The sequence below is a fragment of the Paenibacillus sp. SJS-P3 genome, assembly GCF_056711585.1.
The window spans coordinates 2,527,258-2,582,563 of record NZ_CM160043.1; the positions used below are offsets into that span (position 1 = coordinate 2,527,258).

Genomic DNA, 55,306 nt, shown 5'->3' on the forward strand with positions numbered 1-55,306 from the left:
GAGCTGTACCGCCTTGCCCAGGAGCTGTCGAGGGTCAAGCTGTTCGCGGACTCCCTGCGCGCTCAGACGCATGAATTCTCCAACCGGCTGTATGTCATCTCCGGACTTATCCAGTTGGGCTCGTACCAGGAAGCGGTGGAGATGATCCACAGCGAAGCCGGCATGCAGCAGAATCTGGTGCAGTTCATCATGCGCGAGATTCCGGATCCGATCATCGGCGGATTCCTGATCGGCAAGTTCAATCATGCGAGAGAGCTCAAGGTCAGCTTCACTCTCGATGCCGAGAGCAGCTTCAGGGATGTGCCCGAGCCGCTGGACCGCAGCCTGCTCGTGACGATCATCGGCAACCTTGTGGACAACGCGATGGAAGCCGTGCTGGCACGCAGCGGCCTTTCGCCGCAAGAGCGGCGAATCAGCCTGCTGCTGACGGATCTCGGCAAGGATCTCATCATCGAATGCGAGGATAATGGCGCAGGCGTGGCGGAAGGGCTTGGCGAGACGATCTTTCATAAAGGCATCTCGACCAAAGAAGGCGAGGATCGGGGGATCGGCCTCTATCTTGTGCATCAGGCCGTTGCGAGGCTCGGGGGCATGGTGACTTACAGCCGCAAGCCTACCGGAGGAACGATCTTTATCGCGGCGGTGCCGAAGCATCCGGACTAACGGGAGGATGAAGTCATGGAACAGCAAAATAAGCTCCACATGCCTATCGAAGTGCTGATCATCGAAGACGATCTTCGCATCGCCGAGATCAACAGGCGGTTTCTGGAGCAGATTCCCGGCTTCCGGGTATGCGGAATCGCCACCGACGAAGCCCAGGCCAAGATCCAGCTTGAAATTCTGGAGCCGCAGCTTGTTCTTCTCGATATTTACCTGCCGCCGGCAAGCGGCCTGGACCTACTGCGGCATATTCGGCAGCTGCACCGAAGCACCGATGTCGTCATGATAACGGCCGCCCGCGAGATCGGACCGGTCCAGGAGGCGATCCGCTGCGGAGCCTTCGACTATTTGATGAAGCCGGTCGTGTTCGACAGGCTCAAGGAAACGATGGAAAGATACGCCCATTACCATCGCGAGCTCTCGCGCCTGCACGAAGCCGACAGCATCGGACAGCATGACGTGGACCGCCTGCTTACCCGGGCGGGAGAGCTGCCTGGACCGGCCGACTTGTCGTCGCTGCCCAAGGGGATCGACAAGCTGACGCTGGACAAGGTGTCCCAAGCGATCGCCGGCGACAAGAACGGCATGTCGGCCGAAAAAGTCGCCAAGCTGATCGGGTTCAGCCGCTCTACCAGCCGCAGGTATTTGGAGTATCTGGTCGGCCTCGGTACGATCGACGCGGACCTCGCCTACGGAGTCGGGCGGCCGGAACGGGTATACCGCTGCCGCAAGGGACGCTCGTAGATCGGACGGCAGCTGCTCATCCGTCCGATGACGTCCTTCGGTACGCCATGTTCATGAAAAATGTTCCCGCCTCATGCATGCGGGTTACTCATCATATCGGAGTCCTTATAAAGAAAAAGAAGCCGCCTGTGCAGACGGCTTCTTTTTCTTCACATTCGATCCGCTATCCGATCAGCGGCGCGTCCTCTCCGAGCCTGCCTTCGATCTCGAAGCCTTCGCGGCGCCAGTACTCGATGCCGCCGATCATTTCCTTCACTTGGAATCCAAGCGCGGCGAGCTTGGCGGCCGCCTTCGTTCCGGCGTTGCAGGCCGGGCTCCAGCAGTAGGCGACGATCGGCGTCTGGAGGTCCAGGGAATGGACCGATTCGGCGTTGATCAGCCTGTGGTGGAGACTGACCGCACCGGGAATATGGCCGTCTCCATAAGCTTCCGGCGAGCGGGCATCCAGCAGCACGAACGACCCGACGCCACGCATCAGATCGTGGCGGACGTCGGATGGATCCGTCTCTACCGCCAGCTTGGCGGCAAAATGGCGGCTGGCCTCAAGCGGCGCCGCGAAGGGGGTTTCTTCAACGAGAGATGATGCGATAGAACGGGTCATGATCCTTTCAGCCTCCTGTCGGTCCTCGAGGAACCTTTACTGAGGCCAGCTTATCATGATCCTGGCCAGTGCCGTTATCGGCCATTTTCGATTCCAAGCATCATTTGTTTCGATGGATAGCCGTCTCTTCCCCGAAAGAACCGCTCATGACATCAACAAAGGCCTCGAACGCCTGCGAGACCGTTCTCCGCTTGGCGTACAGCAGCTGGATGCAGAAGCGGAACCCAGGATGATCCAGCATCGCGGCATGGAGCTTGCCGCTTGCGATCTCCTCCTCGACGGCGATTCTCGGCAGAAGCGCGATGCCAAGCCCGTAGCCGACGCCCTGCTTGATCGCCTGCAGGCTGCCGAATTCATACGAGAGCCTGCATGGCACCGCTTCCTTGCGGAGCGATTGCAGCAGCAAGGCTCGGTACGTGCAGCCTTCCTCGGTGAGGATGACGGATTCGCCTTCCAGATCCCGCAGGGACAGCGTGTTCCGAGTGCCGAAGCGATGCACCGGAGAGGTCACGATGAGTAGATCCTGCTCCTGGACCAAGCGCACATGAAGCTCGGGATCGGCATAAGGCGGGTCGAGAATGAAGCCGGCGTCCAGACTGCCCTCCTTGACCATTTTGATGATCTGCGGTTCATTGCCGGGAACGAGAGCCACGTTCATATCCGGATGGCCTTGGCCGTAGATTTGCAGCCGCTTGGGCAAGTAATACGAGGCGACCGTCTCGATCGTCCCGATCGTAAGAGTGCCTTTGCCGCCGGAAGCGACGGCATCCCTCGATTCCGCATGCAGGCTGAGAATCTGCCGGGCGTAGCCCAGCAGCGTTTCCCCGGACTCGGTCATAGCCATCTTCCTCCCCCGACGCTCCAGCAGGACGGCTCCGTAAGCCTCCTCGAGCTTCTGGATCTGGGCCGTTACGCTCGACTGGGCATAACCGAGACGTTCGGCGGCTTCCGTGTAGCTGCCTCTGCCCGCGACCTCGACAAATGTGCGAAGATACGTAAGCTCCATATTCGTCTCCTCCTTCCCTGCCTCCTTGATGCAGCCTTCAAGATACGCTCTGGAAATGCCGTGCGTGCAAATCCTGATACAGTCCTTGGACGGAAGAGAGCTGGTCATGATTGCCCTGCTGTACGATCCGGCCTCCGTCAACGACCAGAATAGCGTCCGCAGCCCGGATCGTGCTGAGCCGATGGGCGATCACGAAGCTCGTCCTTCCTTCCATCAGAACCCCCATCGCCTGCTGGATGCGCAGCTCGGCCAGCGTATCGACGCTGCTCGTCGCTTCGTCCAGGATCAGGATATCGGGATCGGCCAGCAGCGTGCGGGCGATGGAGAGCAGCTGGCGCTGCCCTTGGCTGAGGCTGCCGCCGTCAGCCGACAGCTCCGTGTCGTAGCCGTCCGGCATTCGGATGATGAACTCGTGGGCGGATGCGGCCTTGGCCGCGCGTTCAATCTCTACATCCGAAGCGTCGAGACGGCCGTAGCGGATATTGTCGCGGATGGTCCCCTTGAACAGGACGCTATCCTGCAGGACGATGCCGATGCGGGAACGGAGCGTTCTCTTGTCCATCTTCCCGATTTCTTCGCCGCCGATCGATATGACGCCCGAGGTCGGCTCGTAGAAGCGTGTCAGCAGCGACATGATCGTCGTCTTGCCGGCTCCGGTCGGTCCTACGAGAGCGGTCATGCTGCCCGGCTCCGAGCGGAAGCTGATCTCCTCGAGGATGGAAGCCTCCGGCGAATAGGCGAATCCGACCCGGTCGAAGGCTACCGTGGAATTCCGCAGCGAACGACCGGAGCCCGCCAGCGGCTCGGACGGCTCCGGCCCGTCATGCTCCGACGGGACATCCATCGTCTCGAACACCCTCTCCGCTCCGGCGATTCCGGCCTGGATGAGGTTGTACTGGTTGGCCAGCTCGTTGATCGGGGAGCTGAACTGCTTGGAATAGGCCAGGAAGCTGACGATGACGCCGGCCGATGCATGGCCGCCAGCGGCCAGCCAGCCTCCGGCAGCGGCGATGAGCAGGTAGTTCAGATGGCCGAGCACATTCATGGAAGGTCCCATGAGGCCGGAGATGATTTGAGCTTTGACGCCCGCCGTTCTCAGCCTGCCGTTCATTTCGCCGAACTCCTGCTCCGCACGCTCTTCCTGATTGAACAGCGTGACGATCCGCCTTCCGGAGACGGTCTCCTCCGTGTAGCCGTTGATGGCGCCCAGTTCCAGCTGCTGCAGCCGGAACTGCTTCTTCGTCGCGGCGCCAATGCGTCTGGATGCGAGGAATATCAGAGGAACCGTCGATATGGCGACCACAGTCAGCAGCGGCTGCAGCCAGATCATGACCGCGAAGCTGCCGACAATCGAGAGCACGCTCGACAGCAGCTGCACCAGGCTTTGGTTCAGCGTATTGGATACGTTCTCGATGTCGTTGGTCGCCCGGCTCATGAGATCGCCTTGTTTTTTGCCGGTAAAATAGCGCAAGGGAAGATTCTGGATATGGCCGAACAGATCGCCTCTCATCTTCCAGACCGTTCTCTGGGACACCGAGGCGAGCAGGCGCGCCTGAATCCAAGCGACAAAAGCGGATGCCGCATAGACGGAGGCCAGCAGCAGACAGGCTCGTGCAAGGCCCGCCCTCTCCTTCGGAATAATGAAGCCGTCGATGGCTCGCCCGAGCAGATAAGGCCCGGCAAGCGTCAACGCGGAAGCGGCGATCGTGAAGACGGCAATGAAGAACAGGGAACGATGTTGTCCCTTCAGATAGGAACCGACCCTCTTGAGAGGGGATTGGGGCTTGGACATGACGTCACGCTCCTTGCTGGGAGTCGGCCAGCTGCCGGTACAGGACGCTGCTGGCGAGAAGCTCCTCATGGCTGCCGACTGCGGTCAATTTTCCATTTTCGAGAACCGCGATGCGGTCCATTCCCGCCAGCGCCGAGATGCGCTGCGAGATGACGATCAGGGTCGTATCGTCCCTTCGTTCCAGCTTCTCTCTCAGCCTGGCGTCCGTCGAGGCGTCCAGCGCGCTCGAGCTGTCATCGAGAATGAGAATATCCGGCTTCAGGAGCAGCGTCCGGGCGATAGCCACCCGCTGCTTCTGTCCGCCGCTCAGGTTCACGCCGCGCTGGCCGAGCATCGCATCGTAGCGTTCAGGAATCGAATCGATGAAAGCTTTGGCCTGCGCATCGCCGGCAGCAGCTTCGATGGCATCCGCCGCCGCGCCTGGACGGCCGTAGGCGATATTGTCGCGGATGGAGCCGCTGAACAGATGCGCTTGCTGCAGGACGATTCCAACCCGCTTCCGAAGCTCTCCGCGATCCCATTGCTTCAATGAGACTCCATCCAGCAGCACTTCGCCCTCGGTGGGCTCCAGCAAGCCGGCCATCAGCCCTGCAAGCGTGGACTTGCCCGCTCCGTTGATGCCGGCAATGCCGATCCGTTCTCCTTCGCGAATGGACAGATCGATTCCTGCCAGCGCAGCCGGCTGCGGACGTCCATCCATATCCGGATACCGATACCCGGCGCCTCGAAGCTCCAGACATGACGCTCCTCTTCCGAGCCTCGCCGGAATCGCGGTCTCTTGTGCGGATGCCGACTTCTTCGTTTCCGCCTCCAGCACCTCCCGGATTCTCCGCGCGGATGCCTGAGCCCGGCCGATCGTCATGAGATGATTGCCGAGGTTCATCGTGGCGAACAGAAGCTGGCTGATATAGGTCAGAAATGCGGCCAGCTCCCCGGGCTGCAGGCCGCCGCTGCGGGTCAGCGCCCCGCCGTACCAGAGCGCCGCGACCGTGCTGAAATTCAGCACGATGGCGAGCAGCGGACCGTTGAGCGCGGCAAGCCGTGCGGCGCGCAGGCTGGCATTCAGGAAGCGGTTGTTGGCGGCGCCGAAACGCTCCCGCTCGTGAGCGGCGCGCACGAACGCCTTGACGACCCGGATGCCGGATAGATTCTCTTGCAGAATCGTGTTGACCCGATCCATCGCTCTCTGCACCGATCCGAACAACGGAACCGAGCGGCGGGTCGTGACTGCCAGGAGCAGCGCGAGCAGCGGAATCATGACGATCAGCACGAGGGACAGCCTCGGGCTGATGACGATGCACATGACGATGCTGCCGGCAACGATGAACACGCTGCGGGCAAGCATGCGGAGGGCGACGAGGATGACCTGCTGCAGCTTTGCGATGTCTCCAGTGAGCCGGGTCATCAGGCTGCCCGTTCCGAAGCGGTCGACGGTGTCCAATTCAAGCCGCTGCACCTTGCCGTACAAGCTGGCGCGCAGATCATGCCCGGCATTCTGCGAAGCGAGCGCTGAATAGACCGTGCACAGCACCCCGCCCGCCAGGCCGACAAGGGCTGCGCCGAGCATGTAAGGAGCTGTCCGCAGCACCTGCGACGGATCCGATTTCATGATGCCCTGGTCGACGATCGCGGCCATGAATCTCGGCTGCAGCAAATCCATCGCGACCTCGAGCAGCATGAACAGCGGCGCTGCGGCGACCGCCCATCGATAAGGCGCGAGCTTCGCTGACAGGAGCTTGATCATTTGCCGGGAGCCTCGGCCTCGCCCGGCTGAACGTCATCTTCTTCGCGTTGCTCCAGTCCATCCAGCCAGGCTTTCAGAGCGGCGTATGCGTCCGCCAAAGGCGAAGCCTCTCCTGTTTCCTCAGGCGCGGCAGATGCCGCAGCCATCAATTCAACCCCGTATTGGATCATACTGTTCCAATCCAGGAGGCTGAGATCCGGCCCTTTTTCGCCGCCGTACTCCTCCGCAGCTGCAAGAGACCGCAGGTAAATCTCCTTCATCCGCTGCGCGTGTGACTTTCTCCAGTCCTGCCAGGAAGGCTTGCCTGCATCCGCATCGTCTCCCAGCCTGCGGCGGTGCTCGGCCAGATCCTCCAGCCCTTCCTCCGTGATCCGGTAGGAACGGCGGCTGTCCGTCGCGGCTTCGGAAGAAATCAGCCCTTTATGCTCGAGCTTCTGAAGCACGGGATATACGGAGCCGGCGCTTGGGATATAGCTGCCGCCGCTCTCCTCCTCCATCGTCTTCATGAGCTGATAGCCATGCATCGGCTCCCGGCTCAGCAGTTGAAGCACGGCATACTTCAAGTGCCCCCGATGGAACATCCGGCCTCCGCCGTCGCCTCCCCGTCCGCCTCGGCCGCGTCCGCCGCCATCCTGGCGGCCGGGACCGTATCCGCGGCCTGGATGGCGGCCATGTCCATGACCGGCTTGATCCCGGCCCTCCCCTCGACCATGCCCATGCCCATGCTTATGCCGGATATCCGCATCTCCACCTTCCATCCCATGCCGCTGAACGCTCCGGAACCTATGTCCGTCCCGGCTTCGGTCCATATCTCTCATTGTTGTTCGACCTCCATTACGATATATCGTCAACTTCCTTGCTTCGAGATTACGATATATCGCATGGAGCGTCAAATCATTCTTTTCGATGCATGCAGCGCGCAGGAGCCGCCAGCGCTGTCATCCACCTGAGTCCGGGGGAGATATGCGGTCCATTCCTCCGCATACTGTTGCCGGGATGGCTGATCCGACATATCGCCTTGCTCGCAAAAAAGACCGTCAAGCTCCCAGGCAGGGAGCCGACGGTTTTCTTTTTGCCATTCTATTCTTCATACTCCACGTTATGATACACCTGCTGCACATCCTCGAGATCCTCCAGCGTATCGATGATCTTCTCGAACGGAGCCTCCGCCTCTTCAGGCAAAGTCACGTAGTTCTGAGCGAGCATCGTCAGCTCGGCGACGGTGAATTCCGAGATGCCGGCTGCCTTGAGCGCTTCCTGCACGGCATGGAATTGATCCGGCTCGGCGTAGACGAGAATGTTCTCGTCTTCCTCGACGATATCGCGCACGTCCACATCGGCTTCGAGCATGATCTCCATGATCTCGTCCAGGGACTTGTCCGCCACCCCGATGACGGCAGTCGCGTCGAACATGTAGGCGACCGAGCCGTTGACGCCCATGTTGCCGCCGTTTTTGCTGAATGCCGCGCGCACGGCCGAAGCTGTCCGGTTCACGTTGTTCGTCAGCGCGTCGACGATGACCATGGAGCCGTTCGGGCCGAAGCCCTCGTAGCGGAGCTCCTCGTACACTTCGTCCGAGCTTCCCTTCGCCTTGTCGATGGCGCGGTCGATGATCGCCTTCGGCACGTTGTACGTTTTGGCGCGCTCTAGCACGACGCGCAAGGCGCGGTTCGACTCGGGATCCGGCTCTCCCTTGCGGGCGGCTACATAGATTTCAAGGCCGAATTTGGCATAGATCCGACTGGTATTGGCGTCTTTCGAGGCTTTTTTTTCCTTGATATTATTCCATTTGCGACCCATTGTACTCCCGCTTTCCTGTGGATTGTCCCAATCATTATAACCGATTCAGGCCGTCAATGGACAGATGCCCGCATAGAGATGATCTCTATCTTTCGAAGCCACGGACAGAAACAGGAGCTTCGCTATTCTTTTCCGTATATAAATTTCGACGGGATTGGTATAATGTGGACCGAACAGGAGGGATTCCCATATCGGAACGAGGACATCGCTATTATGATGACGAGGACTTTCTGAAGGCTTACTAGAGCCGCAGAAGCCTTGTGGACAATGCCAACGATACGCTCGAAAAACCTGTCATGCTGGAGCTGATCGGCGACCCGGAAGGCTTGCGCATTCTGGATCTGGGCTGCGGCGACGCCCGCTTCGGCGCGGAGCTGCTGGAGCGGAACTGCGCCTCCTATACCGGCGTCGAAGGCAGCATGGCGATGTCGGAGCTGGCCCGGAGGACGCTTGCCGGTACAGCCGGCACGGTCATCCACGGCTCGATGGAAGACTGGAGCTATCCGCAGGCAAGCTACGATCTTGTGCTGTCGAGGCTGGCGCTCCACTATGTGGAAGATCTGGAATCCGTGCTGGCACGGATTGTCCAATCGCTGAAGCCCGGCGGCCGGCTGGTGTTCTCCGTCGAGCACCCGGTCATCACCTCCACTCTTCAGCCTTCGGGGACCCGGACCGACTGGACCGTCGACAGGTATTTCGACGAAGGCTTCCGGGAGCAGCAATGGCTGGGCTCGACGGTAAAAAAGATGCATCGCACTCTCGAGCATTACTTCTCCGCCCTTCAAGCGGCTGGCTTGCTGGTCGGGAGCCTGCGCGAGTCGAATCCCGTCCGGGAACGGTTCCATTCCGCGGATACCTACGAGAGGCGCCGGAGAATCCCGCTCTTCTTGTTCTTCTCCGCTTCTCGGCCTTCTCTCTAGAGCGGTCGCTTTCCCGCATTGCCAGCGGCTTTCACCTTGCCGTATGTAATCATCATGTTGGAAGCATAGGTCAGCTGGCTGTCCTTGTTCAATGCCTGGGATAGGCGAAGCTCGTTCTCATACTGCGTCTCGGCTTCCTCCAGGCTGGCTCCCCGGTTGACAAGCCTCGCGATCCAGGCTTCCCTGTCGGCGTCGGGGGCGTCCGCGTAGCCATTTTCCTGGAACAAACGATAGAGACGCTCCCGGCTGTTCTCAGCCAATCCGGGATGAAGGACATTGACCTTGTCCGTAACCCGGCACCCGATGTCGCGCAGTCCGGCCCGGCTGAAATAAGCCGGCAATTGAATGCCGATGTTGCCGTCCTTGCCGCTGGCCGAGGCGTCACTTTCGTACAGCTTTTGGAGCAATCCAAGCTGAACGACGCTTGATTGCGGATATCCGTCCAGATGGAAGTTGGCAGAGTTCGCGATCCAATGAGGCTCGAATGCGATGACCATGCCGTTGTCCATGACGCTGGCGATCATCTTGCCGAGAATCTTCTCTGGATTCGGCATATGCAGAAGAAAGGCATGGCAAAGAGCAATATCGTATTTCTGCTCCGGCTCATACTCTTGAATGCCTCCGTGCATCGATCAGGTTGACGGCAGCTTCGATCTTCCATACCTTGGAAAATAGAAATTCAAGGTAATCTTCATTGTAGAACAGCTCCTTCGATTGACGAAGGTATTGAATCCTCGCATCCCATTCATACCCGCTCATCTATCTATGCCTCCCTGTTTCATTTTTTCAGGCACGAAAAACAAGATCCAGTCTATGTCTTTCAATTCATCCCTGTCGATGATATGCTGGGTAGAAATTTTTTTGGAAGGCGGATTGCCATGAAGATCAATGACCGCGATGCCTTGCTGCTGCCGGTGCCCGAAAGCTTTGAAAGCGATCGCCTGCTGATCCGCGCCGCTCGATGGGGGGACGGGCTCCCTTTGAACGAAGCTATTGCGGATAGCATCGATGACCTCCGTCAATGGATGCCTTGGGCAAAAGAAATTCCATCCGCAGACGACTCGGAGGCCTATGTCCGGAGGTCGAGATTGAACTATCTGGAACGCAAGGATATGGCCTATCTGCTCTTCCACAAGCAAACCGGCCAGCTCGTCGGCTGCAGCGGTCTCCACCGGCTGGATTGGCAGGCGCGCAGCTTCGAGATCGGTTACTGGCTGCGTACTTCCTGCACCGGGCAAGGCTATATGACCGAAGCTGTTCATGCGATCACGGAATTTGCCGTCCGCGAGCTTCAGGCAAGCCGGATTGAAATCCGCTGCGATTCCCGGAACGGGCGGAGCGCTGCCGTCGCCTTGCGCTGCGGTTTCATGCTGGAGGGAATTCTTCGCCGTCAAATGCTCGATACGAGCGGAAGCCCAAGGGATACGATGGTTTATTCCAAGGTGAAAGGGATCGAATTCTAACGTCGGCCCCGGCTCGTGATCAACAAAACCGCGCAGAACCTCATGGTTCTGTGCGGTTTATTTTCCGAAGGAGATCTCAATGAGAATAGCGCCGGATACTTCTTTCGGTCACCATCGAGCATGCGGATTCAATCCGTCCAAATCCTCTTCATGCCCATTCTTCCCTCTTCTGCGCTCAATCGGAACACATCCGGATTGCTCATGACTTCCCATTGCTTGAATCCGCTGTCCGGATCAAAATGCTTGAGGAGAAGAGAGATCAGGTTGCCATGAGAGACAACGACCGCGTCCCGCCCTTCCTTCTCCATGATATCGTTCAGCGCGCTGATTCCGCGATTCGTCGCCTCACGGCTGGATTCGCCTCCAGGATAACATAATTCAGGCTCATCGAATGTCCTGCACAGCATTTCTTTCCAATTCGGCATGTCCTGATCGGTGAGTATCCTCTCGGCCAGCCTGCCATCCAGCTGGACGGTTATTCCAAACCTTCGCGCGAGGGGAGCGACCGACCGCTGTGCCCGTTCGAACGGACTGGACACGATGCAGTCAATCGCATGTCCAGACAAAAATTCCGCAAGCCTATCCGCTTGCCGGAGCCCCTCCGGCGTCAATGAGGCTCCAGGCGCCTGCCCGTCGGCCTTGCAATGCCTGACGATAAAAATAGAGTTCATCCTCATCTCTCCTTGGATGCATTGGCTCAATCCGAGAGCGCCCGCTGAATGGTTTCTATTGCAGCTGCGGTAATTCTCGCATCCTTCTCGTCGACAGCCTGCTGCATGAGGAGCATCGGGATGTATACCGCGATCAATCGAGCCAGCTCTTTCGTTTCCTCATCGACTACGCCGTATTCAGCAAAAAATCGCTGCCTGGCCTGGGATGGCAAATAGCTGTAAGCGACGTTGAGATCGCAAGCCGGATGGCCGACATTCATATCGCCCCAATCCATGATTCCCGATACGAGGCCGTCCTCGTCGACCAGCATGTTCTTGAAGTGAAGATCTCCATGCAAGAACACCCTTTTATCCGCTGCTCGATCCACGCCTCCAGCAAGCAAGTACTGGCGAAGAGCGCAATAAGCCTCTTCACCCATATGTCCTGCAAGACTGGGCAGCCACTCCAGCATCCTGAGTCTCCGCGATTCCATGTCGAGCAGATTCCGATGATCAAGCGGCGCTCCGCATTCCATGGCGGTTCCAACCGGGAACGCATGCAGCTGCCGCAAAAATACAGCCAGAGACGTTGTCGACAGGATGCGCTGCTCATCGTTCAGCCCGATAGGATAGCGGCCATGCAAATAGTTGTATCCTAGAAACGAAACGGGGAATTCGACACTCGCTTCACCCAAATACAGCGGCCTGGAATAAGGAATAGATAAATGAGCTGCAAGCTGAGGCAAAATCCTCCATTCTCGCTCAATCAGGTCTATGGCGGCTTTTCTTCTCGGAAAGCGGAACACCGTTTCCGATCCTATCCGGAAGACGATATTATCCCATCCATAACCGATTGTTACGATAGGTTCTCCGGATAAATCCGGAAATTGGCTGTCGATCAAACGTCGAGCCAGACTCTCCGTCACATCCCATTCGGCATCCCATTGATTGGCGCTGATCTTCGCTCTCTCCCTTCCATGATCCTTGCGAATGCCGGCTCCTTCAAGGAAGGTGCACGCGCCGATTAATTTTGCGGATAAGTCTCCTTCAAAAATGCAACCGATCGGGTGATCAATGCCTTTAAGACTTCCGTGTCGATGTCTTCCACCTTATTGATGTAGACGCATGCTTTTCCTGCCGTGTATTTCCCGAAATCCTGCAGCATGGCTTCCCGCTCGGCATCGCCCGTCGCGAAATACAGGCTGATCTTGGCTTTGCGAGGCGAGAATCCGACCCATGGCGCATCGCCTTCATGACCCGACTTATATTTATAATGGTAGCTGCCGAAGCCAATGATGCTCGGTCCCCACATTTTCGGCTGACAACCGGTCGTGTCTGCAAAGAGCTCCAGCAGCTTGAATGCATCTTCGCGTTTCTTGACCGAATCGATGTTTTCAATGAACTCCAGGACGCTGTCGTCGGTTTCTTTCGTTTTCTGTTCAGGCATGAGCAGAATCCTCCTTTGGGATCAAGCTTTCATAAGAAAAAAACCGTTCAGCATTCATTCTGCTAAACGGCTCTGCTTTCCTGCTGAATAAGCAGTTGGACTCGGGCATTCCGCCAAGGAATCAGCTCTTCTTTTCCGGAGCAGTCCGAAACGGACTCAAGAAGGACTTGGGCATGTCAGCCTCAAAGCGCATCAGGCTCTCCGTCACCGGATGAATGAAAGCAAGCACGCTGGCATGCAAGCCGAGCCTGCCGATGGCCTTCGATTTGGATCCGTATTTTTTGTCGCCCACGACGGGATGCCCCAGTTCTTCCATATGAGCGCGGATCTGGTTTTTGCGTCCGGTCTCCAGGTTGACCTCCAGCAGCGAGAAGCCGGCGCTGGACTGGATCGTCTTGTAATGGGTCACAGCATGCTGCCCGCCGTTGGGATGCGGGCTGGAATACATTTTCAGGGTGCTGCTTTCCTTCAGCCAGGAAGAGATCGTCCCTTCCGCCTTGGATACTCTGCCTTCTACCAACGCGATGTACGTTCTTTCCTTCACCGCATCCTGCCAGCTGTTCTGGAGCTTCTGCTGGACATCCTCGCTTTTGGCGAACATCATTACGCCGGAAGTATCCCGATCAAGGCGATGCACGACGAAGATTCGGCCGGCCGGATCCTTGGCGCGGACATGGGCCATAAGCTGGCGGTAGGCGGTCATTTCCGCTTCCTTCGGCGATGCGATGGACAGCAGTCCCGCGTCTTTGCGGATGACGATGACATGATCGTCTTCGTGGAGAATCGACAGCCCTGCTAGGGGCGGGGCCTCCACCGTTTTTTCGGTTTGGACGGTCACGGTTTGACCGGGGGCCAGAGGCAGGTTGTATACGGTCGAAGGGCGGCCATCCACGGAAACTTGTCCGCGCGCGAGCATGGATTTCACCGAGTTGCGGCCGGCACCGGACAGCTTGATCAATAAAAAAGCGAGCAATTCCGCCGGCTCTTGGACGGCATACTGCCTGGATGCCGGCGGCTTGGCTTTTGGGGCGTTGGATTTCTTTCTGTTCATCTCTAGGTAAACCTCCGGTATGGGCCTATATAGGAATAAAGTCGATTATGTTCACAATCAGCCCTACAACTATACCATACAGGCAGTCTTGTTAAAAACAGCCTTCACAAGTCTGCAAGCCATCCTGCGCACCAACCTTTTAAGGAGAGATGCGCCCGTCGGCAAGCTGCCGATGACAAGCTGGGAGATCTGGAGCTACATGAACGAGCCGGGGAACATCGGGATGATTCCGGAGATCGGCATCGACCACAAGCTGTGGAAGGAGGATCGAAGCCGTAAATCGATGTTCCTGATCAATGGAGCTTATTTCTTCAAAGACGATGCCATGACGGCCCGAATGAGCATGGATGATTTCAAGGGCATCCGCTGGCGGAATGCCAAGCTGGACTTGACGCCGGTCAAGACCCTATCGAGGCAAAGCGAGCGGCGTCCTCATGCTCTCCACTCTAAATTCGTCATGAAAATCGCCGAGTTCAGCGGGGAGCCTCTCAAAGTCCCCTCGCTGTAGCAAAAAAACACCCTCCAAGGGGTGTTTTTTACTATCCAGATCATCCCGGATTCATGCGGACGGAGGCTTGTCTTCGGCTCCATGACTATCTCCTGCATATCGTCCATGGCTCGGCACCGCGATCTCATCGAATCTCTCCGCAAGCCTCGACAAGCCTTTCCTGAGCGCTTCCCCTCCCATTGGAACTCCATGGCCGGTTAGTGCGAGGGCCGGGTCCAGCTCGCGCAGGCGGCGCACCGAGACTTTGGAGGCATGCCAGTCCGGCGTGAAATAGACAGGAGGTCCATGCACCTCTTGTTCCTGCGTCAGGACTGCCCAGGCAGACTCCTGCTTGACGGTGATGAAAGCATCGCCCGCGATGACGGTCCGATCCCGATCCCGGAACAAGGAAATGTGGCCGGGTGTATGGCCCGGAGTATGAATCCACCGCCATTCCGGCAAATGCGGGACATGTCCATCGGAAGGAAGCGGCTGGACGCGACCGCCAAGTCCGAGTCCATGACGAGGATATAGAGGCGAGACGGCCGTCATGAGCCCGCCTCCCGCCGCCGTATCCGGCTCGGGATAATCCTCCGTGCCTTGAACGTAGGGGAGCTCCAGCTCATGGGCGTAGACGGGAACATCCCATCCCTCCAAAAGCTTTTCCAGCGAGCCAACATGGTCGAAATGACCATGAGTCAGTACGATCGCCTTCGGGGGAGCCGAGCCGAACCTCTCCTCGGCCGCATCCTGAATCGACCGGGAAAATCCCGCGATTCCGCAATCGACGAGCACCCAATCTCCAGAACCAGGCTTGCCGATCATGACAACATTCGCAATCATCGTTCTCTTCAGATCCAAGTCTTCCGGCAGCGCGGTCATATGCACAGCTCCTTTTACCTCAGCATGCCCCCTAGCCGCCCGCTGCATTCTCGTTCACTCCGCCTTGACGACGGCATGGCCACCGAATTCGTTGCGCAGCGCCGCGACCACCTTGCCGGTGAACGTATCGGATTCAAGCGAACGATACCGCATCATGAGCGACATGGCGATGACCGGAATCGCCGCCTGGAGATCGAGAGCCGTCTCGACCGTCCACTTCCCTTCTCCGGAGGAATTCATGACGCCTCGCAGCTCCTCGAGGTCCGCATCCTTGGCGAAAGCCCGTTCGGACAGCTCCATCAGCCATGAGCGGATGACCGAGCCGTTGTTCCATACCCGCGCCACTTTCTCGTAATCGAAGTCGAAGCCGCTCTTCTCCAGCACCTCGAAGCCTTCACCGATCGCAGCCATCATGCCGTATTCAATTCCGTTATGGACCATCTTGAGAAAATGCCCGCTGCCTGACTTGCCGGCATACAGATAGCCGTCCGGAACCGCCGTGTCCCTGAAGATCGGCTCCACCACCTCCCATGCTTCCGGATCGCCGCCGACCATGTAGCACGCGCCGCTCCGGGCACCCTCCATGCCGCCGGAAGTACCCGCATCCACATAGTGGATTCCGGCTTCCTTCATCCGCTCGTATCTGCGGATCGTCTCCTTGTAATGCGAATTCCCGGCTTCGATGACGATGTCTCCCCGTGACAACAGGCTCCCGAGCTCCACCAGCACGCCGTCGACGACTTGATGCGGAACGAGGATGAGCGCGATCCTCGGCAGCGGCAGCGAGTCTGCCAGCTCCTTCAAGGTGGAGGCTCCTTTCGCTCCTTCCTTCCGGAGCTCCTCCACGGCCTTCGGATTCACGTCGAATGCCGTTACCTGATACCCGTGATCCATCAAATTCATTCCCAAATTCATGCCCATCTTGCCAAGACCGATCAAGCCGATATGCATCTTCCGCTTCCTCCTCTATCCTTGTCTTCCTTTCCTTACCCGGAGAGAAGGAATGGGAAGCTTAGTCTTCCCGGAACGAATTGATGCATGCAAAAAAAGGAGATTCCGCCATCATGGCGAGATCTCCTTCTCCTATCCTTCCAGCAGCGCCTGGCCGATGTACTGCCCCTCCCGGATTCCTCCGGGACAGGCATACATCGCGCTTGCGATATGCTGGGTATATTCGTTGAGCTTGTCCCTGCTCTGCATCATACGCAGCATGGGGATGAACTGCTTCGACGGATTGCGCTGATAGCTGAGGAACAGCAGCCCCGCGTCAAGCTGGCCGGTTCTGGAATCGATCGCTCCCGTATAAGAGTATGCGCGCCGATGAATGCTCTGTCCGGAATCCTTCGCGAGCCGGACATGGGAATCGGCAGGCAGCTCGGCTTTTACGACCGGGTCGAATTCGGCTTTAGTCCCGTACGCGGCTCCGCTGTCCTTGGATCGGCCGAACGTATCCTCCTGGGCTTGAAGCGATGAACGGTCCCATACCTCCAGCAGCATGCGGATTTTCCTGTAGGCGAGATACGATCCGCCCTTCATCCAATCCGGCTCATCCGTTCCCGCCCACAGAACCTCGCCATAACCCTGCGGAGTCTGATGCAGGATGTTGGCGGTGCCGTCCTTGAAGCCGAACAGGTTGCGCGGCGTCTTGCCTTCCGGCGCGCTGATGAAGCCCTCTTCCGTCCAGTTGACCACGGCGGAGCCGGTCGCGAGCCGGATCAGGTTGCGAAGCGCGTGGAACGCGACCTGCTGGTCGTTCGCGCAGATCTGGACGACGATGTCCCCGCCCTTGAAGCCTTCCTCGATATGGTCCTTGGGCATCCGGGGGATCTCCTCCAGATACAGCGGTTTGCGCGAGGCGATGCCGAAGCGGTCCGAGCCTTTGTCGAGGAAAAAGGAGGTGCCGAATCCGTATGTGATCGTCAAGCCGGCAGCTCCTAGATCCATCGCTTCGCCGGTGTCTGCCGGCGGGAGCAGCCCGTTGCCGCTGCTCTGCCTGTATCCGCCCGAAGCGCTGAGGTCGCTGAAGCGCGTCCACTCCTTGAGCATGGCGATCAGCTCGGCTCGGCCGATATCGAGGATGCGGAAGCTTGCCAGATACATATAGGTCTGCTGTGGCGTTGCGATTCCTGCCTGGTTCGGCCCGTAAAAAGGCGTCTCCCGAGACGTTTCCGCCGAAGCCTTCTTCTGGCCGAGAGCGGACAGCACGGCTCCCGCCCCTCCTCCACCGAGAGCGAGCGCCGCGCCGGCTACTGCAGACAGCTTCAGAAAGTCTCTTCGCGATACTTTCGACGGGTTCTCGTCCATTGTGTTCACTTTCCTTTCGCTGCGGTTCGGATTACAGAATAGCCGCGGTCTGGGTCATCAGCTCCGACAGCTGGCTCAGCTTGTCGCTGATTTCCCGGATCTGGCCGGTCGTCAGCTTGTCATAGGCGACATAATCGCCGCTCTTGCGGTAAGTGAGCAGCATCGCTTCCATGTCCTGGAACTGCTTGTCGAGCTTGTCCGCAAGCTCCGTATTGTGCTCGTTGAGGGCAGGGATGATCGCCAGATAGACCGTCTTGGAGCCGTCGACGTTGGCGGCGAGGTCGACGAGATCGCTTTTGGAATAAATCTCTTCTTCGCCGGTAATCTTGGATGTCGCCGCCTCGTTGATCAGCTCGATCGCTCCGGCAACCATCGTCTTGGCATCAAGCTTGATATCCTGCACCTTCGCAGCCAGCTCCTCGGTGTCCTTTACCAGCTGATCGGCATAGACATCCATGCCGGTCAGCGATTTGTCCGCCCACAGAGCTTTCTCGATCCGGTGGTAGCCCGTCCATTCGCTTTCATTCTCCACATCTGCCAAGCGGGCGTCGATCCGGGGATCCAGATCGCCGAAGCTTTCCGCCACAGGCTCGATCGTTTCAAAATACATGCGCGCTTTCGTGTACTCCGCCTTAGCCGCTTCGATATCGCCGGATTTGACGGCGTTCGCGAACACCTTGGTGGAATCCGCCAGCGCGTTTGCCTGCTCCTTGACGAAAGCCTCGTAATTGACGACAGCCTTGTCCAGCAGCTCGGAGGAGCTGCTGCTCGACGGCTTGGCCTGCTGCAGCGCCTCAAGAGCCTGCATCAGCTTTTGAGCGGTTGCCGCGAGAGCATCGAAATCCACTTTGTCGTAAGCCGATGCCGAGAAGATCGGAATTTCATGCTTTTCAACTTCCGTGTACTCCAGCGGGAAAGCCGTTCTGACCGTATTTTCATAGGACAGCCAGATGTCGTTGATGGCTTTGCCCTGCTTCTTGACTTCGTCCAGGTCCTTCTTGGACAGAGCATCCTGAAGCTTGCTCGTCTGCTCCTTCATTTTGGATGTGCCGTCCAGCACAGCCTGGTTGCCGCCTGCTGCAGCCGACGAATTGGAGGCTCCGGAATCGGCCGCGGATCCACCTGTTCCTGTATTTGCCGAAGAACAGGCGGAGAGCAGCAGAATGCCGCCAAGAGACAATGCCGTCAAAGCTTGAGCGCGTTTCTTCATAGAATTCAGATCTCCTATCGATGATCAATCGTTTTTATTAGGTCGCGGTTTTCGTTCGGCCTGCACGGCCTCCGAGCCGCTTGAACCACCCAGGCGCGGAGCCTGCCAGCGCGAGCAGCACGAAGACAAGCTGTGGAAGCGTGCTGTACCAGGAAGGATAAAGGCTGATCGAAGCCCACTGAGGCAAGTAATCCTTCACGTCGGAAGGGATCACCCCTGCCATTTGCAGGCTGTGGATGCCGGATCCAAGAAATTTGAAGCAGAGGTAGAAGACAACGAGGCTGGACGCCAGAAACAGCGGCCGCACCGGAAGCTTCTGTCCTGCCTTCAGAATGGCGAATGCAAGGACGAACAGCAGTCCGAACCCTGCCCCGATGCCGGCGGCGAGCGTCCCCGGACTCATCTTGCCTGCCAGTCCGATCAGGAAGATGACCGTCTCCAGTCCTTCACGCAGGATGGCGAAGAAGGCGAGAAGGCCAAAGCTGACCATGCGGCCGCTCGAGGCGGCTTTGTCGCTCTGGCGGTTCAGGAACTTGTTCCAGCGGCCGATATCCGCGTTGCGGTGGAGCCAGTAGCTCACATAGAGCAGGAGCAGGCTGGAAAGGATGCCGGTCCATCCGTTGATCAGCGAGCTGCTCCCTCCGAATGCCTCCGAAGAGAACAGGATCGCGATGGCAAAACCGGCCGCGAGGCAGACAAGCATGCCCAGCGTCGATCCTCCGATTACCCACCTCTTCGCCGCTGCCGAATTGGATCGGCCAGCGGTCACGAGCAGCGCGCCGACGACAAGAACCGCCTCGAGACCTTCTCTCAGAGGGATCAAAGCGGCGTCCCACCAGCTGTATCCAGCCTCCGCAAGAGGCGCAAGACTGTCGGCCATTCTCTTCAAGACCCCGGATGCCTGCGGTCGTTGGCCTTCGTTGGCCAGATAGGCATCCGCAAGGACGAGATCGCGTTCCGTGTCGTTGTATGCTTTCTGCGAGCGGCTGACGACATCGCCCTCCACGGCCAGCCACTGGCTCTGGAGCTGCTTGACCAGGCTCGACGCTGCGGACCAATCCTGATGGTCGGCTTTGTTCCGGGCTTCGACCAGCTTGGAGATGTAGACGGCCAGCGTCATCTTCGTCTTGCCGTCATTTCCGGCGTAAGCGCCGTCTTCGTAGTTATGAAGGGAAAATCTCAGCGCGCCGGAAGTATCGAGAGCTCCGGACATATCCTTGGTCAATAAGGACAGGGATAGATCGGCGATCTGCTTATCGATCTCAAGGGCGAGGTCAAGCGACTCTCCCTTGACCTCCGCTTTATGAAGAGTCCACCATTTCTTGACGGCTTTGAATGTTTCTGCGGCTGCCTGGCTGTCCTTCGCTTCAAGGCTCGCATAAACTTGATCCGCTTGTCCCGATATGGCGGGCACATTCTCTTTTGCATTGCTGTCGCCGGCTCCGCTCGCCCATGCTGTCCGGCCCGCCATCAGCATGGCTGCCAGCATCCCGAGCAGCATCAGCCTGACGATGCGCATACTTGCCGCTGCTTCCAAATTCAAGTCCATCGGCCTCCGAATTGCAAATCATATTGATAATCATTATCAGTTAATCAGTAAATAATAAAGGAAATCTTGTTTGAGTGTCAATGTATTTTTCTTGACGGTTTTACTTGGTTTTACAAATTCAAATCTATGGTTTACATAATTAATCTTACTATGATGTCAAGTAAAAAATAGAGCCTGCATCGATTGCAGGCCCTTCTCGCTTCTACCTCTTATCTTTTTTGAAAAACCATCAGCACGGAACGAGCTGTGAACTCTGTTTTTTCCTCATATTTCTCTTCTTCAACGGCAACATCGTCCCGTTCTTCCCGGAGCAGATTCCAATCGGCGTATGCGTCACGCAGCAAGCGGTCCGCTTCCTCTTCCGGAAGATTGAGCTCGATCTTCGCGTCAAGCTTCTCCCCTGTTGCCGCCACTCTCTCGGAAATTCCGGTATTCATGGCCAAGCAGTGGATGCCGCCGTTCCGGGTTGCTTGCTGCAGTTTCCCGATAACGGCTCTAAGGGCATCCTCCGAGGAAACATGCTCCAGACAGCCGCAAGCGACGACATAATCATAGGTATCCGGTTCGTAATCCGCTTTTTCGGCATCACACCGTACCGCCTCTACATGCTTCTCGACTCCATACTTCCGAGCATTTTCCACCAGCTTGCTTACCGCTTCCTGCAGCAGATCCGTTCCGGTCAACCGGCCTTCTCCGGCCTCCTGCAGCCTCTTGGCGAGAGGAATGGCATTGCGGCCTGATCCGCAGCCAAGGTCTAGCACAGCTGGATTCGGATTGCCGGCGATGACGAGCTCCAGGTATTCCATGACAGCCGGGATCGGATCCGACAGCCAGCTGCCCGGCTCCAGAATCTCCTCGGTCTCATACAGATGGGCATGATAAGTTTTCTCCGATTCCCTCGCTTCTTCAAAATCATTCTTGGGCATGGGGATCCTCCCTTGCATTCAAAGTGTATGATCCCTTCATACCCTGCTTCAGGCCCGTTGAAAATGGCACTCTCTCAAGCTTCGGCCTCCTCTGCCGGCTTGAAGCGGTCCTTGGAGAAGAGATACCAGAACATGACGGCGATGAGCGTATAGATGACTGCCGTCACCGAAAATGCCCACGCATACCCTTGGTAAGGCCCGTATTTGGCGACTAGGCCCGTACTGATCGGCGCTGCGATGAACCACCCTAGATTGAACATCGCTTCGCCTGAGCTCGCTGCCAGCCCCCGGAGCGAGCGATGCACATACTTCATCTTGATCGTATTGTAGAACGGATTCGCGGCATTCATCAGCGCCTGGCGGAACAAGTACCCTGCGCCGGCAAGCCAGAATTGATGCGTATAAGCGGTCAGGACTAGAAACGGGATGGAGCTGAGCTGAAGCCATACGACCGCCTTGACCTCCCCCATCCGCCGGGCGATGGCCGGACCGAGCAGATAGGCGACAGCCGTCGCGCCTTGGCCAAGCGCAACGACGAGGCCGATGACCGACTTGGACGCCTCGAAGCGATCCTCGAAATAAACGTTGAGATAAGGAACGACCATTCCTCCCGCCATCGAAGATAGCAGGCTGAGCAGCGTGAAGGCGCCGATGGCGTAGAGCGAGGAGCGATGCTCCTTCATCGCGGCCTTGAGCCGAACTCCCTTCACGGGGCTCGGCGACTGTGGAGCTCCTTCCTTCGAAATGGATGCCCCTTCCTCTTCCTTTCCGAACAGGAGGACGGGAATCAGCCCCGCCCCGGTTATGGCGGTGCCGATCAGCAGCGTTAGCCGCAGGCTGAGCACTTCGCCCAGACCCGCATGCTGCAGCAGGTCGGTGATGAAGCCGCCGGCCAAATTCCCCACCACGTTGGCTGCCATTACGAGCGCCATGTTGAAGCTGAACAGATGGATCCTTTGGCGGGCGGTCGAGTTGTTCGCCATGAACGGCAGTATCGTCGCCGATACGATCGCCTGTGCGATGCCCCCTGCGAACGCGGATCCGGTCAAGCCGCCCGCTCCCGGCAGCCAGGCGCGGAGGACGAGCGCCGCGACGACTGCGGCTGCCCCGATGCTGATCATCCGCTTCGGTCCGAAGCGGTCATTGGCCAGGCCGGCGGGAATCAGGATGAGCGCGGAGGCGAGCGCGGTCATGCCGACGATCTGGCCGACCATCGTCGGCTCGTAGCCAAGCGCTTTCACATATAAGTTGTAGACGAGGCTGTACATGCCGAGCCCCACGTTCCAGAGCAGGTTGAACACAAAAAACAACCGGATATTCCGGCTGTAGCTCTGGATTTGCATCTGCCATTCTCTCATGAAGTTGGACATGTTACCCATACTACCTCATGCGGCAGATTCCGACAATACTTCCGGCAAGTCTATCCGGGTGCACAAAAAAGAGCTTGTTCGACAACCGAACAAGCTCTGGGAAGCCAGGATCAGACAATCTCCGCTCCCAAGCAGGTGCGGAAATGCCGCAATGCCCATTCATGTCCGGCCTGGTCGAAGCTCGCGACCGCATGCTCATGGATGAAGAGGGAGTAATGGAGATTATAGGCGTCCACAGCCGTGTGCAGGATACAAATATCCGTGCAGTCGCCGACCAGATGCAGGTCGGTGATTCCTCTCTCCCGCAGCCGCAGATCCAAGTCGGTTCCGGCAAAAGCCGAATAGCGGGTCTTGTCCATGTAAATGACGTTGGGCATCTCCTTGATGCTCTCGTACGTTTCGGCCAGCGAGCCGTACAGCTCTCTTCCCCTCGTCCCTCTCTGATTATGAGGAGGGAACAGCTTCGTTTCGGGGTGCCACGGATTTCCGGCCTCATGGACGTCGACCGCGAAAACGACCAAGTCTCCGGCTTCCGCGAATTCCCGGGTAAGCCGGACGACCTCCTCCTCGATGGCCTGTCCTGGCTTGCCGCATGTCAACGCGCCGTTATCCGCTATGAAATCATACGTGTAGTCGATATTGATCAGTGCTCTCATGCCGCTCATCCTCTCTTCCGGATCTCCTTGCCGGCAATCGCCGGCCGCTCTCCCGTTTCGTTGACGGATTGATCCTGATCCGCTACGATTCGTGATGAAGGAGGCGTATAAGAAATGAATGCATTCATAGGTTTGGGAGCCGCCGTCATGTTCATCGGGGTCGCCCTCGGCGCTTTCGGCGCCCATGCGCTCAAGCGCAGGCTGAGCGAAGACAAGCTGGCCGCATACCAGACAGGAGTTCTGTATCAGCTTGTCCATGGAATCGGCCTTCTCGGCATCGGGCTTGCCGGATTCTTTTCCGACTCCGCCCTGCTGGCCGCCGCCGGCTGGCTGCTCGCGGCAGGCATCCTGTTGTTCTCGGGAAGCCTTTATGCCTTGAGCCTGTCCGGAATCCGCAAGCTGGGAATCATCACGCCGATCGGCGGCCTTGCTTTTCTGGCTGGCTGGGCGCTGATGGCCGCCGCTTTTTGGCTGTAGTCCGCTACTTATGCAGGGATGCTGATTTCCGCCCCGGCGGAAATCAGGCCATCGGCACAAGACGCCTCCTTAAGATTGGACAAGACCGGGCATCGGCGACAGCTCCAGCGGCAAGGTCCGTTGGGAAAGCACCAGATCGCCTGCCGAATCCAATCCATATACCGACATCGCCATTTCCGAGAGATCGTCCACATTGTTCAGCTGCATCTCGTAGACCGTCAATCCGGAAACGCCGAACGAACAGGTAACCGCCGAGTTCGAAGGCACCATGAACCCTGCCACATAGATAGGCGACAAGGCAACGAAGGGCAACTGCCTGCCCGGCTGGCGCCTTACAGACGGTCCAGCTGCCTGCGTTCCGCGCTAGGCTTGCATTCCCGGCACAAGCCGACCACGCGGCCGTTCTCGTCGGAATAAAAGCTCAGCCGCGCAGCCGGCTTGCGGCATGAGGAGCATAACTGAGATCCCGGCTTCGCGGCTGCGCTGTCGCTTCTGCCTTTCCGGGACCGGTATGCATTCATCTTGACGATCTTGCTCTTGCCTTGCCGGCCGGCAGCCCGGTAACGGCGCCAAGCCCATGCTGCGGCTGCCGCAATCGCCGCCACGGCTATCCAATATCCGGTCATAGCCTTCTCCTCCCAAGCAAGTGGATAATTTCAACCTGTCAGAAACATCACGGTTCTATCTCCATTTTTTCAAATGTCTCCCAAAAGCATACATGACGAGCAAATGAACTTGCGCTTGAGAGTACTTATACAGCAACCAAGGCAGCGACGGGATGAAATCGTGGATGGCCGCGAGGCATTCCCTTGATCCTGGCAGCAGCAGGAAATCAAGCCTCCCTCGGCTCCCTTTCCCCGTGTGGGCCAGCAGCCCTCCGCTGATCTCGAAGGTGAAGCAGCGGGAAGCGCCCGCTGTTCTGCGCTCAGTCAGCTGCAGGAGAGGCTGCGGAATCCCTGCCGCATACATTCGGCATTCCCCTGGTATATTCCTGTCGATCCGCAGCAGCGGGCGGCTGACGCGGGACAGCCAGTCCAGATAATAGAAGGCCGCCTGCTCCGCGTCCATGCCCCCAGGCAGGCTGAACCTTTGGACGGATCGGACATCCGGCCTCCTGTCCGTCTCTTTCCTGAATTCCGCTTGCCCGGCAGCCTCGCGGACAGTCTCGCCTGTCCCGAACCACACCGTATCCGCGCCATAGCCCAAGGCTGCGCAAATGGCCGTCGCTGCATGAAGCGGCTCTGCGCCGCCCGCTGCGATGACGGTCAGCGGCAGTCCGTGAGCAGCGAGAATGCCCTCCACTTCCCGCTGCCCTTGGAAGCTGCTGGCTCTCCCCCGCTTCGACGGGCCTGGCGGGATGTTCCCGTCCAAGCAGATGATCCGCTCTACGCCGTTCGCTGCGGCGGCATACGCGAAATGCTCCGCCAGCAGGGCATCCAGGTCCCGCGATGTCCCTTGGGTCAGCCTTGCAGAAGGCTTCCCTGCATGGATGAGGTATACGGCAATATCGACATCAGCCAGAGCCTGCACGGCTTCTTCCTGCGAATAGAAATCGCATGTCCGCCACGTCAGTCCATCATCATGACCTCTGGCCGCAGGATGCCTGCCGATGCCGACGAGAACGGTCTCGGGCGGCAGCATGGCGGCAAGCCTGCTCCCTACCGATCCGCCAGCGCCGGCGATCGCGATGACCGGGCGGCGGCTTCCCGCTCCTGCTTTGCCGGCAGCGACAAGCAAATCCGGCCTAATGGCCTTCTCCAAAGCCCCGCCCCCTTTCATTCCTATACGAATTGATACCCTGTGGACGCGATGGTCAAAAGAAGAATGACTTGAAAGCATTCTATTGCGCACAGCGGGCACCTTGTGAGAATATAGCGGTATCCAAATTCTACAAGGAGCGATGAACCGATGCGCAAAAACCTGGAAAGATTCAAGCAAGCGCTGCAGAACGAGAACAAGCTCGCCGGGCATGAAGGCGTCCTGATCGCTTTCGACCATCTTCTCGACCTCCTTGAAGAACATGAGCAGTATCACCGCGTCGAGATCGGAGCCCGCAGCATCAACAGCGAGAAATCCAACGGCGAGGTCGAAGCCGCTATTCGGCAAGAGACCGAGTTTTTCCGCAATGCCGTTCATACGGTCATCGACCGGACTGTCGCCGACTTGGTCCACAAGGGCCAGAAAGACTGGAAGAAATTTTACGACCGGGTCGATTGACGGCCTGAACTTGCCTGCCCCAAGCCGGGGCAGGCTTTTTTTTCATTGTCTGTTGGGAAGGCCGTCCGCCCTTACTCCTTGTCCACTCTATGAATAGAGTGAACCATAACCGAGAGGGTGACAGATTATGGCCAAAACAACCATCATGATCACCCAGTCCGTATCGGCCGATGCGATGATCCGCTATGTGGCGGGCGTGAACCTTTAACTCAGCGGAGAAATCGCAAGACAGTTCCTGGCGGTCGCCGCCTGCTACGGCTTGCGCGGAAACATCGCTCTGTGCCAATCGATCCATGAGACGAGCTGGTTCCGCTTCGGCGGAGACGTCCAGCCTTCGCAGAACAACTTCGCCGGAATAGGCGGTACGGGAGGCGGCAATCCGGGCGCGGAAGCCCTCGTCCTTCACGGCTGCACAGCCAGCTGCAGGCCTGATGCTGCAAGGCCGCGACAGCGGCGCCTACATAATGACGCCGTCCTCGCATAGCGGTTCATACTGCCTTCAGAGCTGCCTGGATTCCATGAATCGCTTGATATAGTCCAGGAAACGGCGGGCTGCCGGAGACAGCAGCTTGAACGAGGAAGCGGCGATCGCCAGCGTCCGGTAGCGCCCGTCCTCCAGCTCGACCATCGCGGCGTGATGATCCCTGCCCTGCAGCACGAGCTCCGGAAGGATGCTGATGCCGAGGCCGTGCTCGACCATAGCGATGATGGCATAATCATCCGCCGTCTCGTACTTGATGCGGGGCCTCTGGATGACCTCCTCGAGAATGCGCCGGACGTCATAGTCGGAGCCTTCCTTGGGGATGATGAAGTCCTCGCCTTGAAGCTGCTGGAGAGACAGGAACGGCTGGCCGGCGAGCGGATGGTCGGCCGGCAGCACGCAGAGCATGCGATCCTTCTTCAACGCCAGCGTGTCGAGTCCCTCCCGGGCCGGAAGGCTCAAGAAGCCCATATCCATGCTGCCGTCGGTGATCCCTTCCTCGATATCCCGGTAATCCCCCTCGATCAGCTTGATCTCGATTCCGGGATAGTCGCGGTCGAACTCCTTGATCATTTGCGGCAGCCAGTGGACCGACACGCTCGTGAACGTGCCGAGCCGCACCGTGCCTGCCTGCAGCCCTTTGATCGCCGCGATTTCCTGCTGTAGCTGCTCCTGCCAGGACAGCATCTCGCGCATCGGCTTCAGCACCCTCTCCCCATTGACGGTGAGCTGGATGCCGGAACGGCTGCGGGTGAGCAGCTGGATGCCGAATTCCTTCTCCAGGCTGCCGATCGCATGGCTCACTCCCGATTGGGTCAAGCCCAGCGTTTCCGCTGCTTTTGTCAAGCTTCCGAGCTCGACGACAACGCTGAATATTTCGTATTTGACCAGACTCATGAACGGCTGCTCCATTCCTTCACAATCATGAATTCCCTTCATGTAAAACATGAATAACATTCAATTCACTTATGTTATGGTTCCTAGTATACTTTACCATCGGAAGATACGACAAGAAGAGGACGGGAACACGAACATGAAGAAGTCGGAATGGCTGCTCGTAATGGTAACGATATGCTGGGGATCCTCCTACCTGCTGATGAAGCTGGCGTTGGATTCAGTCGGGGAAATGACGTTGATCGGACTGAGGTTCGGCATAGCCTTCGCGCTTACGGCCGTGCTCTTCCATCGGAAGTTGAAAGGCTTGTCCTTGCATACGACCGGTTATGCAGCTTTGCAGGGAGCGCTGCTGCTCGGCGTCTTCGTCACCATCACGTACGGCCTCAAGACGACGAGCACGTCGAATGCCGGCTTTCTGGTCAGTCTGACGGTCATCTTCGTGCCGATCCTGTCCGCCGTGTTCATGCGCCAGAAGATGAAGCCGCAGCTGACGGCCGGCATCAGCCTCGCGATCGCAGGCATCGGCCTGCTCACGTTGAAGATGCCTCTCAGCATGCAGCCGGGAGACATTCTATGCATCGCAGCGGCATTCTTGTATGCCGTATATGTGCTCGTCACCTCGCGGGCTGTCCGGAAAAAGGTCGACATGTTCCAGCTCGGCATCCTGCAGCTGGCGTTTACAGGCGGTTACGGCTTCGTCCTGGCCTTTCTCCTGGAGAAGCCTTCCCTGCCGCATTCGCTGGACGGATGGCTCTCCGTCGGCGCTCTGGCTGTCGTCTGCAGCGCATTCTGCTATATCGCGCAGCCGCTCGCCCAGCGGTATACATCCCCGGCCCGGGCAGGCCTTATCTTCGCGCTCGAACCCGTCTTCGCCGCCCTGTTCGGCTATCTGTTCGCAGACGAGGTGTTGAAAGTGCAAGGGTATATCGGAGCCCTGCTCGTCATGTCTGGCGTCCTCGTATCGGAGTACGGAGGGCGCTGGCTGTCGGGGCTGCGCAAAAAAAAATCAGGCCAGCCGGCCGTTCCGGCCGAAACCTGATTCACGCCATGGCGCATGCCTGGCTTGCCGCGCGGGCTTTGCCCGCTGCCGCGAGCGCATGCTCCATGGCCGTTTTTTTAATCTCATCCGGATGAAGGCTGTCGCGGCTGAACATCTCGCACAGCGCATCCTGCGCCGCCTGCACCGCGAGGGTCTCGTTCTGCAGCAGATACATGCATACGCTGTAGCAGTCCCGCTCGGCCGCGCGCAGCCGGCGAATCCTGTCGGCTTGATCCCTCTTGCTCATGATTCAATCTCTCCCCCATGGCATTGCTCTATCTATAAGACGAATGATACCGCCATTATGTAGCACCTACATACGCACAAAACCAGTATAAGGGAATTCTACCAGACAAAAAGCAACAAAGTATTTACGAATTCTGAGTTTTTTCTTAAGATTGCTGGAAAAAGGAGCGCTTCGCCGCGATATCGACGAAGCGCTCCTTCCTTCATTAGATGTCGGCAGAACGCAAAGGTTCCGTCGACGAGGAGATCAATGCCCCGCGCGCGGGTCCGATGTTGAACAGGAACGCCGCCGCCAGCAGCAGGCCAACCACGCCGGACAGCAGCAGCCATGGAAACGCGACGTCTAGCGACGCTTCTCCCGGCCTGAGATCGCTCTGCAAAATCCGGATGAAGGCATGGGCGCCCGTCGCTCCGGCAGCCGTGCCGGCGAGCAGGCCGCAACCGCCGAGCAGCGTGCCCTCCAGCAGGAACGACCGGAACAGCTTGCGCGGGGGAATGCCGGCGCAGCGCAGCATCGCGATCTCCCGCGACCTCTCTCCAATAGAGCGCTTCTGCAGCACCGCAAGCCCCAGCAGCCCGATGACGGCGGACAGAACCGTGAAGCCGATGAAGCCGTTCACGAGCTGCTTATTCTCCGCATACTTCTCGCTGCTCGTCAAATAGGGTATGCCCGCCGACGGCGCTCCGCCCGACACGAGGCGGCTGCTGATCTCGCGGTCCAGCTCCAGGTCGCGGTAATCGAACTGAAGGAGCAGCAGCCCTTGATGGGACTGGTTCGGCCAGCGATGGTGGTAGGGCTTGAGCTTGGCCAGCAGCCCGGGACCGACATAGGTCGTCGCGTATACATATTCAGAGCGGACGCTGGATTCCGTATTTTCAGCCGCAAAACCGGCAATCTTCAGCTCAACGGTGAGGTCAGGCTTGTCCGAGGGTCCGACGAGATTTTTTTTGTAAAAGCCCATTCGGATGGGATCTCCCGCAGCATATGTTGTTTCCGGTCCGGAAAATGAAGAGGGCTTATCGTCTGCCGTCTTCCTGTATTGAAGAGGCAGGACGACATAACCGTCGTCCGATTTCACTTTGTTCCAGGCTTCTGCATCGCTGCCGAATTCCGGCGATCGTTCGGCGAGCTTCCAGCCGCCTCCGGCGAGCAGCTCCTGCGAGACCGGCACGAACGCCTGGCTGAATCGGGAACCCGTCCCCTCCAGCTGAACGCCGCCCATGACAGGCTCGCAGCGGCGTGCCCCGTGACCGTCCGGCTCAGCTCCTCGTCCGTCCTCAGCAGCTCGAGCACGCGATCCTTTTCCTTTTCCGACTGGTAGGGAACGTAGCTCCGTATCCGAGCATCGTCTGGACCGTATGTTCCGTATTCATGTTTTTGAGAATGAGGCTGCTCAGCCCTGCGGTGAAGGTCACCGTCATCATCGCGATGCCGAACAGCAGCATGACGGTGAACGTCCTTCCCGGACGCTGGCCGGCATAACGGACGGCGAGCAGCGACGACAGGCTGAGGCGTCCCGCCAGCCGGCGCCCGGCGCCAAGCAGCAGGCCGAATACCGCGTACACCGCTGATGCCGAAGCGCCGAGCCAGACGACCAGCAGCACCAGCATGGTTTCTCCGGAAACCGTTGCCGGCTCCCACTTGAACGCCTGATAGAGATGAGCCGCCAGAAAAGCGGCCGCCACGATGTGAAGCGCCGCGGCTCCGGCCGCCTTTTTCCACCCCCTGCTCCGCTTGCCGCCGTCCGCCGCCTCTCCCCTCAATGCGGACACGATCGTTCCGGCACCGGCTTTGCGGCTGGCGAGCAAGACAAGCAGGCATTGATACAAGAGCACGGCTGCCGCTGCGGCGATTGCCAAGCCAGGGGAAATGCGGGCCGAGATCGGGATGCCGGAGGAGCTGACCGCATGGCCATATCCGCCGCCGTAGAGCAGCTTCACCATTCCCCATCCGGCCGCCGCCCCCGACAGCAGCCCGATCAGGCCGGAGAGCAGCCCGAGCAGCAGCGCCTCGGCCGCGAACAGCCCCCTCACCTGCCGCCGGTTCATCCCGATCGCCCGCAGCACGCCGTACAGCTCGCTTCTGGATTCGGCCATCATATGGACGATCTGACGAAGCAGGAAGGCGCTGGAGAAGATCGCTGTCAGACTGATCGCCATAATGAGCATGACCATTTCTCCGCCGGCCCTGGATAACGCCACGTATTTCACGAGCCGGGTTTCCGTCATGTCATTCATCTTGTTGCTGTAGTTCATTCCCAGGACGCTGTCGGCCGGATCCGTCCTCCCGACCAGCACGAAGCTGTAGCTGCCTTCAGGGCTGCCGGCAAGCGCCGCCGCATCGCCCTCGTTCACCAGGATCGTTCCGTTCCGGCTGCCCCTGTCGCCTCTATACCCGGTCACTCCGGTCGCCTCGACGACGTCCCGGACGATCAGAGGCTTGCGCACCCCGGCGGCATCCGCCGCCCACACCGCGTCACCGGCCTCAAGCCCGAGCCTGCCTGCGGTTTCCCGATCCAGAATGACTTGCCCCGAAGGCAGCCCTGTCCTCCATAATGCGGCCTGTCCTTCATCAAAGAGCTTCGCCTGCTGCGGATCCAGTCCGAGCAGTTGGACCTGCTGCAGGGATTTGACTCCAGCATCCTGCCGGGCGGAAGCGAACAGCGTCGTCGCGCCGGCGACGACCGGCAAGCTGCGATAGCGGACGCCGGGCATCGATTCCAGCTCGGACCGGAGTGTGCCGGCCTGCTCGCCGCTGAACGGCTTGCCCTGCTTCGGCATCAACACCCAGTCGATCGGGCCGAAATGAGCGCGCACCCATGCGTCTCCGCTGCCCTTGACGGCGATGTAATGAAAGCAGGACATCGAGATGAGCATCGCTCCGATCGCCCCGGCCAGCAGGCTGAGCAGCGTCTGCCGCTTCTGCCTTCTCAGATACAGGAGGCCTATCCGCCAGCTCAATCCCTTCGCCAGCATCAGACTGTACCTCCGTCATGCACGATCCGCACGTTGAACATGCGGATCTGCCTCTTCATCCGGGCTGCGAAGCCCGCATCATGCGTCACCAGCACGATCGTCGTGCCGTAGCGGACATTCAGCATTTCCAGCAAGCCCAATATCTGCTCCGCCGTATCGGAATCGAGCGCGCCCGTAGGCTCGTCCGCGAACAGGATATCCGGCCGGCCGGCTACCGCCCTGGCGATCGCCACGCGCTGGTTCTGGCCCCCGGACAGCTGCGCCGGAAACGCCGCCGCCTTGTTCTCCAGCCCGACGAGCTTCAGCGTGTCCCTTGCTGCGGATTGCGCCTCTTTCCTCGACAGGCCTCTAGCCATGAGCGGCAGCATGACGTTCTCGGCCGCGTTCAAGACGGGAACCAGATGATAGGATTGGAAAACGAAGCCCATCCGCAGAAGCCTCGCCTCCGCCAGCTCCTTCTCGCCGAGGTTGTGGAGGGCGCTCTCTCCCAGCCAGACTTCGCCGCTCCCGGGCGGCTCCAGGCCGGCCAGCACATGCAGCAGAGTCGTCTTGCCGCAGCCCGACGGTCCGGTGACCGCCACCGTCTCTCCTTTCTCCACTAGCAGGTTGATCTCCTTGAGCGCCCGGGCGGCCTCGCTGCCTGTCCCGAACGTTTTGCTCACTTGCTTCGCCTTCAGCATTCCGGCGCCAGCCCCTTTCTCCCGCGCAGCGGGTACGCCAGTATACTAACAGGCTTATGTGCAGCAGCCGTCGACACAATGTGCAGACATTGTGCAGAAGCGGCTATTCGCGATAGGCAGGAAGCTCGGCATAAAAAAGAGCTCCCGCTCCGAAGCGGCTGCTGACGCCGACGGTGCCTCCATGGGCTTCGGCAATGCCCTTGACGACGGCCAGCCCCAATCCAAGCCCGCGCGGCGCGGGACTTCCGTCCGCGTAAGTCCGCCTGCGGACATAGCGCTGGAACAGCTGATCCAGCTCTTCCTCCTCCATTCCCCAGCCGTCGTCCTCGACTTCGATCCGCACACCGCTGCCTGCCGCCGCGACTCGGACGGTCATCGTCGTGCGCGCATGCCGAAGAGCGTTGTCCGCCAAGTTGAGCAGGAGCTGGCGGATCCGCTTCTCGTCGCCGAATACCGTCGCCTCCCCGTCGAGCTCCGTCCAGACCCGGATTCCTTTCTCCCCGGCCTCCGCTTCCAGCAGCTCCGCGATCGAGGCGGCGGTATCGGCCGGAGCGAACCAGCGCTTGTCCAGCGCCAGCCGTCCGCTCTCGACGAGCGACAGATCCTGCAGATCCTGGACGAGACGCGCCATCCCTCTCGCCTGCTCCGACAGCAGGGCGAGCTGGGAGGCATCCAGCCCGCGCTCCTCGTACAAGGCGTTGTCCAGAGACGTCAGCAAGACGGCGAGCGGCGTCCGCAGCTCATGGGCGACTTCGCCCACCATCGATTTGCGCACCGTCTGCAGATGCTGGATATAATCGGCCGCTTCGGACAGATGCCCGGACAGCTCCGCTTCGGCCGGATTTTCGGCGATTGGCAACGCGTGATGCATGCGGAGTTTATGCCCTGCCGCAGCAGCGGGCGCGCTGCCGCCCGGCCGAAGAAGCTTCGCCCGGGCAGCCCACAGCCTCAGCCGGCGCTGGCCGCGAGCGGCCTCCAGCCTCATCAGGCCCCAGACGCAGGCGAACGCGGCCATGCCTGCTGCGGCAGCCCATCCCGCCGCATGCCCGCCAGCAGAGGAGGCGACGGAGGCTTCGACCGTTCCCGCCATGCGTCCGTCAAGCATGAAAGGCTTCACCGACGTCAGACGGCTGCCGCGAGGACTTACATCCTCTCCGGCGACAGCGATCGTCTCGCCAGCGGCCGTCCGGACCACCAGGCGAAAGTCGCCGCCGGCCGGATAAGCAGCCGCATCCCGCCGGAGAGCCTCTTCCATTCCGGCCGCCGAACCGTGCATGCCCGCATAGGCAGCCGCATACCCGCTCCAGTACAGTGCGAGCCGCTTCGCTTCGTCAGGCTCCTTGGACAATTGCGGCGTCGCCAGCAGCACGGCGGCAGCCGCCATCACCGCAGCGGCCGAGCCGCAGGCTATCCGCAGCCAGGCAGCCCGGAATACGGAGCGTGCCTTCATTCCTGCCTCTCTTCCTGGAGGAAGCGATAACCGACGCCGTATACCGTCCCGATATAACGAGGCTCGGCTGAATCGTCCCCCAGCTTGCGCCGCAAATTCCGGATATGGCTGTCTATCGTCCGCTCATACCCTGCATACGCTTCGCCGAGAGCTTCCTCCAGCAGATGCGTCCTAGTGAATACCCTTCCCGGATGGGAGGCCAGCTTCAGCAGCAGCGCGAACTCGGTTCGGGTAAGTTCCACCGAAGCCCCTCCGACGCTGGCTTCGAACCGTTCCGGAGAGATGGAGAGGCCGCCGCGAACGAGCCCTTCCGTCCTTGCCGGCGGCGAGCCCTCGCCTTCCTTCATCCTGCCGGCTCGGCGAAGCACCGCCTTGATCCGGGCATGCAGCTCCCTGAGGCTGAACGGCTTCTGGATATAATCGTCCGCGCCGATCTCAAGCGCCAGGATGCGGTCGAACTCGTCGCTTCGCGCCGTCACCATCAGGATCGGCAGCTGCCACAGCCTTTCATTGCGGCGGCATATGTCGAGACCCGTTCCTTCGCCCTTCAGCAGCCAATCCACAAGCAGCAGCTGCGGCTTCTCCTTCTCGATCAGGACGATCGCAGCTTCGGCCGAATCAGCCGTAAACACCTCGCAGCCTTCTCTGCGCAAATACGCCGCCCCTTGCTCCGCCAGCTCCCGCTCGTCCTCCACCCATACGATCCGTGTCATCTCAGTTCCTCCCCTCCGCCCGATTGTTCCCATGGCCTTCCTTGCCCGACAGCCGCTCCAACGCAGCGGCTGCCCGCCGGATTCCCTCGGCAATCATGTCCTCTTCGGCCGCCGCGACGCTGATGCGCATCCAGCCGGGACGTTCCCCGTACAGCTCCCCGGGACTGACGGCGACGCCTTGCTCCAGGCATCCCTGCAGCACTTCCATTCCGGAGCGCGCCAGGCCATGCTTCAGCCAGATATAAAAGCCGCCGTCCGGAATCGCTTCGTGGATGGCCGCATACGGAGCAAGGCTGGCCGCCGCGGCTTCCGCGGCCGCCTCTCTTCTGCGTTCGAGCGCGGCGCGCACGGCTTCCAGCCTGGCATCGAACCGGCCGCTGACCAGCAGCGCCGCTCCCAGACGTTCTCCCGGATGGCTGGTCGTCAAGCCCGAGGCATGGCGTGCGGCCCTCAGCGCCGCCATCATCGCCCTTGGAGCGGCGATCCAGCCTGTCCGCATGCCGGGAGTGGCGATCTTGGAGAATGTGCCGCAGGATATGACCCGCTCCCTGCCGCCGGGCAGCGAGCGCAGCGAAGGAAGCGCCGTCCAGCCCGGCTTGCCGAGCAAGGAGTAGGGATCGTCCTCGATGATCGGCAGCCTGAGCTCGGTGCAGATCGCGAGGAGCTGCAGCCGTCTCGCCATGGACAGCGTCGATCCGGTTGGATTCTGGAACGTCGGATTCGTGACGACAAGCCGGATCCGGTGGCGACGGTGCAGCTCCGGGAGCGCTTCCGGCATGAGGCCGTCCTTGTCGACCGGCAGCCGGACCATCGAGATGCCGGCTTCCGCGAATACGCCCATCGCGTACAAATAAGACGGGCCTTCGACCGCTACGGCGTCCCCCGGCTCCAGCATCGCCCTCGCGACAAGGCCGAGCGAATGTTTGACGCCGAATGTCAGGAGCAGCTCATCCGGCTTCGCTGCCAGCGAAGGACCGATCGACGGATGGGAGGCGAGCGCTTCTCTCAAGCCGCGATCACCCAGCGGATCGTCCCTGTAGCTGAACGGCAGGCTCCAATCAATCTCTCCCGACAGCCGCTCCAGCAGCTCCAGCGGCATCAGGCTGCGATGCATCTCTCCTTGGGTGAGGTCGATCACGCCTTCTCCCGGCGCCTCGTTGACGGCCTCCTGCAGCCGGCCGGAAGGATTGTATCTCCGGCGCAGATAGCGGATCCAATCCGGCTGCCGCTCTCCCTGCTCCCCCTGCTCCCACATCGAGTCGCTGACGCTCGTCCCGCTGCCCGGGCGCGACTGGACGAGGCCGAGCGCCCTCAGCTCTCCATATGCCGCCTGGACCGTGCTGCGATTGACCGCCAGCCTGAGGGCAAGATCCCGTTCGGCCGGAAGCTTCGAGCCCGGAGGCAGCAGCCCGCTGCGAATCTGCTCCTCATAGTGCCGGCATATCTGGATATAGACGGCGTCTGAGCCGGTTGGATCCGGTTTCCAGAACATGGGCGTCCCCCCTTTTGTTTCATTATAGCGCCTCCATGAATTGGATGGGCAAAATTTCCTCCAATTGGCTGATGCGCCCAGCCAGCCGAACCGCTATGATGGCAACAAAACAGAGGGGGATCCGCCATGTTGTTCAAGGAACCGAAATTCGCCTGGCTGCTTCTGACCGTCTTATGGTGCTTTACCTTCGCAGGCTCGCTGGGCCGCATCGTCATCGCCTTTTTCCAGCCGGAAATTACCGCCGACCTCGGCGTCGAGCGGGACTTTCTCGGCTTTTCGTGGTCGACCGCCATCGTGCTGACCGCCGTTTGCGCGCCGCTCGGCGGCCTTCTCGCCGACCGCAAAGGCTATGCAGCGGCGATGGGAATCTCCGCCGCGATGAACGCCCTCGGCGCCGCCTCGGTGCTGTTCATTCCCGGCACGCTCGGATATTGGCTCGGGAACGGATTGCTTGCCGGATTGAGCGGGCTCGGAGCCACCTCGGCCTATATGCTCGTGCAGGACTGGTTCCGTCATCACCGAGCCAAAGCGCTCGCTCTGCTCGGCAGCGCCGGGTCGCTTGGCCTGGCCGTGCTGACGCCGCTGCTGACGCAAGGCCACAAGTACGAGTGGAGACAGCTCTATGGTGTGCTGCTCGTCGTCCACCTGCTGTTCCTGCCTTTGGCGGCGCTCGTCTTCCGGCGCCGGGCGGCAAGCCTGAATGGCGATATGGAACAGGTTCCTCTCGTCGAGAAAAAAGGTCTCTCCGCAGCTACTGAAACGGCTCTTCCACCGGAGGACGGCCAAAAGCCGCATGCCGGAGCTCAGTCCGGAAGCTCCGCCGCCTCTTCCGCAGACTCTCCCCGTAGCTGGCGGGAGAAATCCGCCGCGCTGCTGGACATGGCCCGAAACCGCGTATTCCTCGCCGTCTCCTTCTCTCTCCTTGCCTGCGGCTTCAGCATGGGCACCGTGGAAATGAACCTGGCAGCCATCCATCAACACTCGCATGTGCCGGCAGCGACGATCGCCGCTTCCCTCAGCCTGCTCGGCGTGCTCGAAGTTTGCGGCGGGCTCCTGTTCTCCTATTTCCTGGACCGCTCCTCCCGATCTTCAGCGCTGGCTTTGCTGTTTGGAGTCCGCGTCCTCGCCTTTTCCTTGCTGCTTCCCCATCTGCAGCTGTCGCCTGTATTTTTCTCGCTGCTCTTCGGCGCAAGCTATGTTGGCGCCGTATCGGGCGGCATTCTGCTCGCGGAGGAGAGCGCCGGCGGACCGGGCGGCCTGCGCACCGGATTTCTGCTGCTCGTCCATCAGCTCGGAGGAGCGGCTGCCGCGCTCGGAGGAGGCATCCTTTACCGGCTTCAGCATTCGTACCAGACCGTCATTGCCGTCAATCTGGTTTTGAGCGCGCTCGCTTTCCTCTTCTTCCTCCTGCTCTCCCGGCATCTTGCGGCAAGACGCAGCCCATCGAGCGGCAGCTCATCGGAGCTTGAGGCTTCCGGTTGATGCCGATGCCAAGCGGAGCCTCAGCCCGCTTCGCATGCGATTTCATGGACAGCAGCCTGCGGAGATGTTACGGACGAGGTGTTTAAGATCCGGGAACGAATACATCGCGGCATGCGGATCCGCGATAGGGAAGGACCTGTCTGATCCGCGATAGCCAGGGATGGACCTGTCTGTCCCGCGCCTAAAGCGGGAATGCAAAAAGGGCTGTCCCCCGATGGGAACAGCCCTTGGCCGGCTTCCGGCTCATGCGACGTCGAACGTGCTGCGCTTGATGATATGGAGATCGTCTCCGGAATAGATATGGATGTAGATGACGTATATGCCCGGCTTATCGAACGTATGCGTGACCTCATACTGACCCTGGGCCTTCTTCTTGGATGTGATCAATATTGGGAGCTCCTGCTCCGTTTCTTCCCGGATGTCGAAGTCGATCTTCAGGTTCTCTTCCGTGACCAGTCCCTCGATGGCCGCCGTCAGCTGCAGCGGCGTTCCGGCCACGGCTGCCGGGTCGCTCGTAATCGCGACCTTGACCGCCGATTCGTCCTGATATGGCGCGTTGCCGGAAGATCCGCAGCCCGCCGCGACCAGAAGCACGAGAACCGCGAGCGCCGCGAATGTCCATTTCTTCATGACCTGTATTCCCCTTTCCCAGTTGCGCTTGTCTCCTTATTATACCTGGGGAGATGCTCTGCTGCTCCTTGCAACCATGAACTTTTCTTGTCGAGTGCTGTCGCCTTGTGATATAATTCACACAACTGAATATGAACCTTCGGGGCAGGGTGCGATTCCCTACCGGCGGTGACGGCGCGAACGCGCGCCGAAGCCCGCGACTCCCTGATCTGCATATGCGGATCAGGGACTGACTTGGTGCGAGTCCAAGGCCGACGGTGACAGTCCGGATGAGAGAAGGTTTAATGCGCTTCGTGCCACGATCATGGCGAGGCGTATTATTTCGTGCCCCCGCCATTTGTCATCTGGCGGGGGTTCGGAGCTTCTACGAGGTTCAATTCAAAAACCCGCCACTGGAGGTTGTTGAATTGAAAGACACAGCTACGCTTGACCGTCCGCTCAGCGCGGACAAAAGCCTGTTCACCCGCAGCCGCGGCATCTGGTACGTCGTTCTCGGCGCGACGCTCTGGGGAGTCGATCCCCTCTTCCGCATCCTGCTTCTGAAAACCTTCACGTCTCCGCAGATCGTTTTCCTGGAGCATCTTCTGCTCGCTCTCTATGCCGTACCGGTCCTTATCCATTACCGTCATCAGCTCACCGGCAAGCTCACCCTCGGCGTCGTCGGAGCCCTGTTCTTCGTTTCCTGGGGCGGCTCCGCCATCGCCACGGTGCTGTTCACGTCCGCGTTCACGATGGGCAACTTCAATGCCGTCCTGCTGCTGCAGAAGCTGCAGCCGCTGCTGGCCATCATTCTTGCCCGCTTCATGCTCAAGGAATCCTTCCCAGCCCGCTTTTCCTGGTATCTGCTCGTCGCGCTCGCCGGAACGTACCTGCTTACATTCGGCTTCCATGCTCCGCAGCTCGGCCTGCATGATCTCGGCTCCCAGGCAGCCCTGTATTCGATCGCGGCCGCTTTCCTGTGGGGCGGATCGACCGTCATGGGCAAATACCTGCTGAAGAAGAAGCTCGGCTTCCATATCGTCACTTCGCTCCGCTTCCTGCTCGCCATACCGCTGCTCGGCATTCTGCTGCTGGCCGCCGGAGATGCCTGGAAGCCGCTCGGCAGCTCGGGCACGGCTGCGATTCTCATCGTCAACCTGCTCTTCCAGGCTTTCATTCCCGGGCTGCTGAGCATGCTGCTTTATTATAAAGGGCTCTCCTCGACCAAGGCTTCCATCGCCACGCTGGCCGAGCTTGCCTTCCCTGCCGTCGGCGTCCTCATCAACTGGATCGTATTCGGATCCGTGCTCAAGGTTCATGAGCTGATCGGCTTCCTGCTCATCTGGGGCGTGCTCGTCATGCTCAGCCGCAGCACGGCCAGAGCCGCGGCGGAGCAGCCCGCCGCCTAATGTCCGGCTTCGCCGCCGGACTGCTCACCATCCGGATCATGCCGATGCCGCTCACGATCGATCGACTCTCCATCTGCATCATGCCGATGCCGCTCGAGATCGATCGCTCCGCGCAAGCCTTCTTCGATGCCTTCCGCGGCCAGCAATGCCCTTTGAAGCTCGCCGGCATCTCCCGGCAGCGACACGGAGCCTGCCGCGTTGACGACGCGATGCCAGGGCAGCCCGTACTTCTCCCCCATGGAATGGAGGATGCGGACGACCTGGCGCGCGGCGCGCGGGCTTCCGGCCGCTGCCGCGACCGAGCCGTAGGTCATGACCTTGCCTTCCGGGATGGCGCCGACGACCCGGATCACTTTTTCCGTAAAAGGCTGCATATGTCTCTCCCCCATAAGTAGAACTAGAGCCCGCGCTGACCAGCAGCCGCGGGCTCTTGCCTGTTTATCCGTTTGCTTCCGAATCGGCGATATGTTCCATGCAGAACGTCTCCAGTTCGGCGAGCTCTTCATCCTCAAGGCCGAAGTCCAGCAGCCGGTCGCTGCCCCGCTCGCGGATCTCGTGGCGGATGATGGAGCCTCCCGCTCCTTCTTGCTTGTACACCGCGCGCACGTACAGGCCGCTCGGCGAATACAGCTCGTCCTCTTCGTCAACCTCGATCTGAAGCAGGTATTCATACCGCTGTCCGTCCAGAATGCCGAACGGATCCTTGATTTTCTCCACGCTGTATTCCGTAATTTCCATATCAATTCTCCTCCTGTAACGTTCCTTCGGGCAGCACCGACACGACGGCTTCCCGAACTTGACGGTCAAGCAGCTGCGAGGACAGGATGACGACTTCCCCGCTGTCACCGCGCGACCGGATCAGCCTCCCGACCCCTTGCCTCAGCCTCAGCTGCATGAACGGAACCTCGATTTCCTCGAAGGCGCTCTCCGCCGCTTGGCGCCGGGCGTTGAAGACCGGATCACGCGGCGGCCAAGGCAGATCCCAGACGACGACGAGCGACAGCGACGGACCCGGCACATCGAGTCCTTCCCATAGGGTATGGGCGCACAGGATGCTTTCCTCGTCTTGCTGGAAAGCCGTGATCAGGCTGCTTATTTCCGCCGTGCCTTCAAAGTGCATCCGGTATTCCTTCATCTCCGGCGCTCCGGCAGCCCAGTCGCGGAACGACTCTAGCTGCTTGCGGGACGGGAAGAGGAGGAGAGCCCTTCCTCCGCTGTGGCGGAGCGCCTCGACCGTGCGCCGCCTCTTGTCCTCCGCTGCCGCGGCAGGATCGAGATGGATCCGCATCTGGGAAGCATAATCGTACGGAGACGGAGTGCTGAAGCTCAAGTAATCCTCGATTCCGAGCGTATCGGCCGCATAATGGAAGGAGCCTCCAGCCGACAGCGTAGCCGAAGAGAAGATGATCGGCATCGATTTGGCGAATACCCGCTCCCGGAGCACTTCCTTGACCAGCCTCGGCATCATGACCAGCGTCAAGCCGTCAGGATCTGGCAGCAGCCAGGTGATGAGCCCTTCCGGCTTTTCGAACAGCGCCAGGGCCGTGCCGATCATATCGAGATGCTCTTCCACGATCGTCAGGTGATAACCGTCCAGGGTGAACAAGCCGCTCTCGAATACGAGCTGCTCCTCGATCTCTTCCAGCAAGGAGCGGAATGCGCGGATTTCCCGGAGCAGGCCCGGCGTCAGCTCGAACTCCAGACGTTCCGATCCTTCGACGGGACGGCTGGCCTGCTGCAGGCGCCGGAACAGCTCCTCGCTGCGGGTGATGGCGTCCTCGATCGCATACGCCAGCGTTTCGCGGATGTCGTTCTGCAGCAGACGGCTGATGATGGATTCAAATACCGAGTGCTGGAGCTTGTAGGTCAATGCGTTCTGGGCCGCCGTCTCCAGCAGATGGCCTTCATCGAATACGACCGAGCTATGCTCGGGCAGCAGCGGCAGCTGGCCTTCCCGCTTGCGCGCTTCGGCCGTCCACACATGCTCCATGTAAAAATCATGGGAGCAAATAATGAGATCGGGCGACTTCCGGTAATGGTCGCGCGACAGCGTCATGCCGCAGCGATGGCGCTGCGGGCAGACGAAGCAGTCCTGGAACACGTCCCAGCCGATCTTCGACCAGTTGGCGTCGTCGAGCCCGGCATAATCCTTGCGGCTGCCGTACGGATGGAAGGACTGCAGCGTGTCGGGCTTGCGCACGAATTCGGGAAGCGTCTCGTAGATCGCCTCGTAGCCTTCGTCTCCCCGCACGTCGTCGAGCTTGTTCAGGCACAGATACTGGCTTTGCGACTTCGCCATCCGGGCATCCACCTGCAGGTCCAGGTAAGCCGCCAGCTTGGCGATGTCTCCCTCCGCCTTCGTCAGCTGCTCGATCAGCGATTCGTCGGCGCAAGCGATGACAGCAGGCCGGCGGGTATACCGGGCATATGCGACGGCATAGAGCAGGTAGACGAGTGTTTTACCCGTGCCGACGCCGGCCTCGGCGAACAGCGTTTTCTTTTCCTTATAGGCCCGTTCCAGCTGGAAGGCCATGTAAATCTGCTCATCGCGGACTTCAAAGCCGGCTTCAGGCAGAATATCGTAGAAAACATCCGAGATCCAGTCGCTGGCTTGCTCGATGAAGGGACGGGTCGGATCAAATTCGAAAGGATATGGGGTCAAATGCGCTGCAGCCTCCGCTTGGTTCTAGATTTCTGCGGGGCAGCGTCATGCCCCGTCATGGACTCATGTATCTTCCGCCGCCGATGCCGAGATCGGCCAGCTTGCCGGAATCGGCTTGCAGCAAAAAGGAATTGCTGCCCTCGGCGGCATTCCATTCCATGCCCAGAACCATGCCTTCGCCGGTACGCGCGGCAAAGCGCAAGGAAAAGGATTCCGGGCTCATGCTGCCGCCGTCATCCACGGTCCACGTAGAATTTTCATCATAATCCGCCGGGAAGTCCTTGTAAAGGGGTTTCGATTCCTCCGGTACGAGAACGAGGCTCGCCAGCATGCTTTTTTGATCCCGCACGAACTGGATCAGCAGCAGATCCACAGAATTTCCGTTCCTGTCGATCCGGCCGATCGTCCAAGCCTGGTCGACCTTGCGCTTTTTTTCTTGGGCAATGGCCTTCAACAGAGAGGCGTCCGGCTTGGCATCCTTCCTTTCCTCGACCGGGAAGAATGCATCTGGAGCGGCTTGGCCGCGAAGCATATAATAGGTGGCGTTCAGCTTTGCAGTCCCTTTTTCAACCTGGAACACGTATCCCTTCATATGGACAAAGTTGGATGCCGTCTGCCTCCCGTTATCCTTCTCGTCTCCTTGCTGCACTCCCGCGTAAGACACCGGCAGCGTCCTGCCGCCTGCTCCCGCTGCGGTCTTGATCGAAGAGAGGACATCCGGATCGATCTCTCCCCGGATATCCGGCACGATCATCAGCTTCGTTCCCGTCTCGTCGGCAAAGCTGAAGTAGGGGGACAAGGAATTCTCTCCAAGAGCAGGAGCCGCTGATGCGGAGCTCCCGGAATTAGGCGACGGCGATGCGGACGGTTTTCCGGACGCAGCCGGCTTCGGCACGCTCGCTGACGGTGAATGCGATTCTGCCGGCTTCGGCACGCTCGCTGACGGTGACGGCGATTTTGCCGCATTTGGCGCGCTCGTTGACGGTGACGGCGATTTTGCCGCATTTGGCGCGCTCGTTGACGGTGAAGGCGATTCTGCCGCATTTGGAGCGCTCGTTGACGGAGAAGGCGATTCAGGCGTCATTGGCGCGCTCGCTGTTTGTGACGGCGATGCAGGCGGCTCCTGTCCGCCATTGCTCGGATCAGGCGAGGATGGGATGGTCGCAGTTCCATCCATGTCCGTGCTTCCTCCTGACGAGCCGGTTTTGTTGTCTCCGCCGCTGCAGGCGGAGAGAGACGTCGCGAGCATGATCGCAGCCGCGCAGAATGCAGCCTTGCGGAATGCTGTCATTCGTCCGCCCCCCATCCGTACGAGCCGATGGCGGCAATCTGCTGTGACTCCAGCACCGTCACTCCAGCGGGAGCGCTCTTCGCCGCCTCCAGCATGGCGGACGCAACCGTCGCCGCATGAACGGGCCGGTAGCGGGCCAGCTTGCCGACCATCAGCCCCGACAGCGGCTGCGCAAGCGCTGCTGCCCATTTCTCTCCCGGCCGCCGCTCCTGGCGCTCCCCGAGCAGCTGGGACGGCCTGAGCAGGATCAGACGCCGGAGGCTTAGCTTTTCCAGCTGCCGCTCCAGCTCGCCCTTGACCCGAAGATAGAAATACCGGGAGCCCGGCGAAGCGCCGATCGACGATACGATCACAAGCGCGCCGGCTCCCTGCGAAGCCGCCATTTCGGCAAGCCGCAGCGGAAGCTCGTAATCCACCCGTCGAAACGCTTCCTGCGTACCCGCTTTCTTGATCGTCGTGCCCGTGGCGATGAACAGGTCGTAGCCTCCCGTAATGCCTTCGAGGCATTGCTCCGGCTGGCCGGATTCCATCGTCCTCTCCTCAAGCCTCGGATCCGACAGCCCCGTTGGACGGCGTCCGATCGCAATGACGTTGGCGTAGCGGCCTCCGGCAAGCAGCAGCTTGAGCAGCTCGCGGCCGACTAGGCCGGTTCCTCCTGCAACAACCGCAGTTTCTCCCATATTGCGATCTCCTTTCCTGACCCATGATCTCCATCTATTTTTTCATTTCGCCGCTTAGAAAGCAATTTGCGCCTCTACTTGGAACAGACGTGCAGGAGAATCAAAAGGGTTCGGATGCAGGCTCGCCGAGCAACAAAAGGCCCGAAAGCCAAGTTAGACGGGTCTTCCCGCTTGTTTGGCTGCTTCTGCCACAGTAGCTCCGAGTTAGACGGTTATCCCCTCTTATTGGGCTGCTTCTGCCACAGTAGCTCCGAGTTAGACGGTTTTCCCAAGTAAGACGGTTTTTTCCGCTTATTTGGCTTCTTCTGCCCCAGAAGCTCTGAGTTAGACGATTTTTTCGGCTTATTTGGCTGCTTCTGCCTCAGAAGCTCCGAGTTAGACGGTTTTTTCCGCTTATTTGGCTGCTTCTAACCCAGTAGCTCTGAGTTAGACGGTTTTTTCAGCTTAATTCACTCCTTCTGCTACAGAGGCTCCGAGTTAGACGGTTTTTTCGGCTTATTTGCCCATTTCTACTGCAGAGGCTCCGAGTTAGACGATTTTTTCTGCTTATTTCGCTGCTTCATCCTCAGATGCTCCGAGTAAGACGGTTTTATCCGCTTATTTGGCTTCTTCTGCCCCAGAAGCTCTGAATTAGACGATTTATTCGGCTTATTTGGCTGCTTCTGCCTCAGAAGCTCCGAGTTAGACGGTTTTTTCGGCTTATTCGCTGCTTCATCCACAGATGCTCCGAGTAAGACGGTTTTTCCGCTTATTTCTTGCTTTCGACTGCTTCTGCCGCATGAGCAGCGAGTAAGACGGTTTTCCCAGCTTGTTTGGCTGCTTCTGCCGCAGAAGCTCCAGACCGGTCAAGCTCGGTAGCTTCATGGCTACCTTCAATAAGCTCAAGCAAACGCAAAAACCGCTTCTGCGGCGGCAGAAGCGGTGAAATCAGAGCGATGCAGGCAGCCTACTTGCCGAGCACGCGGAAGGTTCCGGTGCCGAAGGCGCATAAGTCCCCTTGCTCCGTGCGAGCGTATGCCTGCGTGCTGATCATCTTGCGGGATTGATGGACGATCTCGGCCGAGACGACCAGCCGCCCTTCCCTGATCGGCGAGACATAATTAAGGTTCAGGTTCGTCGTCACGACAGCCGTCTCCGGATGGGCCGCCATCGCGGCCATCCCCATCGCGGAATCGATCAGCGTCGCATATACCCCGCCATGCAGAATGCCGATCAGGTTCATATGATGCGGCTGGACATCGAGGTAGACGACGCATTTGCCGTTTTCCAGCTGCTGCATCTCAGCGCCCAGAAAGCCCCAGAACGATTCTTTGGCCGCTTCCTCCCAGATCGCCATTTGTTTGGCCAGGATTGTTGAATCCGCTTCCAAGTTTTTGTCCATCCGGCGTTCTCCTTTCAGACGGCGCTTCAATCCTTTGCCGTTTTCTCCTTCTCCTGCTCTTCCTCGATCAGCTTGCGCCGAAGCACCTTGCCGACGAGCGTCTTGGGCAGCGCCGCGCGGAACTCGTACACCTTGGGCACTTTGTAGGCGGCAAGCCTTTCCTTGCAAAACGCCTTCAACGCCTGAGGATCCTCCTGCGCGCCGCTTCTGAGAACGATATAAGCCTTCACCGTCTCTCCCCGGTAAGGGTCGTTGATGCCGGCGACGATCGCTTCCTCGACGTCGGGATGCTCGAACAGCACTTCCTCCACCTCGCGGGGATAGATATTATACCCTCCCGCGATGATGAGATCCTTGCGCCGGTCCAAGATGAAGAAATAGCCGTCCGCATCCATCCGGCCGAGATCGCCCGTATAGAGCCAGCCGTTCTTGATCGTGCCCGCCGTATCCTCGGGACGGTTCCAATAGCCGGACATAACCTGCGGCCCGCGGACGATCAGCTCTCCGATCTCGCCGGCCTCGACGTCCTCCCCGGTATCGGGATGGACGATCTTGGCTTCCGTATCAGGGAAAGGAATGCCGATGGAGCCCGGCTTGCGCTTCTCCCAGATATTGTTCGCATGCGTGACCGGCGACGCCTCCGTAAGGCCGTACCCTTCGATCAGCTTGCCTCCCGTGAGCTGCTCGAATCTCTCCTGCACCTCGAGCGGCAGCGAGGCTGCCCCGCTGATGCAAGCTTTGATCGACGAAAGATCATAATTCCTGATATCGGGATAATTGATGACGGCAATGTACATCGTCGGCGCGCCAGGAAAGACAGTAGCTTTGTTTTTGGCGATCGCACGGAGCACCTGCTTGATCTCGAACCTTGGGAGCAGGTCAAGCGTCGAGCCGTTCAGGATGCCCTGGTTGAGCAGCACGGTCATGCCGAAGACGTGGAAAAAGGGCAGCGCGGCGAGATAGCGCTCTTCCGGGCCTCCGGCCCTATAGTTCCACAGCTTGGACTGGATCGTATTGGCGATCAGATTGCGATGGGTAAGCATGACGCCCTTGGCGAAGCCCGTCGTGCCGCCCGTATACTGGATCAGAGCCAAATCGTTGCGGGCGTCGATCGGCACTCCGGGCGGCTTGGGCTCCGATTGCTTCAGCAGCTTGCGGAAGGAGATCAGCTCCTCGCCGTCATAGTCGATGGAAGGAATCGGCGTGCCGTCCTTTTTGGCCTTGATCGGATAGAGCAGGTTTTTCGGAAAGGACAGATAATCCGCTACGGAAGTGACGATGATCCGCTCTATCGGCTGTTTGGCCGTCGATTGCTTCACGCGGCCGACGAGCTGATCCAAGGTGACGATGATTTTCGCACCGCTGTCCGTCATCTGATGCTCCAGCTCCCGAGGCATGTACAGCGGATTCGTCATGACGACGATGCCTCCTGCGAGCAGGACGCCATAATAGGCGATGACGGCCTGTGGGCAGTTGGGAAGCATGACTGCGACCCGGTCTCCCTTGCGGAGACCGAGCCCGTTCATGGCGTTCGCGAAGCGGTACGTTTGATTCAATAAACTCTCGTAGGAGATGCGGGCTCCCATGAATTCCAGCGCGGTGCGCTTTGGATGCTTGCGGGCGGTCTGGACCAGGAATTCCGCCAGGTTCTGATCCGGGTAGTCGTAGGTCGGCGGTACTTCGGCGGGATAATGGCTGAGCCATGGCCGGTTTGACATGCCGTTCACCCCATTTCCTGCCCGATTAAGGAACGTATCGCTCGGCTTCGATGACGCGTGAAGCAATGCGGCGCTTCAGCTGCACCGTATTGGCCGGATTCGACTTCGTCAGCTTTTTCAGCACGGACAGCTGCGTGCGGAGCGTATCCCCGGATTCCATGGCGGCGAGCGTTTCCTTCGCAAGCTCCGCGATGCGGGCGAACTCCTCCTGCACGAATACGGTCGTCATGTCGACGCCGAGCTGAGCTTTCGCTCCGCCTTGGAGCGAAATGCGCTTTTGGGTGCGGAGAACGGCGCTTTCCATCGCGAAGATCGAGATCATGATGTCGGCCAGGTTGCTCAGTATTTCCTGCTCCTGATCCAGCTTCATCTGGTATTTCTGGACGGCTCCTGCGCCGGCCATCAGGAAGATTTTCTTGGCGTTGGAGAGCAGATGAGCTTCCAGCTCCAGCGTGCCCTCGAACTTCTCGCCGAGCGAGGAGCGCATTTCCAGCAGCTCGCCCTGCAGCTTCATCGCTTTCTGCATGAGAGGCAGCTCGCCCTTCATCGCGCGCTTGATGAGCGTGCCGGGAATGAGCAGCCGGTTGATTTCATTCGTGCCCTCGAAGATGCGGTTGATGCGGGAATCGCGGTAGATGCGCTCGACGCGGTATTCCTGGGTGAAGCCGTAGCCGCCGTGGATCTGCACCCCTTCGTCGGCGACGAAGTCGAGGCCTTCGGAGGCGAACACCTTGTTGATGGAGCATTCCAGCTGGTATTCCGCGATCGCCTTGGCGGACTGATAGCCGACGTCGGCAGCGGAATAGTCCACGTCGGCGAGTCCGACGTCGAACAGGCCAGCCGTGCGGTAGACCATCGACTCCATGACGTACGTGCGGATGTTCATGTCGGCCAGCTTTTTCGCCACGAGCGGGAAGCTGCTGATCGGACGGCCGAACTGGGTGCGTTCATTCGCGTATTTGGCCGAGTATTCGATAGCGTCCTTGGAGGAGCCTACGCAGCCGACGGCCAGCTTGTAGCGGCCAATGTTGAGGATGTTGAAGGCGATCAGATGGCCCTTGCCGACTTCCCACAGCAGGTTTTCGATCGGCACCTTGACGTCCTCCAGAATGAGCGGACAGGTCGAGGAGCCTTTGATGCCCATTTTCTTCTCTTCCGGACCGATGCTTACGCCTTCCATCGAACGCTCGACGATGAACGTGCTGAAGTCCTTGCCGTCCACCTTGGCGTACACGATGAACACGTCGGCGAAGCCGGCGTTCGTAATGAACTGTTTCGTGCCGTTCAGCACATAATGCTTGCCGTCCTCGCTCAGGACGGCCGTCGCTTTGGCGCCGAGAGCGTCGGATCCGGAGGACGGCTCCGTCAGGCAGTAAGCCGCGACCAGCTCGCCGGTCGAGAGCTTGGGCAGATACTTCTGCTTCTGGTCTTCATTGCCGAAATAGACGATCGGCAGCGTGCCGATGCCGACATGCGCGCCGGCAGACAGGGCGAACGCCGATGCCTTCGTCATTTTCTCGCTGATCAGCGTCGAGCTGACCTTGTCGAGCCCGAGGCCGCCGTAGGCTTCCGGCACATCTGCTCCCAGCAGGCCGAGCTCTCCGGCTTTGCGCAGCTTTTCGACCGTCAGCTCATAATTGAGCTTCTCGATCGCCTCGTCGAAAGGCGCGATCTCGCCCGCGACGAAATCCTCCGTCGTCTCGGCGATCATGCGCTGCTCTTCGGTTATTTCCTCCGGGATGACAATGCTGCTCGCATCGATATCCTCGATGATGAAGCTTCCGCCCAGCACTTTGCTTTTGGTCGTCATGATAATCGCTCCTTGGAATGGGTTGGATTGGTGAGCCATGCTGCCTTCGGATTTCCTCATCGCAGTGCGTCCGGCAGCGGAATGCTTCTCCGCCTCAGCCGTCTGGACGCCCCGGTTCGGCATCCCTTGCCTGTTGTCTGCCTGCTCAAGCGGGATGGACTTCGAAGACGCCTGCCGCGCCCATGCCGCCGCCGATGCACATCGATACGACGCCGTAGCCTCCGCCTCTGCGGCGCAGCTCGTTGATCAGCGAGACGCTGATCTTCGTGCCGGTGCAGCCGAGCGGATGGCCGAGCGCGATCGCGCCGCCGTTGACGTTGACCTTCTCCTCGTCGATGCCGAGCTCGCGGATGATATGAAGACACTGGGAGGCGAACGCTTCATTGATTTCATAGAGATCGACCTGCTCCTGGGAAATGCCGGCGCGCTTCAGCGCCTTTGGAATCGCCTCGACCGGGCCTACGCCCATGATTTCCGGCTCGACGCCCGCAAGGGCGAACGAACGGAACGTCGCCAGAGGTTTCAGACCGAGCTCGTCGGCTTTCTCGCGGCTCATGATGACGACCGCAGCCGCTCCGTCGCTGATCTGCGAGGAGTTGCCCGCTGTCACCGAGCCGTTCAGCTTGAACGCGGGGCGCAGCTTGCCGAGCGTATCCGGCGTCGTATCGACGCGGACGCCTTCATCGGTGTTGAAGACGAATTTCTCGATTTTCACTTTGCCGCTGTCTTCCATGGACTTGAGCTCCGCTTCGACCGGGACGATCTCATCGGAGAACTTGCCTGCGGCGATGGCTGCAGCCGCCTTCTCATGGGAGCGGGCGGCGAAGCGGTCCTGGTCCTCGCGGCTGACGCCGAACTTTTCGGCGACGCGCTCGGCCGTATGCCCCATCCCGATATAGACTTCCGGGTATTCGTCGACGATTTTCGGATTCGGGGAAATTTTGAAGCCGGTCATCGGAACGTGGCTCATGCTCTCCACCCCGCCGGCGATCACCACATCCGCGTTGCCGGTCATGATGCGCTCCGCCGCGAAGGCGATCGATTGCAGGCCGGAGGAGCAGAACCGGTTGACGGTCAGCGCCGGCACCGTCACCGGAAAGCCTGCATACAGCGACATGATGCGGGCGAAGTTGAGCCCCTGCTCCCCTTCGGGCATCGCGCAGCCGATGATGATATCCTCCACATCTTCTTTCTTGAGCCCCGGCGCCCGCTCGACAACTTCCTGCAGCACGATTTTGCCGAGGTCGTCCGCGCGGGTTTGGCGAAGGCTGCCTTTCTTGCCTTTGCCGATCGCCGTCCGGGCCATGGATACGATTACCGCTTCTCTCATGACTTCACGCTCCTTAGTGGTCAGGCATGCTTGCACGTTCAAGCTTGCTGTGCATCCGACTCCGGAAATGAAAGGCCCTTCCGATCGCTCTTGCCCCCGGATTTCTTTGATTCCACATGAATGCGGAAATCCGGCTGCAAATGCGAACGCTCCGCTTCTACAGGGCACTTTCATTTCCTGCGTTCCCACAAAATCATCCTTCTTCGCGCATGAACGCAATTTCATCCTTCGTCATGAAGGAGCTCAGTTCCGCAAAGCCTTGCCTTTAGAGAGCATATGCTGCATGCGGGCCTGGGTCTTCGGCTCGCCTGTCAGGCTGAGGAAGGCTTCGCGCTCCAGATCGAGCAGATACTGCTCTGATACGAGCGTGCCGGCCGGCAAGTCGCCGCCGCTCAGCACATGCGCCAGCTTCTTGGCGATGAGGAGGTCGTGGTCGCTGATGTAGCCGCCTTCCTTCATGCCGATCGCCGCGAGCTGCAGAGCGGCCTTGCCTTCGGCGCCGGCGATGCGGATCTTCTCTTCCGGAGGCAGCGTGTAGCCGTCCGCAGCCATTTGCAGGACAGCCTGCTTCGCTTCGTAGATCAGATGGTCGGCGTTCGGCACGATGCGGTCGTTCGTGCGGAGGTAGCCGAGCCGCTTGGCATCATGGCCGCTAGAGGATACCTTCGCCGATCCGACCGTCTCGAACACATGGCCGAGCAGAGGCAGCAGATCCGCTTCCGGATGCCCGGCCTGCTTGCTGACGCGCAAGGCGAATTCCTTGCAGCCGCCGCCGGCGGGGATGAGGCCGACGCCGACTTCGACGAGGCCGTAATAAGTCTCAGCCGCGGCGATGACTTGGTCCGCCGGCATGCAGGCTTCGACGCCGCCGCCGAGCGTCATCCGGTGGGGAGCCGCGACGACCGGCTTCTCCAGCCGCTTCAGCTTATACATGCTCTGCTGGAACAGGTTGATGATCTCGTCGACTTCATCCCATTCCTCGTCCTGCGCTTCCATGAGCAGCAGCATCAGATTCGCGCCGACGCAGAAGTTGCGGCCCTGGTTCGCCAGGACGAGACCGTTCCAGTTGCGCCGGACTTCCTCCGCGCTCTGCTGGATCATCGTCAGGATATCGTCGCCGATGGCGTTGTTCGGGGAATGGAATTCCAGGCAGACGACGCCGTCGCCGATATCGATCAGGCTGGCGCCTGTATTGGATTTGACGACCTTGTTCTGCTCCTTGAGCGAGCGCAGATCGATCTCTTGAACAGGGGCTTCCACTTCCTTATACTGGCTGCCGCTCACATAGAAGCGCTTGCCGTTGTCTTTCTTGTAGAAGCTCGCATGGCCGGCTTCGATCCATTCCTTGACCCATGCCGGAACGGCGAGGCCTTCCTTCTCCATCCGCTGCACCGATTTCGCCAGCCCGATGGCATCCCACGTCTCGAACGGCCCCAGCTCCCAATTGAAGCCCCATTTCATCGCTTCGTCGATCTCCTGGATGGAGTCGGCGATCTCCCCGACCTTGTCGGCGGAATAGACCAGAACCTGCTTCAAAATATTCCAGGCCAGCTCCGAATACTTGTCTCCGGCGCCGATGAGAGCCTTCGTCTTTTCGCGGGCGCCTTTGACGCTCTTCGCCGCTTCAAGGGAGCCGGAAGCCGCTTTTTTCTGCGGCGTATACTCCAGCGTGCCGAGATCGATCGACAGAATCTCGCTCTTGCCGCCTTCTCCTTTGCGCTTCAAATAGAAGCCCTGGCCGGATTTCTCGCCCAGCCAGCCACGCTCGACGAGCTGCGTCAGAGCGGCGGGAGGCGTAAACGCCTTGCGCTCGGCCTCGTTGTCCACGTTCAGGCGGACGTTGTCTGCGACATGGATGAACGTATCGAGGCCGACGAGATCAAGCGTGCGGAATGTGGCGCTCTTTGGACGTCCCATAGCCGGCCCGGTGATCGCATCCACTTCCTCGACGGTAAAGCCGCCCTTCTCCATTTCCTGCAGCGACACGAGCAGTCCGTACGTCCCGATCCGGTTGGCGATGAAGTTCGGGGTGTCCTTGGCGATGACGACGCCTTTGCCGAGGACGGTTTCTCCGAATGCTTTCATATCTTGCACAAGCCCCGCATCCGTTCCGTCCGCCGGAATGATCTCCAGCAGCTTCATGTAACGGGGCGGATTGAAGAAATGAGTGCCCATGAACGACTTGCGGAACGGCTCGCTGCGTCCTTCCGCCATCGCGTTGATGGAGATGCCGGAAGTGTTGGAGCTTACGACCGTTCCCGGCTTCCAGTGCTGCTCGATGCGGTCCAGCAGGCTGCGCTTCGCGTCCAGGTTTTCGACGATGACCTCGATGATCCAGTCGACATCCGCGATCTTGTGGAGATCGTCCTCCAGGTTGCCCGGCGTGATGCGGCCCGCGAAGGCCGGATCGTAGAGAGGTGCCGGATTCGTCTTCTTCAGCTTGGCGATGGCGCTTGTCGCCAGCCTGCTGCGGACGGCCGGATGCTGTGCGGTCAGGCCTTTCTTCTCTTCCTCGGGGGTGAGCTGCTTGGGCACGATGTCCAGGAGCAGCGTCGGTATGCCTGCGTTGGCCAGATGGGCGGCAATGCCGGAACCCATAATGCCGGAGCCGATGACGGCGGCCTTGCGGATCGAAATGCTCATCGTTGCTTGCCTCCTTGAATAAAGGTTTGTGCGGCTTTCAAGAACGGTTCTTTTCCCAGGTCGGATGCTTCTCTTCCTCTTCATGGCCGATCATAGAAAGGACGGTCCGCTAAGGTGCGCGTACCCTTATGCTGCTGGCTCTGGCTGCCTCCATGCGTTATACGGCCATCCCTTCGCTGCCGGCCGGAGCGCTTCCGCGTCCGAATACGGCTTCCTCGAGAATCTCGGCGATGTCGCGCGCCTTCACCTTGTCATCGACTTCCTTCAGCTTCGTGCCGTCCTCAAGCATCGTCAGGCAGTACGGGCACGCGCTGCTGATCAGCGTCGGATTCACTTCCAGCGCCTGCTCGGTGCGCGCCAGGTTGACGCGCTTGCCAGCCGTCTCCTCCATCCACATCATGCCGCCGCCTGCTCCGCAGCACATGCCGTTCTCGCGGCTGCGCGCCATCTCCACCAGCTCGACGCCGGGAATGGCACGCAGCACATCGCGCGGCTCGTCATACACGTTGTTGTAGCGGCCCAGATAGCAGGAATCATGGTAGGTGATCCGCTCGTTGACCTCATGCTTCGGCTGCAGCTTGCCTTCCTTCAGCAGCAGGTCGAACAGCTGCGTATGATGGAGCACCTCCACGCCTTCGAGACCGAAGTCCGGATACTCGTTCTTCAGCGTGTTGAAGGTATGCGGGCATGCCGTCACGATCTTCGTCACTCCGTACTTCCGGAACGTCTCGATATTCTCCATGCACAGCTGCTGGAACAGCATCTCGTTGCCCATGCGCCTCGGCGTGTCGCCGGAGTTTCTCTCCTCGTTGCCGAGAATCGCGAAGCGGATTCCGGATTCGTTCAGCAGGCGGGCGACGGCCCTTGAGATTTTGCGGCTGCGGAGATCATAGGAGCCCATGGAGCCGACGAAGAACAGATAGTCGAACTCCGGATTTTCCTTGACGAGCGGAACGCTGATCCCTTCCACGTCTCCGGTCCATTTCACGCGGTCGTTGCGGTTGATTCCCCACGGGTTGCCTTGGCGCTCGATGTTCTGCATCGCGCGCTGGCCTTCATGCGGCACGCTGCCCTGCATCAGGACGAGATGGCGGCGCAGATCGATGATCTTGTCGACATGCTCGTTGCCGACCGGACATTGGTCCTCGCAGTTGCGGCAGGTCGTGCACGCCCAAATCTCGTCTTCCGTCATGACTTCGCCGATGAGCTCGACTTCCTGCGGGCTGCGCTCCTCTTGATGCCAGGAAGCCTTCTGCCAGCCGATCGTCGGCCTGATGTCCGTGATGGCGCCGCCGGGATCCTGCCATGCGACGGAGTCCGATGCTTCCGCGCCGGCCGCCACCTCCTCCGTGCTTCCTCCGGCCATCTCCAGCAGCGAGCCGGGCATTTCCGCGGAACGAGGGACAAAGGCATGCGCCTTGCCTCCTCCGGCGCTTCCTGTTCCGAAGGCGAATTCGGGAACCCAAGGGGATTTGCCGGTGACGGCCGCTCCCTTGTCGATCAAGTGGTCGCGAAGCTTCACGATCATGTGCATCGGAGAGAGCGCCTTGCCGGTATTGGATGCGGGGCACACATTCGTGCAGCGGCCGCATTCCACGCAGGCATAGAAGTCGAGCATCTGCTTCTGATTGAACTCCTCGATCTTGCCGACGCCGAACGATTCCGCTTCCTCGTCTTCCAGATCGATCTTGCTCAGCCTTCCGGCCGGCTCCTGCTTGCGCAGATAGATGTTGACCGGAGCGGTGAGGATATGGAAATGCTTCGATTGGGGTACGTACACGAGAAACGCGAGCAGGATGGCCAGATGCGCCCACCAGGAAACCATGAACAGCACATGCGCGGCTCCGGCTCCGATTCCTTGCATGCCTTCGGCCATCACGGAGGTGATCGGCGCGTAGCCGGAAAATGCCATGCCGAGCCAGATCCGCTCGAAAGCAAGGGAGAACAGGACGGATGCCATCAGTCCGAAGATGAAGAAGACGACGATGCTCGGCTTCCACCCTCTCTTCAGACGGGCGAGTTTCTCGCCGTAGCGGCGGTAGGCCGCATAACCCATTGCCGCCAGAATGGCGAATACGGTGACTTCCTGCATGAGGCTGAACCAGTCGTAGCCGGGAACCGGCAGATGGTGCTTGCCTGCCGTAAGGCCTTTGATGATCAGGTCGAGCGCTCCGAATTGCAGAATGACGAATCCATAGAAGATGACGACATGCATGATGCCGCTGCGCGGATCCTTGAGCAGCTTCGTCTGGCCGAATACTTGAGCGAGGAACTCGCCCCATCTGCCCTCTCCCTTGAGAGGGACGGCTGTCTTTTTCCCCAGCTTCATATAGAGCCAGCGGTGGTAGACCGCCCTGTAGA

General features: G+C 59.6%; 57 protein-coding genes and 1 riboswitch (2 of these 58 running past the window's edge). Of the genes, 12 read left to right on the forward strand and 45 right to left on the reverse strand.

Annotation, left to right across the window (positions count from 1 at the left end; translation table 11 throughout):
* Positions 1-663, forward strand: partial view of an ATP-binding protein gene (locus AC06G8_RS11590; protein ID WP_480282920.1) — the final stretch only. 930 nt of this gene lie to the left of the window's left edge; 663 of the gene's 1,593 nt are visible here — the last part of the coding sequence; the start codon falls outside the window, past its left edge; it ends in the stop codon at positions 661-663.
* Positions 664-678: 15 nt separating this feature from the next.
* Complete coding sequence (locus AC06G8_RS11595; protein ID WP_480282921.1) at positions 679-1,404, forward strand: response regulator; 726 nt, start codon at positions 679-681, stop codon at positions 1,402-1,404.
* A gap of 163 nt (positions 1,405-1,567) precedes the next feature.
* Here the strand turns inward: AC06G8_RS11595 and AC06G8_RS11600 are convergent, their stop codons facing one another.
* The 7 genes from AC06G8_RS11600 to AC06G8_RS11630 form a co-directional block, all read right to left on the reverse strand.
* Positions 1,568-2,005 (reverse strand): rhodanese-like domain-containing protein, encoded by a 438-nt coding sequence (locus AC06G8_RS11600; protein ID WP_480282922.1) that lies wholly within the window; start codon positions 2,003-2,005, stop codon positions 1,568-1,570.
* Positions 2,006-2,105: 100 nt separating this feature from the next.
* The gene (locus AC06G8_RS11605; protein ID WP_480282923.1) at positions 2,106-3,011 is read right to left on the reverse strand and encodes a LysR family transcriptional regulator; all 906 of its coding nucleotides are present in this window, start codon (positions 3,009-3,011) and stop codon (positions 2,106-2,108) included.
* Positions 3,012-3,048: 37 nt separating this feature from the next.
* Complete coding sequence (locus AC06G8_RS11610) at positions 3,049-4,803, reverse strand: ABC transporter ATP-binding protein (protein WP_480282924.1); 1,755 nt, start codon at positions 4,801-4,803, stop codon at positions 3,049-3,051.
* Between the two features lie 4 nt (positions 4,804-4,807).
* Entirely contained in the window at positions 4,808-6,547 is a 1,740-nt protein-coding gene (locus AC06G8_RS11615; RefSeq protein ID WP_480282925.1) for an ABC transporter ATP-binding protein, read from the reverse strand.
* Positions 6,544-7,128: a PadR family transcriptional regulator gene (locus AC06G8_RS11620; RefSeq protein ID WP_480282926.1), complete on the reverse strand. Its 585-nt coding sequence runs from the start codon at positions 7,126-7,128 to the stop codon at positions 6,544-6,546. Before AC06G8_RS11620 ends, AC06G8_RS11615 begins: the two co-directional genes overlap by 4 nt.
* A complete protein-coding gene (locus AC06G8_RS11625) occupies positions 7,107-7,310 on the reverse strand; it encodes a hypothetical protein (RefSeq protein WP_480282927.1) in 204 nt (67 codons plus the stop codon). Before AC06G8_RS11625 ends, AC06G8_RS11620 begins: the two co-directional genes overlap by 22 nt.
* Before the next feature lie 317 nt (positions 7,311-7,627).
* The gene (locus AC06G8_RS11630; protein ID WP_076355726.1) at positions 7,628-8,347 is read right to left on the reverse strand and encodes a YebC/PmpR family DNA-binding transcriptional regulator; all 720 of its coding nucleotides are present in this window, start codon (positions 8,345-8,347) and stop codon (positions 7,628-7,630) included.
* A gap of 260 nt (positions 8,348-8,607) precedes the next feature.
* Here AC06G8_RS11630 and AC06G8_RS11635 point away from each other — a divergent pair, with 260 nt between their 5' ends.
* Complete coding sequence (locus AC06G8_RS11635) at positions 8,608-9,267, forward strand: class I SAM-dependent methyltransferase (protein ID WP_480282928.1); 660 nt, start codon at positions 8,608-8,610, stop codon at positions 9,265-9,267.
* Here AC06G8_RS11635 and AC06G8_RS11640 read toward each other — a convergent pair.
* The 3 genes from AC06G8_RS11640 to AC06G8_RS11650 form a co-directional block, all read right to left on the reverse strand.
* The gene (locus AC06G8_RS11640; RefSeq protein ID WP_480282929.1) at positions 9,264-9,791 is read right to left on the reverse strand and encodes a hypothetical protein; all 528 of its coding nucleotides are present in this window, start codon (positions 9,789-9,791) and stop codon (positions 9,264-9,266) included. The two genes, AC06G8_RS11635 and AC06G8_RS11640, sit on opposite strands and share 4 nt — an antisense overlap.
* 79 nt (positions 9,792-9,870) lie before the next feature.
* On the reverse strand, positions 9,871-10,026 hold the full coding sequence (locus tag AC06G8_RS11645; RefSeq protein WP_480282930.1) for a hypothetical protein: 156 nt from the start codon (positions 10,024-10,026) through the stop codon (positions 9,871-9,873).
* A complete protein-coding gene (locus tag AC06G8_RS11650) occupies positions 10,023-10,289 on the reverse strand; it encodes a hypothetical protein (protein ID WP_480285490.1) in 267 nt (88 codons plus the stop codon). The genes AC06G8_RS11645 and AC06G8_RS11650 overlap by 4 nt, the downstream gene beginning before the upstream one ends.
* Between AC06G8_RS11650 and AC06G8_RS11655 the strand changes: the two genes are divergently transcribed.
* On the forward strand, positions 10,182-10,730 hold the full coding sequence (locus AC06G8_RS11655; RefSeq protein WP_480285426.1) for a GNAT family N-acetyltransferase: 549 nt from the start codon (positions 10,182-10,184) through the stop codon (positions 10,728-10,730). The genes AC06G8_RS11650 and AC06G8_RS11655 overlap by 108 nt on opposite strands.
* A gap of 128 nt (positions 10,731-10,858) precedes the next feature.
* Here AC06G8_RS11655 and AC06G8_RS11660 read toward each other — a convergent pair whose 3' ends face one another.
* The 4 genes from AC06G8_RS11660 to AC06G8_RS11675 all read right to left on the reverse strand — a co-directional run bounded on the left by AC06G8_RS11660 (position 10,859) and on the right by AC06G8_RS11675 (position 13,878).
* Positions 10,859-11,401, reverse strand: coding sequence for a histidine phosphatase family protein (locus tag AC06G8_RS11660; protein WP_480282931.1), 543 nt, complete (start codon positions 11,399-11,401; stop codon positions 10,859-10,861).
* A 26-nt stretch (positions 11,402-11,427) separates the two neighbouring features.
* On the reverse strand, positions 11,428-12,306 hold the full coding sequence (locus tag AC06G8_RS11665; protein WP_480282932.1) for a phosphotransferase: 879 nt from the start codon (positions 12,304-12,306) through the stop codon (positions 11,428-11,430).
* 98 nt (positions 12,307-12,404) lie between these two features.
* Positions 12,405-12,827: a DUF1801 domain-containing protein gene (locus tag AC06G8_RS11670; protein WP_480282933.1), complete on the reverse strand. Its 423-nt coding sequence runs from the start codon at positions 12,825-12,827 to the stop codon at positions 12,405-12,407.
* Positions 12,828-12,948: 121 nt separating this feature from the next.
* On the reverse strand, positions 12,949-13,878 hold the full coding sequence (locus tag AC06G8_RS11675) for an RluA family pseudouridine synthase (RefSeq protein ID WP_480282934.1): 930 nt from the start codon (positions 13,876-13,878) through the stop codon (positions 12,949-12,951).
* Between the two features lie 199 nt (positions 13,879-14,077).
* Here AC06G8_RS11675 and AC06G8_RS11680 point away from each other — a divergent pair, with 199 nt between their 5' ends.
* Entirely contained in the window at positions 14,078-14,386 is a 309-nt protein-coding gene (locus AC06G8_RS11680; protein WP_480282935.1) for a hypothetical protein, read from the forward strand.
* 51 nt (positions 14,387-14,437) lie between these two features.
* Here the strand turns inward: AC06G8_RS11680 and AC06G8_RS11685 are convergent, their stop codons facing one another.
* The 8 genes from AC06G8_RS11685 to AC06G8_RS11720 form a co-directional block, all read right to left on the reverse strand.
* On the reverse strand, positions 14,438-15,247 hold the full coding sequence (locus AC06G8_RS11685) for an MBL fold metallo-hydrolase (RefSeq protein ID WP_480282936.1): 810 nt from the start codon (positions 15,245-15,247) through the stop codon (positions 14,438-14,440).
* Positions 15,248-15,301: 54 nt separating this feature from the next.
* Positions 15,302-16,198 carry a phosphogluconate dehydrogenase (NAD(+)-dependent, decarboxylating) gene (gene gnd / locus AC06G8_RS11690; RefSeq protein ID WP_480282937.1) on the reverse strand — a complete coding sequence of 299 codons (897 nt, stop codon included), beginning with the start codon at positions 16,196-16,198 and terminating at the stop codon, positions 15,302-15,304.
* Between the two features lie 132 nt (positions 16,199-16,330).
* The gene (efeB, locus tag AC06G8_RS11695; RefSeq protein ID WP_447664118.1) at positions 16,331-17,551 is read right to left on the reverse strand and encodes an iron uptake transporter deferrochelatase/peroxidase subunit; all 1,221 of its coding nucleotides are present in this window, start codon (positions 17,549-17,551) and stop codon (positions 16,331-16,333) included.
* 31 nt (positions 17,552-17,582) lie between these two features.
* Positions 17,583-18,761: an iron uptake system protein EfeO gene (gene efeO, locus AC06G8_RS11700; protein WP_480282938.1), complete on the reverse strand. Its 1,179-nt coding sequence runs from the start codon at positions 18,759-18,761 to the stop codon at positions 17,583-17,585.
* Positions 18,762-18,798: 37 nt separating this feature from the next.
* Positions 18,799-20,304: an FTR1 family iron permease gene (locus AC06G8_RS11705; RefSeq protein ID WP_480282939.1), complete on the reverse strand. Its 1,506-nt coding sequence runs from the start codon at positions 20,302-20,304 to the stop codon at positions 18,799-18,801.
* Between the two features lie 215 nt (positions 20,305-20,519).
* Complete coding sequence (locus AC06G8_RS11710; RefSeq protein WP_480282940.1) at positions 20,520-21,236, reverse strand: class I SAM-dependent methyltransferase; 717 nt, start codon at positions 21,234-21,236, stop codon at positions 20,520-20,522.
* Between the two features lie 74 nt (positions 21,237-21,310).
* Positions 21,311-22,606 carry an MFS transporter gene (locus AC06G8_RS11715; RefSeq protein ID WP_480282941.1) on the reverse strand — a complete coding sequence of 432 codons (1,296 nt, stop codon included), beginning with the start codon at positions 22,604-22,606 and terminating at the stop codon, positions 21,311-21,313.
* Positions 22,607-22,716: 110 nt separating this feature from the next.
* Positions 22,717-23,262, reverse strand: coding sequence for a cysteine hydrolase family protein (locus tag AC06G8_RS11720; RefSeq protein ID WP_447664123.1), 546 nt, complete (start codon positions 23,260-23,262; stop codon positions 22,717-22,719).
* A gap of 114 nt (positions 23,263-23,376) precedes the next feature.
* On the opposite strand from AC06G8_RS11720, the gene AC06G8_RS11725 reads away from it, so the two are divergent.
* The gene (locus AC06G8_RS11725; protein WP_447664124.1) at positions 23,377-23,739 is read left to right on the forward strand and encodes a DUF423 domain-containing protein; all 363 of its coding nucleotides are present in this window, start codon (positions 23,377-23,379) and stop codon (positions 23,737-23,739) included.
* A 69-nt stretch (positions 23,740-23,808) separates the two neighbouring features.
* Here the strand turns inward: AC06G8_RS11725 and AC06G8_RS11730 are convergent, their stop codons facing one another.
* The 3 genes from AC06G8_RS11730 to AC06G8_RS11740 all read right to left on the reverse strand — a co-directional run bounded on the left by AC06G8_RS11730 (position 23,809) and on the right by AC06G8_RS11740 (position 25,500).
* Positions 23,809-24,009 carry a hypothetical protein gene (locus AC06G8_RS11730; protein WP_447664125.1) on the reverse strand — a complete coding sequence of 67 codons (201 nt, stop codon included), beginning with the start codon at positions 24,007-24,009 and terminating at the stop codon, positions 23,809-23,811.
* A gap of 62 nt (positions 24,010-24,071) precedes the next feature.
* Positions 24,072-24,365 (reverse strand): hypothetical protein, encoded by a 294-nt coding sequence (locus tag AC06G8_RS11735; RefSeq protein ID WP_447664126.1) that lies wholly within the window; start codon positions 24,363-24,365, stop codon positions 24,072-24,074.
* A 55-nt stretch (positions 24,366-24,420) separates the two neighbouring features.
* The gene (locus tag AC06G8_RS11740) at positions 24,421-25,500 is read right to left on the reverse strand and encodes an NAD(P)H-binding protein (protein ID WP_480282942.1); all 1,080 of its coding nucleotides are present in this window, start codon (positions 25,498-25,500) and stop codon (positions 24,421-24,423) included.
* A gap of 147 nt (positions 25,501-25,647) precedes the next feature.
* Between AC06G8_RS11740 and AC06G8_RS11745 the strand changes: the two genes are divergently transcribed.
* Positions 25,648-25,956 carry a hypothetical protein gene (locus tag AC06G8_RS11745; protein WP_447664128.1) on the forward strand — a complete coding sequence of 103 codons (309 nt, stop codon included), beginning with the start codon at positions 25,648-25,650 and terminating at the stop codon, positions 25,954-25,956.
* Between the two features lie 235 nt (positions 25,957-26,191).
* Complete coding sequence (locus AC06G8_RS11750) at positions 26,192-26,440, forward strand: hypothetical protein (RefSeq protein ID WP_480285427.1); 249 nt, start codon at positions 26,192-26,194, stop codon at positions 26,438-26,440.
* Positions 26,441-26,455: 15 nt separating this feature from the next.
* Here the strand turns inward: AC06G8_RS11750 and AC06G8_RS11755 are convergent, their stop codons facing one another.
* Positions 26,456-27,334 (reverse strand): LysR family transcriptional regulator, encoded by an 879-nt coding sequence (locus AC06G8_RS11755; protein WP_447664130.1) that lies wholly within the window; start codon positions 27,332-27,334, stop codon positions 26,456-26,458.
* 136 nt (positions 27,335-27,470) lie between these two features.
* Here AC06G8_RS11755 and AC06G8_RS11760 point away from each other — a divergent pair, with 136 nt between their 5' ends.
* Positions 27,471-28,373: a DMT family transporter gene (locus AC06G8_RS11760; RefSeq protein ID WP_447664131.1), complete on the forward strand. Its 903-nt coding sequence runs from the start codon at positions 27,471-27,473 to the stop codon at positions 28,371-28,373.
* A 1-nt stretch (position 28,374) separates the two neighbouring features.
* Here the strand turns inward: AC06G8_RS11760 and AC06G8_RS11765 are convergent, their stop codons facing one another.
* From AC06G8_RS11765 to AC06G8_RS11795, 7 genes are all read right to left on the reverse strand, one after another.
* A complete protein-coding gene (locus AC06G8_RS11765; protein WP_447664132.1) occupies positions 28,375-28,620 on the reverse strand; it encodes a hypothetical protein in 246 nt (81 codons plus the stop codon).
* A gap of 205 nt (positions 28,621-28,825) precedes the next feature.
* On the reverse strand, positions 28,826-29,842 hold the full coding sequence (locus AC06G8_RS11770) for an FtsX-like permease family protein (RefSeq protein ID WP_480282943.1): 1,017 nt from the start codon (positions 29,840-29,842) through the stop codon (positions 28,826-28,828).
* A gap of 55 nt (positions 29,843-29,897) precedes the next feature.
* Positions 29,898-31,595: an FtsX-like permease family protein gene (locus tag AC06G8_RS11775; protein WP_480282944.1), complete on the reverse strand. Its 1,698-nt coding sequence runs from the start codon at positions 31,593-31,595 to the stop codon at positions 29,898-29,900.
* Positions 31,595-32,275, reverse strand: coding sequence for an ABC transporter ATP-binding protein (locus tag AC06G8_RS11780; RefSeq protein ID WP_480282945.1), 681 nt, complete (start codon positions 32,273-32,275; stop codon positions 31,595-31,597). The genes AC06G8_RS11775 and AC06G8_RS11780 overlap by 1 nt, the downstream gene beginning before the upstream one ends.
* Positions 32,276-32,378: 103 nt before the next feature.
* Positions 32,379-33,725 (reverse strand): sensor histidine kinase, encoded by a 1,347-nt coding sequence (locus tag AC06G8_RS11785; RefSeq protein ID WP_480282946.1) that lies wholly within the window; start codon positions 33,723-33,725, stop codon positions 32,379-32,381.
* On the reverse strand, positions 33,722-34,438 hold the full coding sequence (locus AC06G8_RS11790; RefSeq protein ID WP_480282947.1) for a response regulator transcription factor: 717 nt from the start codon (positions 34,436-34,438) through the stop codon (positions 33,722-33,724). Before AC06G8_RS11790 ends, AC06G8_RS11785 begins: the two co-directional genes overlap by 4 nt.
* Position 34,439: 1 nt before the next feature.
* Complete coding sequence (locus AC06G8_RS11795) at positions 34,440-35,930, reverse strand: aminotransferase-like domain-containing protein (protein ID WP_480282948.1); 1,491 nt, start codon at positions 35,928-35,930, stop codon at positions 34,440-34,442.
* Between the two features lie 126 nt (positions 35,931-36,056).
* Between AC06G8_RS11795 and AC06G8_RS11800 the strand changes: the two genes are divergently transcribed.
* Complete coding sequence (locus tag AC06G8_RS11800; protein WP_480282949.1) at positions 36,057-37,412, forward strand: MFS transporter; 1,356 nt, start codon at positions 36,057-36,059, stop codon at positions 37,410-37,412.
* A 243-nt stretch (positions 37,413-37,655) separates the two neighbouring features.
* On the opposite strand, the gene AC06G8_RS11805 is transcribed toward AC06G8_RS11800, so the two are convergent.
* Positions 37,656-38,042: a hypothetical protein gene (locus tag AC06G8_RS11805; protein WP_480282950.1), complete on the reverse strand. Its 387-nt coding sequence runs from the start codon at positions 38,040-38,042 to the stop codon at positions 37,656-37,658.
* Positions 38,043-38,173: 131 nt separating this feature from the next.
* Positions 38,174-38,327, forward strand: a riboswitch (FMN riboswitch).
* Between the two features lie 122 nt (positions 38,328-38,449).
* Between AC06G8_RS11805 and AC06G8_RS11810 the strand changes: the two genes are divergently transcribed.
* On the forward strand, positions 38,450-39,430 hold the full coding sequence (locus AC06G8_RS11810; RefSeq protein WP_480282951.1) for a DMT family transporter: 981 nt from the start codon (positions 38,450-38,452) through the stop codon (positions 39,428-39,430).
* Here AC06G8_RS11810 and AC06G8_RS11815 read toward each other — a convergent pair.
* From AC06G8_RS11815 to AC06G8_RS11830, 4 genes are all read right to left on the reverse strand, one after another.
* Positions 39,427-39,804: an MGMT family protein gene (locus tag AC06G8_RS11815; protein ID WP_480282952.1), complete on the reverse strand. Its 378-nt coding sequence runs from the start codon at positions 39,802-39,804 to the stop codon at positions 39,427-39,429. The two genes, AC06G8_RS11810 and AC06G8_RS11815, sit on opposite strands and share 4 nt — an antisense overlap.
* A gap of 64 nt (positions 39,805-39,868) precedes the next feature.
* On the reverse strand, positions 39,869-40,168 hold the full coding sequence (locus tag AC06G8_RS11820; RefSeq protein WP_447664142.1) for a DUF6509 family protein: 300 nt from the start codon (positions 40,166-40,168) through the stop codon (positions 39,869-39,871).
* Between the two features lies 1 nt (position 40,169).
* Positions 40,170-42,092, reverse strand: coding sequence for an ATP-dependent DNA helicase (locus AC06G8_RS11825; protein WP_480282953.1), 1,923 nt, complete (start codon positions 42,090-42,092; stop codon positions 40,170-40,172).
* Positions 42,093-42,147: 55 nt separating this feature from the next.
* Positions 42,148-42,891, reverse strand: coding sequence for a hypothetical protein (locus tag AC06G8_RS11830; RefSeq protein WP_480282954.1), 744 nt, complete (start codon positions 42,889-42,891; stop codon positions 42,148-42,150).
* Positions 42,892-42,950: 59 nt separating this feature from the next.
* Here AC06G8_RS11830 and AC06G8_RS11835 point away from each other — a divergent pair, with 59 nt between their 5' ends.
* Positions 42,951-43,343, forward strand: coding sequence for a hypothetical protein (locus tag AC06G8_RS11835; RefSeq protein WP_480282955.1), 393 nt, complete (start codon positions 42,951-42,953; stop codon positions 43,341-43,343).
* Positions 43,344-43,379: 36 nt separating this feature from the next.
* On the opposite strand, the gene AC06G8_RS11840 is transcribed toward AC06G8_RS11835, so the two are convergent.
* The 7 genes from AC06G8_RS11840 to AC06G8_RS11870 all read right to left on the reverse strand — a co-directional run.
* Entirely contained in the window at positions 43,380-44,063 is a 684-nt protein-coding gene (locus AC06G8_RS11840; RefSeq protein WP_447664146.1) for an NAD-dependent epimerase/dehydratase family protein, read from the reverse strand.
* 946 nt (positions 44,064-45,009) lie between these two features.
* Positions 45,010-45,444, reverse strand: a complete 435-nt coding sequence (locus AC06G8_RS11845) for a PaaI family thioesterase (protein WP_480282956.1) — start codon at positions 45,442-45,444, stop codon at positions 45,010-45,012.
* 26 nt (positions 45,445-45,470) lie between these two features.
* On the reverse strand, positions 45,471-47,162 hold the full coding sequence (locus AC06G8_RS11850; RefSeq protein ID WP_480285428.1) for an AMP-binding protein: 1,692 nt from the start codon (positions 47,160-47,162) through the stop codon (positions 45,471-45,473).
* A gap of 25 nt (positions 47,163-47,187) precedes the next feature.
* Positions 47,188-48,972 (reverse strand): acyl-CoA dehydrogenase family protein, encoded by a 1,785-nt coding sequence (locus AC06G8_RS11855; protein WP_447664148.1) that lies wholly within the window; start codon positions 48,970-48,972, stop codon positions 47,188-47,190.
* 145 nt (positions 48,973-49,117) lie between these two features.
* A complete protein-coding gene (locus AC06G8_RS11860; protein ID WP_480282957.1) occupies positions 49,118-50,302 on the reverse strand; it encodes an acetyl-CoA C-acetyltransferase in 1,185 nt (394 codons plus the stop codon).
* Positions 50,303-50,545: 243 nt separating this feature from the next.
* Entirely contained in the window at positions 50,546-52,945 is a 2,400-nt protein-coding gene (locus tag AC06G8_RS11865; protein WP_480282958.1) for a 3-hydroxyacyl-CoA dehydrogenase/enoyl-CoA hydratase family protein, read from the reverse strand.
* A gap of 157 nt (positions 52,946-53,102) precedes the next feature.
* Positions 53,103-55,306, reverse strand: the 3' portion of a protein-coding gene (locus AC06G8_RS11870; protein WP_480282959.1) for a (Fe-S)-binding protein. 64 nt of this gene lie beyond the right edge of the window; only the last 2,204 of its 2,268 coding nucleotides appear in the window; its start codon lies beyond the right edge, outside the window — the gene reads right to left on this strand; its stop codon occupies positions 53,103-53,105.

Bases quoted from the DNA above. Each gene is read 5' to 3' on its own strand.
- AC06G8_RS11760 (WP_447664131.1), top strand. From the start codon at position 27,471: ATGAAGAAGTCGGAATGGCTGCTCGTAATGGTAACGATATGCTGGGGA.
- AC06G8_RS11725 (WP_447664124.1), top strand. From the start codon at position 23,377: ATGAATGCATTCATAGGTTTGGGAGCCGCCGTCATGTTCATCGGGGTC.
- AC06G8_RS11610 (WP_480282924.1), bottom strand. From the start codon at position 4,803: ATGTCCAAGCCCCAATCCCCTCTCAAGAGGGTCGGTTCCTATCTGAAG.
- AC06G8_RS11775 (WP_480282944.1), bottom strand. From the start codon at position 31,595: ATGCTGGCGAAGGGATTGAGCTGGCGGATAGGCCTCCTGTATCTGAGA.
- AC06G8_RS11800 (WP_480282949.1), top strand. From the start codon at position 36,057: ATGTTGTTCAAGGAACCGAAATTCGCCTGGCTGCTTCTGACCGTCTTA.
- AC06G8_RS11710 (WP_480282940.1), bottom strand. From the start codon at position 21,236: ATGCCCAAGAATGATTTTGAAGAAGCGAGGGAATCGGAGAAAACTTAT.
- AC06G8_RS11675 (WP_480282934.1), bottom strand. From the start codon at position 13,878: ATGAACAGAAAGAAATCCAACGCCCCAAAAGCCAAGCCGCCGGCATCC.
- AC06G8_RS11790 (WP_480282947.1), bottom strand. From the start codon at position 34,438: ATGACACGGATCGTATGGGTGGAGGACGAGCGGGAGCTGGCGGAGCAA.
- AC06G8_RS11835 (WP_480282955.1), top strand. From the start codon at position 42,951: ATGCGGACGGTTTTCCGGACGCAGCCGGCTTCGGCACGCTCGCTGACG.
- AC06G8_RS11645 (WP_480282930.1), bottom strand. From the start codon at position 10,026: ATGAGCGGGTATGAATGGGATGCGAGGATTCAATACCTTCGTCAATCG.
- AC06G8_RS11860 (WP_480282957.1), bottom strand. From the start codon at position 50,302: ATGAGAGAAGCGGTAATCGTATCCATGGCCCGGACGGCGATCGGCAAA.
- AC06G8_RS11640 (WP_480282929.1), bottom strand. From the start codon at position 9,791: ATGATCGCCAGCGTCATGGACAACGGCATGGTCATCGCATTCGAGCCT.
- AC06G8_RS11630 (WP_076355726.1), bottom strand. From the start codon at position 8,347: ATGGGTCGCAAATGGAATAATATCAAGGAAAAAAAAGCCTCGAAAGAC.
- AC06G8_RS11720 (WP_447664123.1), bottom strand. From the start codon at position 23,262: ATGAGAGCACTGATCAATATCGACTACACGTATGATTTCATAGCGGAT.
- efeO (WP_480282938.1), bottom strand. From the start codon at position 18,761: ATGAAGAAACGCGCTCAAGCTTTGACGGCATTGTCTCTTGGCGGCATT.
- AC06G8_RS11780 (WP_480282945.1), bottom strand. From the start codon at position 32,275: ATGCTGAAGGCGAAGCAAGTGAGCAAAACGTTCGGGACAGGCAGCGAG.
- efeB (WP_447664118.1), bottom strand. From the start codon at position 17,551: ATGGACGAGAACCCGTCGAAAGTATCGCGAAGAGACTTTCTGAAGCTG.
- AC06G8_RS11685 (WP_480282936.1), bottom strand. From the start codon at position 15,247: ATGACCGCGCTGCCGGAAGACTTGGATCTGAAGAGAACGATGATTGCG.
- AC06G8_RS11765 (WP_447664132.1), bottom strand. From the start codon at position 28,620: ATGAGCAAGAGGGATCAAGCCGACAGGATTCGCCGGCTGCGCGCGGCC.
- AC06G8_RS11755 (WP_447664130.1), bottom strand. From the start codon at position 27,334: ATGAGTCTGGTCAAATACGAAATATTCAGCGTTGTCGTCGAGCTCGGA.
- AC06G8_RS11865 (WP_480282958.1), bottom strand. From the start codon at position 52,945: ATGAGCATTTCGATCCGCAAGGCCGCCGTCATCGGCTCCGGCATTATG.
- AC06G8_RS11785 (WP_480282946.1), bottom strand. From the start codon at position 33,725: ATGAAGGCACGCTCCGTATTCCGGGCTGCCTGGCTGCGGATAGCCTGC.
- AC06G8_RS11660 (WP_480282931.1), bottom strand. From the start codon at position 11,401: ATGAACTCTATTTTTATCGTCAGGCATTGCAAGGCCGACGGGCAGGCG.
- AC06G8_RS11595 (WP_480282921.1), top strand. From the start codon at position 679: ATGGAACAGCAAAATAAGCTCCACATGCCTATCGAAGTGCTGATCATC.
- AC06G8_RS11815 (WP_480282952.1), bottom strand. From the start codon at position 39,804: ATGCAGCCTTTTACGGAAAAAGTGATCCGGGTCGTCGGCGCCATCCCG.
- AC06G8_RS11840 (WP_447664146.1), bottom strand. From the start codon at position 44,063: ATGGGAGAAACTGCGGTTGTTGCAGGAGGAACCGGCCTAGTCGGCCGC.
- AC06G8_RS11820 (WP_447664142.1), bottom strand. From the start codon at position 40,168: ATGGAAATTACGGAATACAGCGTGGAGAAAATCAAGGATCCGTTCGGC.
- AC06G8_RS11730 (WP_447664125.1), bottom strand. From the start codon at position 24,009: ATGGTGCCTTCGAACTCGGCGGTTACCTGTTCGTTCGGCGTTTCCGGA.
- AC06G8_RS11795 (WP_480282948.1), bottom strand. From the start codon at position 35,930: ATGTTCTGGAAACCGGATCCAACCGGCTCAGACGCCGTCTATATCCAG.
- AC06G8_RS11680 (WP_480282935.1), top strand. From the start codon at position 14,078: ATGAACGAGCCGGGGAACATCGGGATGATTCCGGAGATCGGCATCGAC.
- AC06G8_RS11625 (WP_480282927.1), bottom strand. From the start codon at position 7,310: ATGGGATGGAAGGTGGAGATGCGGATATCCGGCATAAGCATGGGCATG.
- AC06G8_RS11850 (WP_480285428.1), bottom strand. From the start codon at position 47,162: ATGTCAAACCGGCCATGGCTCAGCCATTATCCCGCCGAAGTACCGCCG.
- AC06G8_RS11845 (WP_480282956.1), bottom strand. From the start codon at position 45,444: ATGGACAAAAACTTGGAAGCGGATTCAACAATCCTGGCCAAACAAATG.
- gnd (WP_480282937.1), bottom strand. From the start codon at position 16,198: ATGCATATCGGCTTGATCGGTCTTGGCAAGATGGGCATGAATTTGGGA.
- AC06G8_RS11805 (WP_480282950.1), bottom strand. From the start codon at position 38,042: ATGAAGAAATGGACATTCGCGGCGCTCGCGGTTCTCGTGCTTCTGGTC.
- AC06G8_RS11615 (WP_480282925.1), bottom strand. From the start codon at position 6,547: ATGATCAAGCTCCTGTCAGCGAAGCTCGCGCCTTATCGATGGGCGGTC.
- AC06G8_RS11605 (WP_480282923.1), bottom strand. From the start codon at position 3,011: ATGGAGCTTACGTATCTTCGCACATTTGTCGAGGTCGCGGGCAGAGGC.
- AC06G8_RS11735 (WP_447664126.1), bottom strand. From the start codon at position 24,365: ATGACCGGATATTGGATAGCCGTGGCGGCGATTGCGGCAGCCGCAGCA.
- AC06G8_RS11600 (WP_480282922.1), bottom strand. From the start codon at position 2,005: ATGACCCGTTCTATCGCATCATCTCTCGTTGAAGAAACCCCCTTCGCG.
- AC06G8_RS11715 (WP_480282941.1), bottom strand. From the start codon at position 22,606: ATGTCCAACTTCATGAGAGAATGGCAGATGCAAATCCAGAGCTACAGC.
- AC06G8_RS11770 (WP_480282943.1), bottom strand. From the start codon at position 29,842: ATGGGCGGCGTTCAGCTGGAGGGGACGGGTTCCCGATTCAGCCAGGCG.
- AC06G8_RS11855 (WP_447664148.1), bottom strand. From the start codon at position 48,972: ATGACGACCAAAAGCAAAGTGCTGGGCGGAAGCTTCATCATCGAGGAT.
- AC06G8_RS11670 (WP_480282933.1), bottom strand. From the start codon at position 12,827: ATGCCTGAACAGAAAACGAAAGAAACCGACGACAGCGTCCTGGAGTTC.
- AC06G8_RS11620 (WP_480282926.1), bottom strand. From the start codon at position 7,128: ATGTTCCATCGGGGGCACTTGAAGTATGCCGTGCTTCAACTGCTGAGC.
- AC06G8_RS11745 (WP_447664128.1), top strand. From the start codon at position 25,648: ATGCGCAAAAACCTGGAAAGATTCAAGCAAGCGCTGCAGAACGAGAAC.